54 protein-coding genes and 2 tRNA genes (1 of these 56 running past the window's edge) are annotated in these 55,623 nt (G+C 57.1%); 26 read left to right on the top strand and 30 right to left on the bottom strand.

Features of this window, described 5'->3' with window-relative positions; all coding sequences use genetic code 11:
* Positions 1–14 precede the first annotated feature (14 nt).
* Genes murU through ACM66T_RS09015 form a run of 3 tightly spaced genes read right to left on the bottom strand, consistent with a single transcriptional unit; the run spans position 15 to position 2,767 of the window.
* Entirely contained in the window at positions 15–680 is a 666-nt protein-coding gene (gene murU, locus ACM66T_RS09005; RefSeq protein WP_416768399.1) for an N-acetylmuramate alpha-1-phosphate uridylyltransferase MurU, read from the bottom strand.
* A gap of 34 nt (positions 681–714) precedes the next feature.
* Positions 715–1,683, bottom strand: a complete 969-nt coding sequence (locus ACM66T_RS09010) for an aminoglycoside phosphotransferase family protein (RefSeq protein ID WP_416768401.1) — start codon at positions 1,681–1,683, stop codon at positions 715–717.
* Positions 1,676–2,767, bottom strand: a complete 1,092-nt coding sequence (locus tag ACM66T_RS09015; RefSeq protein WP_416768403.1) for an anhydro-N-acetylmuramic acid kinase — start codon at positions 2,765–2,767, stop codon at positions 1,676–1,678. Before ACM66T_RS09015 ends, ACM66T_RS09010 begins: the two co-directional genes overlap by 8 nt.
* A 343-nt stretch (positions 2,768–3,110) precedes the next feature.
* Between ACM66T_RS09015 and ACM66T_RS09020 the strand changes: the two genes are divergently transcribed.
* Both ACM66T_RS09020 and ACM66T_RS09025 read left to right on the top strand, forming a co-directional pair.
* Complete coding sequence (locus ACM66T_RS09020; RefSeq protein ID WP_416768405.1) at positions 3,111–3,965, top strand: DUF808 domain-containing protein; 855 nt, start codon at positions 3,111–3,113, stop codon at positions 3,963–3,965.
* A gap of 407 nt (positions 3,966–4,372) precedes the next feature.
* Positions 4,373–4,732 carry a hypothetical protein gene (locus ACM66T_RS09025; RefSeq protein WP_231018562.1) on the top strand — a complete coding sequence of 120 codons (360 nt, stop codon included), beginning with the start codon at positions 4,373–4,375 and terminating at the stop codon, positions 4,730–4,732.
* Between the two features lie 62 nt (positions 4,733–4,794).
* Here ACM66T_RS09025 and ACM66T_RS09030 read toward each other — a convergent pair whose 3' ends face one another.
* Positions 4,795–5,094: a hypothetical protein gene (locus ACM66T_RS09030; protein ID WP_231018563.1), complete on the bottom strand. Its 300-nt coding sequence runs from the start codon at positions 5,092–5,094 to the stop codon at positions 4,795–4,797.
* Positions 5,095–5,466: 372 nt separating this feature from the next.
* Between ACM66T_RS09030 and ACM66T_RS09035 the strand changes: the two genes are divergently transcribed.
* Positions 5,467–8,094, top strand: coding sequence for a hypothetical protein (locus ACM66T_RS09035; protein ID WP_231018564.1), 2,628 nt, complete (start codon positions 5,467–5,469; stop codon positions 8,092–8,094).
* 104 nt (positions 8,095–8,198) lie between these two features.
* Here ACM66T_RS09035 and ACM66T_RS09040 read toward each other — a convergent pair whose 3' ends face one another.
* A complete protein-coding gene (locus ACM66T_RS09040; protein ID WP_231018565.1) occupies positions 8,199–9,692 on the bottom strand; it encodes a sodium:solute symporter in 1,494 nt (497 codons plus the stop codon).
* Complete coding sequence (locus ACM66T_RS09045; RefSeq protein ID WP_416768408.1) at positions 9,692–11,401, bottom strand: glycoside hydrolase family 3 N-terminal domain-containing protein; 1,710 nt, start codon at positions 11,399–11,401, stop codon at positions 9,692–9,694. The genes ACM66T_RS09040 and ACM66T_RS09045 overlap by 1 nt, the downstream gene beginning before the upstream one ends.
* A 109-nt stretch (positions 11,402–11,510) precedes the next feature.
* Here ACM66T_RS09045 and ACM66T_RS09050 point away from each other — a divergent pair, with 109 nt between their 5' ends.
* Positions 11,511–11,816: a hypothetical protein gene (locus ACM66T_RS09050; protein WP_416768410.1), complete on the top strand. Its 306-nt coding sequence runs from the start codon at positions 11,511–11,513 to the stop codon at positions 11,814–11,816.
* Positions 11,817–11,834: 18 nt separating this feature from the next.
* Here ACM66T_RS09050 and ACM66T_RS09055 read toward each other — a convergent pair whose 3' ends face one another.
* Positions 11,835–12,044 (bottom strand): hypothetical protein, encoded by a 210-nt coding sequence (locus ACM66T_RS09055; RefSeq protein ID WP_416768412.1) that lies wholly within the window; start codon positions 12,042–12,044, stop codon positions 11,835–11,837.
* 69 nt (positions 12,045–12,113) lie between these two features.
* Between ACM66T_RS09055 and ACM66T_RS09060 the strand changes: the two genes are divergently transcribed.
* Positions 12,114–12,647, top strand: a complete 534-nt coding sequence (locus ACM66T_RS09060; RefSeq protein ID WP_231018575.1) for a YaeQ family protein — start codon at positions 12,114–12,116, stop codon at positions 12,645–12,647.
* Positions 12,638–13,444 carry a fructosamine kinase family protein gene (locus tag ACM66T_RS09065; protein WP_416768413.1) on the top strand — a complete coding sequence of 269 codons (807 nt, stop codon included), beginning with the start codon at positions 12,638–12,640 and terminating at the stop codon, positions 13,442–13,444. The genes ACM66T_RS09060 and ACM66T_RS09065 overlap by 10 nt, the downstream gene beginning before the upstream one ends.
* Here the strand turns inward: ACM66T_RS09065 and ACM66T_RS09070 are convergent.
* From ACM66T_RS09070 to ACM66T_RS09080, 3 genes are read right to left on the bottom strand one after another with little or no spacing between them, the layout of a single operon-like run.
* Complete coding sequence (locus ACM66T_RS09070) at positions 13,412–15,277, bottom strand: pyruvate kinase (RefSeq protein WP_416768415.1); 1,866 nt, start codon at positions 15,275–15,277, stop codon at positions 13,412–13,414. The two genes, ACM66T_RS09065 and ACM66T_RS09070, sit on opposite strands and share 33 nt — an antisense overlap.
* A 34-nt stretch (positions 15,278–15,311) precedes the next feature.
* Positions 15,312–16,589, bottom strand: a complete 1,278-nt coding sequence (locus tag ACM66T_RS09075; RefSeq protein WP_231018578.1) for a DNA polymerase Y family protein — start codon at positions 16,587–16,589, stop codon at positions 15,312–15,314.
* Positions 16,590–16,632: 43 nt separating this feature from the next.
* Positions 16,633–17,178 carry a hypothetical protein gene (locus ACM66T_RS09080; RefSeq protein WP_231018579.1) on the bottom strand — a complete coding sequence of 182 codons (546 nt, stop codon included), beginning with the start codon at positions 17,176–17,178 and terminating at the stop codon, positions 16,633–16,635.
* A 170-nt stretch (positions 17,179–17,348) separates the two neighbouring features.
* On the opposite strand from ACM66T_RS09080, the gene ACM66T_RS09085 reads away from it, so the two are divergent.
* Positions 17,349–17,681, top strand: a complete 333-nt coding sequence (locus ACM66T_RS09085) for a hypothetical protein (RefSeq protein WP_231018580.1) — start codon at positions 17,349–17,351, stop codon at positions 17,679–17,681.
* Here the strand turns inward: ACM66T_RS09085 and ACM66T_RS09090 are convergent.
* Entirely contained in the window at positions 17,661–18,110 is a 450-nt protein-coding gene (locus tag ACM66T_RS09090; RefSeq protein ID WP_231018581.1) for an ankyrin repeat domain-containing protein, read from the bottom strand. The genes ACM66T_RS09085 and ACM66T_RS09090 overlap by 21 nt on opposite strands.
* A gap of 144 nt (positions 18,111–18,254) precedes the next feature.
* Between ACM66T_RS09090 and ACM66T_RS09095 the strand changes: the two genes are divergently transcribed.
* From ACM66T_RS09095 to ACM66T_RS09145, 11 genes are all read left to right on the top strand, one after another.
* Positions 18,255–20,015, top strand: a complete 1,761-nt coding sequence (locus tag ACM66T_RS09095; RefSeq protein ID WP_416768419.1) for a proton-conducting transporter membrane subunit — start codon at positions 18,255–18,257, stop codon at positions 20,013–20,015.
* Complete coding sequence (locus tag ACM66T_RS09100; protein ID WP_231018583.1) at positions 20,012–20,830, top strand: complex I subunit 1 family protein; 819 nt, start codon at positions 20,012–20,014, stop codon at positions 20,828–20,830. Before ACM66T_RS09095 ends, ACM66T_RS09100 begins: the two co-directional genes overlap by 4 nt.
* Positions 20,827–21,354: an NADH-quinone oxidoreductase subunit B family protein gene (locus ACM66T_RS09105; protein WP_231018584.1), complete on the top strand. Its 528-nt coding sequence runs from the start codon at positions 20,827–20,829 to the stop codon at positions 21,352–21,354. Before ACM66T_RS09100 ends, ACM66T_RS09105 begins: the two co-directional genes overlap by 4 nt.
* Positions 21,341–21,685 (top strand): NADH-quinone oxidoreductase subunit C, encoded by a 345-nt coding sequence (locus ACM66T_RS09110; RefSeq protein ID WP_231018585.1) that lies wholly within the window; start codon positions 21,341–21,343, stop codon positions 21,683–21,685. Before ACM66T_RS09105 ends, ACM66T_RS09110 begins: the two co-directional genes overlap by 14 nt.
* Positions 21,682–22,767, top strand: coding sequence for a nickel-dependent hydrogenase large subunit (locus tag ACM66T_RS09115; protein WP_416768422.1), 1,086 nt, complete (start codon positions 21,682–21,684; stop codon positions 22,765–22,767). Before ACM66T_RS09110 ends, ACM66T_RS09115 begins: the two co-directional genes overlap by 4 nt.
* A gap of 172 nt (positions 22,768–22,939) precedes the next feature.
* Positions 22,940–23,374 (top strand): 4Fe-4S dicluster domain-containing protein, encoded by a 435-nt coding sequence (locus ACM66T_RS09120; protein WP_416768424.1) that lies wholly within the window; start codon positions 22,940–22,942, stop codon positions 23,372–23,374.
* Position 23,375: 1 nt separating this feature from the next.
* Entirely contained in the window at positions 23,376–25,823 is a 2,448-nt protein-coding gene (locus ACM66T_RS09125) for a hydrogenase small subunit (protein WP_416768426.1), read from the top strand.
* Complete coding sequence (locus ACM66T_RS09130) at positions 25,813–27,507, top strand: nickel-dependent hydrogenase large subunit (RefSeq protein WP_231018597.1); 1,695 nt, start codon at positions 25,813–25,815, stop codon at positions 27,505–27,507. Before ACM66T_RS09125 ends, ACM66T_RS09130 begins: the two co-directional genes overlap by 11 nt.
* A gap of 59 nt (positions 27,508–27,566) precedes the next feature.
* Positions 27,567–28,250, top strand: a complete 684-nt coding sequence (gene pyrF, locus ACM66T_RS09135; protein ID WP_231018603.1) for an orotidine-5'-phosphate decarboxylase — start codon at positions 27,567–27,569, stop codon at positions 28,248–28,250.
* A 73-nt stretch (positions 28,251–28,323) separates the two neighbouring features.
* Positions 28,324–28,412 (top strand) — tRNA-Ser (locus ACM66T_RS09140).
* Between the two features lie 12 nt (positions 28,413–28,424).
* A tRNA-Asn gene (locus tag ACM66T_RS09145) sits at positions 28,425–28,499 on the top strand.
* Positions 28,500–28,529: 30 nt separating this feature from the next.
* Here the strand turns inward: ACM66T_RS09145 and ACM66T_RS09150 are convergent.
* The 5 genes from ACM66T_RS09150 to ACM66T_RS09170 all read right to left on the bottom strand — a co-directional run bounded on the left by ACM66T_RS09150 (position 28,530) and on the right by ACM66T_RS09170 (position 32,617).
* Entirely contained in the window at positions 28,530–29,657 is a 1,128-nt protein-coding gene (locus ACM66T_RS09150; protein WP_231018605.1) for a tyrosine-type recombinase/integrase, read from the bottom strand.
* Between the two features lie 66 nt (positions 29,658–29,723).
* Positions 29,724–30,059 carry a helix-turn-helix domain-containing protein gene (locus ACM66T_RS09155; protein ID WP_231018607.1) on the bottom strand — a complete coding sequence of 112 codons (336 nt, stop codon included), beginning with the start codon at positions 30,057–30,059 and terminating at the stop codon, positions 29,724–29,726.
* Positions 30,056–31,342, bottom strand: coding sequence for a relaxase/mobilization nuclease domain-containing protein (locus ACM66T_RS09160; protein ID WP_231018609.1), 1,287 nt, complete (start codon positions 31,340–31,342; stop codon positions 30,056–30,058). Before ACM66T_RS09160 ends, ACM66T_RS09155 begins: the two co-directional genes overlap by 4 nt.
* A gap of 37 nt (positions 31,343–31,379) precedes the next feature.
* Complete coding sequence (locus tag ACM66T_RS09165) at positions 31,380–31,691, bottom strand: plasmid mobilization protein (protein ID WP_231018611.1); 312 nt, start codon at positions 31,689–31,691, stop codon at positions 31,380–31,382.
* Between the two features lie 296 nt (positions 31,692–31,987).
* Positions 31,988–32,617 (bottom strand): GNAT family N-acetyltransferase, encoded by a 630-nt coding sequence (locus ACM66T_RS09170; protein WP_231018613.1) that lies wholly within the window; start codon positions 32,615–32,617, stop codon positions 31,988–31,990.
* Positions 32,618–33,015: 398 nt separating this feature from the next.
* On the opposite strand from ACM66T_RS09170, the gene ACM66T_RS09175 reads away from it, so the two are divergent.
* Positions 33,016–34,344, top strand: a complete 1,329-nt coding sequence (locus ACM66T_RS09175) for a DEAD/DEAH box helicase (protein ID WP_416768431.1) — start codon at positions 33,016–33,018, stop codon at positions 34,342–34,344.
* Positions 34,344–34,535, top strand: a complete 192-nt coding sequence (locus ACM66T_RS09180; protein WP_231018621.1) for a hypothetical protein — start codon at positions 34,344–34,346, stop codon at positions 34,533–34,535. The genes ACM66T_RS09175 and ACM66T_RS09180 overlap by 1 nt, the downstream gene beginning before the upstream one ends.
* Positions 34,536–34,908: 373 nt before the next feature.
* Here the strand turns inward: ACM66T_RS09180 and ACM66T_RS09185 are convergent, their stop codons facing one another.
* The 3 genes from ACM66T_RS09185 to ACM66T_RS09195 all read right to left on the bottom strand — a co-directional run bounded on the left by ACM66T_RS09185 (position 34,909) and on the right by ACM66T_RS09195 (position 36,020).
* Complete coding sequence (locus tag ACM66T_RS09185) at positions 34,909–35,094, bottom strand: hypothetical protein (protein ID WP_231018622.1); 186 nt, start codon at positions 35,092–35,094, stop codon at positions 34,909–34,911.
* A gap of 84 nt (positions 35,095–35,178) precedes the next feature.
* Positions 35,179–35,397, bottom strand: a complete 219-nt coding sequence (locus ACM66T_RS09190) for a cold-shock protein (protein WP_283949359.1) — start codon at positions 35,395–35,397, stop codon at positions 35,179–35,181.
* 170 nt (positions 35,398–35,567) lie between these two features.
* On the bottom strand, positions 35,568–36,020 hold the full coding sequence (locus ACM66T_RS09195) for a transglutaminase-like domain-containing protein (protein WP_231018624.1): 453 nt from the start codon (positions 36,018–36,020) through the stop codon (positions 35,568–35,570).
* A gap of 753 nt (positions 36,021–36,773) precedes the next feature.
* Between ACM66T_RS09195 and trhA the strand changes: the two genes are divergently transcribed.
* Positions 36,774–37,445, top strand: a complete 672-nt coding sequence (gene trhA, locus ACM66T_RS09200) for a PAQR family membrane homeostasis protein TrhA (RefSeq protein WP_231018640.1) — start codon at positions 36,774–36,776, stop codon at positions 37,443–37,445.
* A gap of 15 nt (positions 37,446–37,460) precedes the next feature.
* A complete protein-coding gene (locus ACM66T_RS09205) occupies positions 37,461–37,589 on the top strand; it encodes a hypothetical protein (RefSeq protein WP_255707221.1) in 129 nt (42 codons plus the stop codon).
* Here the strand turns inward: ACM66T_RS09205 and ACM66T_RS09210 are convergent.
* The 4 genes from ACM66T_RS09210 to ACM66T_RS09225 all read right to left on the bottom strand — a co-directional run bounded on the left by ACM66T_RS09210 (position 37,586) and on the right by ACM66T_RS09225 (position 43,201).
* A complete protein-coding gene (locus ACM66T_RS09210; RefSeq protein ID WP_231018642.1) occupies positions 37,586–38,101 on the bottom strand; it encodes a hypothetical protein in 516 nt (171 codons plus the stop codon). The genes ACM66T_RS09205 and ACM66T_RS09210 overlap by 4 nt on opposite strands.
* A gap of 866 nt (positions 38,102–38,967) precedes the next feature.
* Complete coding sequence (locus tag ACM66T_RS09215; protein WP_416768436.1) at positions 38,968–40,212, bottom strand: DEAD/DEAH box helicase; 1,245 nt, start codon at positions 40,210–40,212, stop codon at positions 38,968–38,970.
* Between the two features lie 134 nt (positions 40,213–40,346).
* Positions 40,347–42,320 (bottom strand): fused protease/ribonucleoside-triphosphate reductase, encoded by a 1,974-nt coding sequence (locus ACM66T_RS09220; RefSeq protein WP_231018646.1) that lies wholly within the window; start codon positions 42,318–42,320, stop codon positions 40,347–40,349.
* A gap of 488 nt (positions 42,321–42,808) precedes the next feature.
* A complete protein-coding gene (locus tag ACM66T_RS09225; RefSeq protein WP_231018648.1) occupies positions 42,809–43,201 on the bottom strand; it encodes a hypothetical protein in 393 nt (130 codons plus the stop codon).
* A 292-nt stretch (positions 43,202–43,493) separates the two neighbouring features.
* On the opposite strand from ACM66T_RS09225, the gene ACM66T_RS09230 reads away from it, so the two are divergent.
* A complete protein-coding gene (locus ACM66T_RS09230) occupies positions 43,494–44,234 on the top strand; it encodes a DUF4395 domain-containing protein (protein WP_231018650.1) in 741 nt (246 codons plus the stop codon).
* 77 nt (positions 44,235–44,311) lie between these two features.
* On the opposite strand, the gene ACM66T_RS09235 is transcribed toward ACM66T_RS09230, so the two are convergent.
* Positions 44,312–44,509 (bottom strand): hypothetical protein, encoded by a 198-nt coding sequence (locus ACM66T_RS09235; RefSeq protein WP_231018652.1) that lies wholly within the window; start codon positions 44,507–44,509, stop codon positions 44,312–44,314.
* A 233-nt stretch (positions 44,510–44,742) separates the two neighbouring features.
* On the opposite strand from ACM66T_RS09235, the gene ACM66T_RS09240 reads away from it, so the two are divergent.
* The 3 genes from ACM66T_RS09240 to ACM66T_RS09250 all read left to right on the top strand — a co-directional run bounded on the left by ACM66T_RS09240 (position 44,743) and on the right by ACM66T_RS09250 (position 46,843).
* Positions 44,743–45,249 (top strand): hypothetical protein, encoded by a 507-nt coding sequence (locus tag ACM66T_RS09240; protein ID WP_231018654.1) that lies wholly within the window; start codon positions 44,743–44,745, stop codon positions 45,247–45,249.
* Positions 45,250–45,251: 2 nt separating this feature from the next.
* Entirely contained in the window at positions 45,252–45,698 is a 447-nt protein-coding gene (locus tag ACM66T_RS09245) for a DUF2846 domain-containing protein (RefSeq protein WP_231018656.1), read from the top strand.
* 122 nt (positions 45,699–45,820) lie between these two features.
* Positions 45,821–46,843 (top strand): DUF21 domain-containing protein, encoded by a 1,023-nt coding sequence (locus ACM66T_RS09250; RefSeq protein ID WP_231018658.1) that lies wholly within the window; start codon positions 45,821–45,823, stop codon positions 46,841–46,843.
* 13 nt (positions 46,844–46,856) lie between these two features.
* On the opposite strand, the gene ACM66T_RS09255 is transcribed toward ACM66T_RS09250, so the two are convergent.
* The 6 genes in view from ACM66T_RS09255 to ACM66T_RS09280 are tightly spaced (at most 8 nt apart) and all read right to left on the bottom strand, a layout consistent with a single transcriptional unit that may run on beyond the window.
* Complete coding sequence (locus tag ACM66T_RS09255; protein ID WP_416768441.1) at positions 46,857–47,855, bottom strand: lipid A deacylase LpxR family protein; 999 nt, start codon at positions 47,853–47,855, stop codon at positions 46,857–46,859.
* 8 nt (positions 47,856–47,863) lie between these two features.
* On the bottom strand, positions 47,864–48,991 hold the full coding sequence (locus ACM66T_RS09260; protein ID WP_416768443.1) for an ABC transporter permease: 1,128 nt from the start codon (positions 48,989–48,991) through the stop codon (positions 47,864–47,866).
* Positions 48,992–51,712, bottom strand: a complete 2,721-nt coding sequence (gene rbbA / locus ACM66T_RS09265; protein WP_416768445.1) for a ribosome-associated ATPase/putative transporter RbbA — start codon at positions 51,710–51,712, stop codon at positions 48,992–48,994. It lies immediately after the preceding gene.
* Positions 51,709–52,710: an HlyD family secretion protein gene (locus ACM66T_RS09270; RefSeq protein ID WP_231018677.1), complete on the bottom strand. Its 1,002-nt coding sequence runs from the start codon at positions 52,708–52,710 to the stop codon at positions 51,709–51,711. The genes rbbA and ACM66T_RS09270 overlap by 4 nt, the downstream gene beginning before the upstream one ends.
* The gene (locus ACM66T_RS09275) at positions 52,703–55,060 is read right to left on the bottom strand and encodes a TolC family protein (RefSeq protein ID WP_231018678.1); all 2,358 of its coding nucleotides are present in this window, start codon (positions 55,058–55,060) and stop codon (positions 52,703–52,705) included. The genes ACM66T_RS09270 and ACM66T_RS09275 overlap by 8 nt, the downstream gene beginning before the upstream one ends.
* Positions 55,057–55,623 carry the 3' portion of a TetR/AcrR family transcriptional regulator gene (locus tag ACM66T_RS09280; protein WP_231018680.1) on the bottom strand. The gene runs 51 nt beyond the window's last position, so only the last 567 of its 618 coding nucleotides appear in the window; its start codon lies off the right edge, out of view; the stop codon is at positions 55,057–55,059. Before ACM66T_RS09280 ends, ACM66T_RS09275 begins: the two co-directional genes overlap by 4 nt.

Consider the following 55,623-nt stretch of genomic DNA (forward strand, 5'->3'; position numbering starts at 1 on the left):
CCTCATCGCTGCGTTCAGCCCTCTTCGTTCAGTTCGGCCAGCCGCTCCGGCGTCCCGATGTCCCGCCACTCTCCCTCGTAGAGTTCTGCCGAGACGAGGTTCCCGGCCATCTTCGTACAGTAGGTGATCTTCAGAGGCTTGTTGCCGTACGTCAGTCCCCAGAAGAATTTCGGCGCATAGTAGCCGATGCCCGAAAAGGTGTAGTTCTCTTCATCCTCGTCGCAGGCGGCGCGCCCCTCCTCGATGGCGAAGTCGCCTTCGGGGTTGTGCTCGGGGTTGGGCACGAGGATAAGGTGCCCCAGCGATGCGGGCAGTTCGAACGACGTGTCGAAGGGGAAGTCCGTCCAGACGTCGCCGCTGATGATGAGAAACGTCTCGTCTCCCAGCATCCCCAGCGCCTTGACGATGCCCCCTATCACGCCCAGAGGCTCCTCGTGCTGCTCATCGGAGTAGAAAATCTCCACCCCCCACTTTGACCCGTCGCCCAGCGCTTCGGGGATCATGTAGCCCAGGTAGGCGATGTTGATCACGATCCGTTTGAACCCCGCCGCCGCGAGGCGTTCGATGTGGTGCACAATGAGCGGTTTGCCCCGGACTTCGAGCAGGGGCTTCGGGATCGTTTCGGTGAGCGGGCGCATCCGCTCGCCCTTGCCTGCCGCCAAAATCATCGCTGTATCCATTCATTTTCTCCTTTTTTTAGACGTATGGTTTCTATTACGCTTCACCCTTCGCCGGAAGCGGCGGCAGTGTCACCCGCTCAAGCAGCGCCGCGAGCGGCTTTGTCTCTTCATAGCGGTTCGCCGCCTCGATGGTGTAGCGCAACGTCAGCGGCAGGTCGCCGAGGTAGCCCGGTTTGCCGTCGCGCAGCCAGAGGCGCGCAAAGATGCCCAGCACCTTGATGTGGCGCTGCAGCCCCATGAAGTCGAACCACTTCAGGAAAGTCGCGTCGTCAGCGACGATGCCCGCCCTGTCCCGGAAGCGCAGCGCCAGCGCCGCCATCTCTTCGGGCTCGAAACGGATGTAGAGGTCCTTGAGCAGGGAGACGAGGTCGTAGGTCACGGCCCCCTTCATGGCGTCCTGGTAGTCGATGACCCCCGTTTCGTCCGAGGGTGTCACCATGATGTTGCGCGAATGAAAATCGCGGTGGACGAAGACGCCCTGCGGCTGCGACAGCACCGTCTCCGAGATCGTGTCCAGCACCTCCGCGAGCATCCGCTCCTCCTCTTCGCTGAGGGTCATCCCGAGGTATTTTTCCAGGAACCAGGTCTTCATCAGGTCCATCTCAAAGTGCAAAAAGGGCTTGTCGTAGAGCGGCAGCCCCTCCGCATCCGCCGCCTGCATCTTGACGATCTCGTCGATGGCGCTGCTGTAGTAGGAGTCGAAGTTCGCCTCGTTCAGGACATTGAGCAGGGAGCGTGAGCCGAAATCCTCCAGGACGAGGAAGCCCTCCGCCCTGTCTTCCAGGTAGACCTGCGGCGCCTTGACGTCGACGCCGAGCAGCCTCCCCGTCACATCGAGGAAAGGCGCAAGCGACTCCTTCTCCAGCGAAGCGTCCATGACAATGAGCTTCTCCCTCCCCCGGCGCAGCCGGAAATAGCGCCGGAAACTGGCGTCGGCACTGGCGACTTCCACCTCCCAGTCGCGGTAGGGCGTCTTTGCCAGCCACGCTTTTACTTTATGCATATATCCCCCCGAGGATCGTATTTTGCGACGCGCCCGTCACGCTGGAGAGCTCGACGGCCTCTTCATTCATGCGCTTTTGAGCCAGCCAGGCGAAGGCCATCGCCTCCATCCATTCGCCGGGAATCCCGTATTCGTCCGTGCGGACAACCTCGACGCCCTCCAGCAGCGAGGCGATCCGCCCCCGCAGGTAGACGTTCTCCGCCCCGCCGCCGCAGAGCAGCAGTCTCGACGGGGCGTATTTCACGGCCTCCTGCGCAATGCTGCGCGCCGTCAGCTCCGTCAGGGTCGCCAGGAAGGCGTCGCTGCGCATCCCCTCTTTGACAAAGCGCTCCGCCCACGCGGCGTTGAAATACTCCCGCCCTGTGCTTTTGGGTGCCGGGCGCGCAAAATAGGGGTCGGAGAGCATCGCGCCCAGCACGCCTTCGTCTACTTCCCCCCGCTGTGCGATGGTGCCGTTTTCATCGTAGGCGCAGCCGAACTTCTCCGCGCACCAGCCGTCCATCAGCACGTTGCCCGGCCCCGTATCGTACCCCAGCAACTCACTGCCGATGACGGTAATATTCGCCATGCCGCCGATATTGACGACGAGGGTGCGCCCTTCGAGCTTTTCGAAAAGGAAGCGGTGAAACGCCGGGGCAAAAGGCGCGCCCTGCCCCCCGAACGCCATATCTTTCCGGCGGAAATCCGCGACGGTCCGGATGCCGGTCCGGGCACAGACGATATTGGGGTCCCCCAGCTGCATCGTAAAGGGGTTGGGGCCGGAGGGGCGGTGCCAGAGCGTCTGGCCGTGCAGGCCTATTGCCTCGATCCGGCCGGTGTCCAGGTGATGCTCGCGGATGAGCGCTTCCACGGCGTCGGCAAAGAGCAGGCCCAGCCGGTGATCCAGCTCCCCTATCTCCTCCAGCGTCGTGCTGCCGCCAATGACGCGGAGCAGGTCCGCACGCAGTTGCGCGTCAAAGGGGTAGGCCAGCGACGCCGCCAGCTCGATGCCCTCCCCGTCCACGGGACAGAGCACGACGTCCACCCCGTCCAGGCTCGTTCCCGACATGACACCGATATAACACTGTTTCGAATCAAAGCTCATTTTCATTCCTACCGATATGGTACTATATGCAACTTTATCCAGGGCACGACCATGCCCAAAGGGCAATTCTAATAACCCTGTACGGATCTCAGAGTGTTTTTGAAGTGTAAGATTTTTTTTGTTTTCGTCGCAGGCCTAGCCATAGCTAAGTCAAGATGGAAACGGAGAAAATATTGTGCTTCAAAACCACTCCCGCAGGGCGCCACAGAGAACAGCTATACTCAGCGTTGCCGCTTTTTGACTTAGCTTTGGCCAGGCCTTCAAAGCAGCGCCTTGATTCTAACTGTTCTCTGTGACGCTGAGACCGTACAGGGTTATTAGAATTGCCCTCCAGGAGGTACGCATGACCGGAGGCTTCTTCGCCATTCTCGACGATATCGCGGCGCTGCTCGACGACACGGCCGTCATGAGCAAGGTCGCGGCCAAAAAAGTGGGCGGCGTGCTGGGCGACGACCTCGCCGTCAACGCCGAGCAGGCCTCCGGCCACGCCAGTTCGCGTGAACTGCCCGTGCTCTGGGCCATTACCAAGGGCTCTTTCCGCAACAAGGCGATCATCCTCCCCGTCGCCTTCCTGCTCAGCGCCTTCGCCCCCTGGGCGATCGTGCCCATCCTGATGCTGGGTGCTGCCTACCTCAGCTACGAGGGGGCGGAAAAAGTACTGGAATACCTGCGGCCGGGTCATCATGGGGAAGAGCAAAAAGGCGCCGTAGATGAAGCCGCCAAGATCACATCGGCCATCCGCACCGACTTCATCCTCTCTATCGAGATCATCGTCATCGCCCTGGGCGTCGTCGCCGGGGAAGCGCTGACGACCCAGATCCTCGTCGTCACCCTGATCGCGCTGCTGGCGACCGTGGGGGTCTACGGCATCGTTGCGCTGATGGTACGCATGGACGACATGGGCTTCGCCCTGGTCGGTTTCAGCCAGACGCGCACGGGTACGAAAGCCGTAGTGCTGAAACGTACCGGCCTGCTGCTCGTGCAGGCAATGCCGAAACTCATCAAGGCGCTGGGCTACATCGGCACCGTGGCGATGCTGCTGGTGGGCGGCGGCATCTTCGTCCACCACTTAGAGTGGCTACACCACGCCCTCGCATTCCTGCCCTCCGTCCTGCCCGAACTCGTAAGCGGCCTGGCTGCCGGGCTATTCCTTGTCACTGTTGTCTCGGCGTCGAAGCTTTTAACGCACCGGGAATGATCGCGCCTTTCAAAATAAAAACACAAAATGTGTTTTTATTGCTTTTTTCGACAAATCAATCTCATTTTCGTTCATTTAACGCGTTTTTCGTCATTAAACACATATGAAAATTTTTCTTTCCAGGCAGCTTTACACCCAATTTTCATGGTAATAATGTAATTTTTTTCAAAATGAAAACACATTTTTTATGTTAATTAATAATGCTATACAAGATTAAAATGCTAGTATGTTCGTTGAATAAATAGTTATCCGCTCGCTACGCGACCGGATAACGGGGGCGCGGGCTGAACACCCGCTGGTCATCTGTCGCATAGCGCCAGATAACAAGCGGATGCACCGATCACCCTCCAGAAAATTGAAATTTTCCGCAGGGCGTCGGTGACCCGCGCCCCCGTTAGGCAAATGAAATGAACACTATAGGAACATGGAACTGGTGGCGATCAAAGCGACGAGATTACAACCGTTGGTTAGTCTTTGCTGGTCTATCTGCATTCATGGCCTATGCTTTACTAATATTCTCTTTCCCAAAAGTAATACCGGATGCGGAAGTTACGGCATTTACAATACTGTTCCAAGGAGTAGGATATTTAATTGCCATAGCGTTGGCAAATGTATTTTTCTTTCTCGGGCCCATCAGTGAGCGATTATTAAAGCCAGTTGATCCGGAACATTTTAGGAAAATTACATATGGAATTGGAAAGTGGCTTTCCGTAGCGTTGCCATTTAGCATTCCAGCCATCGTACTCTATGAAATAGTGAACAAATAAGATGCCTAACAAACCAAAAGAGACCAATCAAAAACCCGCGGGCGGCTTTTTGATTGCTTATTTTAAACGTTGCTCGTTTTTCCACCCAACTGCATCATAACAAACGCCACCGCTGTCCCCCCGACAAGCTGATCGGCCAAAGAGAACGCCCCACCAAAGCAGTAGGGCTGCAAAAGCAACACTGTGACAAAACCGCCGCCCAGGGCCCACGGCACCGCCTGGGCGCTTCCGCGTTTTGTAAAGAGCGCCGAGGCGTAGACGCCCAGCAGGCCGGCATAGGCGAAGCTCATGACCCCCAGCGCGAAACTGACCAGCGGCAGGTCCGTCGCACGCTGCCAGTAGTAGCTCACGACGGCCATCATTGTCAGCACGAGTGCAAAGAGCAGTACGGCCTGGCTTTCCTCCCTTCCCTCCTGCCCGAACTCGCAAGTGGCCTCGTCGCCGGGATGCCGCCGGTGGCAATTATGATAGCCTGGGAGCGTTTAGTACAACGGCAGTGACCCTTGCGGACAAACAGAATTAGGAAAAAGCTTCTGACAGAGTAATTCACAAAAATTTAAAAATATTAATATATTTTTTTTGTTTAATAACAAACATGATCATTCACTGCTAAGGTATCCGGAAAAAAATAGTCAGTGCTATTAAACAAAAAAGGTTTCGCTATGGCCATTAGAATAGAGGCTCCATTTATTCATTACGCAACACATCAGAGTTGCACTTTCAATCAATAAATCATGCTCATTCAGATACGATACGCGCTCGCGGCACTTGTCGCCGTCTCCCTGACTTCCTGTGCCACTGGCCCATCCCCATCCGCTTCTGCCGGGGCCAAGCCCACCCAAAAATCCGCACCGCCAAAAACAGCCGGCGACCTGGACCCGATGTACCGGCCACTCGGGGATGTCGATCTTTCGCAATACAAGAGCGCCGGTAACGGCCTGCTGCTGGTTGCCCGAAAGGGCGACTACGATATCCTGCTGACCAAACCCGGGTACCCCTATGAATTGCCTGCAATGGGCTGGTCCGGCATCAACTACCACAAAGCCACACGAAACGTATCACAGTTCAGCGGATACATGATGCGCGCAAGAAATAAGGGGAATAATCCACTTCCCTACATCGGGCGCCAGGTATTCGTAGATATTGACGGCGTCGCGGAGTCCTACTACGGATCATTTGCTTGGAACAGCTTCAAGCAGTGCCTGTTTTGCAGCCGCGACACCATTGTAGAGTTTGTCGAGGGTATTCCCGAGGTTCGGGACACGGACGGCAAGGTACTTAGAATGCCGTACAAGATCAACCGCTATTGGGAATATTGGTATCAATTCAACAGTGGCAACTACGTATGGCATTACGTTACCAATAGCGAACAAACTTCCCGCAAAATCCAGCTAAGACCGGCTAGCCATGACCAAAAACCGGTCTACACCGAGGTCTCCGGTCTGCCCCAGTACGAATTCGTGCTGCCGCATCCAGAGCAGGTCGCTGCCAATTTTCCCAGCACTGACCGTGCGCTGTTCACACGTACCTACTCGCTGGGCGACCTGCTCCGGCAAAAAAAAATCAATCCTGACAACCTGCTCCTGAAGCCGTTTAGCCCAACCTCGCTGAGGGACAACTTCAATAAATCCAAGATTCACAAGTATGATCATGCCTGGATTTCACACGGGCAGTCGGCGTTCGTCTCCAGCCCGATGACCGGGAAAACCTACCTGCAGCCGTACCAAAAGCCGCCGGTGCTGACACTGCCTTCATTGAAAGAGATCGTCATGAACGGCAAGCTCTCCGTCAACCGTCAGTGCATGGGAAAAACGGATGGCATGGTAGTACTCACGGGCCAGTGTGACCCCGCGTCGCCGGTGTTCCCACTGACCGTGATGACGCAGATCTCCACCAACCAGTTTGTCGTTAACGTGTGGTCGGACATCAATCGCCGCAGCAGCTACCTGCTGACCGGCGGCCAGTTCCCAAAACAAAACTTCTACCGCTGGAACATCGATGCCTTTATGGTGAACACAACTGTTGATCCCGACACCACACTTGCCGCCCTAGAGACGGGTGACGACCCCTTTTCGGAAAAAATGATCGCCTTTGCCAACCAAAACCAGGACCGTCAGGTCTGCGACAAGATGGCCACGGCGGTCAGCAACGCCGAAAAAGCCCTGCACTTCGACCCGGATATCGAGGAGCGTCTCGCGAAATACGAGCACTACTACAAGATGGATTGGGCTGACATGGGCAAGGCCATCTCAAATATCGACAGAAACCCCAAGCACACGCCGGTCACCGATTTCGAGGAGTTCGTCTGGGACGATCTGGTCAGTATGAGAACGGACATCGACCAACGTCTCAATGTCCTCAACCGCTACAAGGATGTCAACAATAGCGTATGCCAACCGGATCCTCAACGTATGACCCAACTGGTAACGGCGCTCACGAGCTTCAAAGCAGATCTTAGGGCCTCTATGAAACAGTTGGACGACACCTACTACGATCAAGCCGTTGAGCGCAAAAAAGAGATCTACTATTGGGCCAACCGGCTGGAAGAGGCCAAGAAACAGGCGGCAATGGCACAGTTTATGGACAAGCTTCATGCCTCACTGAATGCCGATCTGGCGGCAAAACAGGCGGAACGCCGTTCGATGACGCGCAGCATACTCGAGAGTCGCCGCGCCGTCAAGGCCCAAATCGCGGATGTCAAGGCACGCAATGCCGCTTATTTTGCCAACCATAAACCGGCCGTGAGTGCACCGAGCGCGGTGACCATCGCCCCGGTCACGATGCCGTCGTACTCGCTCGACACTACCGCGGATTCAAAGGTCTACCTTGGTGGCTTGACATCGAATCGTCTCAGTTTCCAAGACGCTATCGCTCAGTCAAAGATCAAAACCGCACAGCTAAAGCAAACGACTACGGGCACGGCTCCAAACGCGACCGCTGCAACACCGTCCGCAGAGTCGGCCCCTGAGGCAAAACCTTCCAGAGATGCTCCCGGAGGTGCTGCGATCTGTGTCGCTGTGAGCCGCAATGCCAGCAATAACATGACAGACCTTGGCTACTACTACGCCTATGATCAGCACTCTACGCCACTCAAGACCGACAGAGTGGCTCGCCAGAAATATGCCGCCGAACACAACGGCACCCCAAGCTGTAAACACAATGACGAAGACGAGGTCGGCGCATTGGTCGTGGTCGTATGGGACGGCAAGGACTATACCGGTGCCGCAAGCCGAACCTACGGCATGGGCTTCGGTCTATCAACCGGTGCCGCGGAAATGGATGCCGTCAATAATCTGTCCAATCGCAACTGGAGCTGGAAACCATCAATGGGCTACCGCGTTGTGTTCGCCAAGCAGTATTGAGCGGACGTAACAGTCTACTATGAAGAAAACTTTCAACTCGTCCCGTCAACCCTGAGGATGAGTTGCAAAATGACCCAATAGAAAAAAATTAATTTGTCATTGGACTAGCCGACTGCTTTTTCCTCTGTCCCCAACTGCATAATCACAAATGCCACCGCCGTCCCCCCGACAAGCTGATCGGCCAGGGAAAATGCCCCTCCGAAACAGTAGGGTTGCAAGAGAAGGACCGTGACAAAACCGCCGCCAAGGGCCCACGGTACCGCCCGAGCACTGCCGCGTTTCGTAAAGAGTGCCGAGGCGTAGACGCCCAGCAGCCCGGCGTAGGCGAAGCTCATGACCCCCAGCGCGAAACTCACCAAAGGCAGGTCCGTGGCCCGCTGCCAGTAGTAGCTCACGACGGCCATCATTGTCAGCACGAGCGCGAAGAGCAGTACGGCCGCACGGGCGGCGGCGACGTAGTGGCTTTCTGCCGTCACGCCCCGCGCCGTCTTCCAGGGGCGGTAAATGTCTTCCACGGCCACCGAGGCCATCGCCGCGAGCACCGAGTTTGTCGAGGAGAGCGCGGCGGCGATCGCCCCCACCGTCACGAAGCCGCGTAACCCGGCGGGCATTTCATTGAGAATGTAGGTCATGAAAATCGTGATCTTCTCTCCGCCGAACTCCTGCACGGCGCCGCCGCCGATGCCGGAGAGTTCCGGGTGGTTGTAAAAGAGGTAGAGCAGCAGCCCGATGGCGAGGAAAAGAAGCACGACGGGAATCGTCATGACGATGGAGACGACCAGCGCCCGGGAGCCGTCGCGCCCGTTCTTGCAGGCCAGCACGCGCTGCGTCATATCCTGGTCCAGGCCGTAGGCCGCGATGTTGAGCAGCAGCCAGCCGCCCAGCAGGCTCCAGATGCCGAAGTTCCCGGCCGTGTCGATGAGGGTCAGTTTCCCCTCGGCATTCAAAACGTCGTACATCGTCCCGAAGTCCGTCTGCAGCGTGCTGTAGAGGTAGATCAGCACGGCCACCCCCGCCCCGATGTAGGTCACCGCCTGGATGACGTCGCTGTAGATGACCGACTTCACCCCGCCGAAGTAGGTATAGGCCAGCGCCCCCAGCACGAGCATGAGGATGGCGGCAAAGAGGTGCAGCGGCGCGATGTCGGCGAAGACGATCATCGAAACGGCCAGCGCCCCGATGTAGAGGCGCGCGCCGCTGGCGAGGACCCGCCCGACAAGGAACATGACGCCCGCTTCGCGTTTGGCCGTCGCGCCGTAGCGCCGCTCCAGCAGTTCGTAGACGGTGACGGCGCGGATGGCGTAGAAGCGCGGCACGAGCACCTTGGCAATGAAGAGCACGGCCAGCAGTGCCGAGACGTAGAAACCGACAAAGGTGAGGTTGCTGCGATAGGCGTACTCCGGGCCGCCCAGAAAGGTCGCCGCCGACTGCGAGGTCGCCAGTACGGAGGCGGCGGCGGCGAGCATCGGGACGCTGTTGCCGCCGACGAAGTAGTCGCGCGATGAACGGATGTTCACGCGGGAAAAAAGCCACGAACTGAAGGCGAGGATGGCAAAATAGCCGCCGAAGACGGTCCAGTCGAGGGGGGAGAATCCCATCAGCGCGCTTCCGGCGGGGCTTTCAGGTGCAGGTCACTGACGGCGCTGCGCACTTTACGCATAAAGGCGTCGCCCGGGTCGCTTTTTTCCGTGCGGTACCCCTTGTCAAGCTCCCGCCACAGCGGGGTCGCTTCCATTTGGCGGTACTCATGGTGGCCTATAAGGTACTCAATGTGCGGGTACTTCCCGGCGAGGTAGCGCACCAGCGCAATGTTCGCGCGCAGCTGCGCCGGGGTGAGGTCCTCTTTGGCGTTGTCCTCCCCGCCGACGTTCTCGATGCCGATGCTCTCAAAATTCAGCCCGATAACGTGGCGCGCCATCGTGTTCTCGGGCATCAGGCGGTAGATCGTGCCGTCCCGGTCGACGAGGAACTGCGAGGAGACGTTGAGCGCACCTGCGGTCGCGATGTCGCCGCGGCTTCCGGGCAGCAGCTCCGGCTGCAGGCGCGTAAAGGAGGACTCCAGCCCCATATCGGCCGTCCAGTGCAGCACGATCACTTTCGGATCGATCGTAATGTCACTCACGTCCATGCCGTAGTGCTCTTTAATGTACTGCTTCGTCAGGGCGATGCGCTGCGGCCCGAAAGCGATGGGCTTGTCGACGATTTTCGGCGCGCCGATGCCGTAGGTGTCGTAAAGCGCGTTGATACGGCGGTTCGACTCGGCGATCCGTTCGCGGGAGATCCGCCCCGCTTTCACCTCGGCGTAGATCGTCTCGACGATCCGGCCGAGCATATTGCTGCCGAGCTGGTTCGCGAAGAGCAGCATGTCCACCCCGCCGTTGATGGCGAGGCGCACCGTCTCTTCAAGACTGTAATGTTCCGAGATCGCCTTCATCTGCAGGTCGTCGCTGACGATGACCCCCTTGAAGCCCAGCTCGCCGCGTAGCAGCCCCGTGTTGATCTTGTGCGAGAGCGTCGCCGGGTAGTCGGGGTCGAGCCGGCGGTTGAAGACGTGGGCCGTCATGATCATGTCGGCTTTGCCCTCACCGATCAGGCGGCGGTAGGGTTCGAGCTCTTCGGGCGTCCACGTTTCGCTGACGTCCACGAAACCCTTGTGGGAATCCCCCAGGGAGGAACCGTGGCCGGGGAAGTGCTTCAGCACCCCGACGACATTCTTCGCCCGCAGGGCGTCGAGCATGATCCCGGCGTACCGCGTCACCTTCTCCGGCGACTTGCCGTAGGAGCGTTTCAGCCCGACGATCACCGTGTTGTCGGGATTGACGGCCAGGTCGACGTCGGGGGCGAAGTCCGTATTGATCCCGGCGTTGGCAAGGGTCGATGCCAGCTGTGCGTACACCTGCTGCGCGTACGCCGGGTCGTCCCGCTTTCCAACCGCTTCTGCCGACGGAACGACGGGAAAGCCATAGGCGTGTTTCAGGCGCGCGACCCGGCCGCCCTCCTGGTCCACGGAGACGAGCAGCGGGGCGGTGGCAAAGGCCTGCAGCTGGGCCGTCAGCGCCGCGAGCTGGCGGGGTGAACGGATGTTCTTCGTCCGCTTCAGGTCCGGGTAGCCGAGGTCAAAGAGGATCACGCCGCCCGGTTTGTACTGCCGCAGTTCCCGCACGAAAGGGTCCGAGGCGTCGAGCGTTTCGGCATCAAAACCGACAATGAGCATCCGCCCGATCTTCGCTTTGAGGTCGGCATCGGAAATCTCCGTCGCACAGAGAAGAAACAGGGGAAGAAAAAATAAAAGTGTAAGTATCCGCATGCCTCGCATTGTACACACTCATTTTGGATAATGCGTTTAATGAAACAGCACTACCAATGGCGGCGGAAATAGTGTACAATAGTTATAACCCACTGAAAGGAGCGATACCATGTCCGCACATAAAAAAGAAGAAGAGACCATCGAAGAGAGTCAGAAAACCCTCGAGGGCTACCGCGCCGAGATCGAGGCGCTGAAAGAGAAAGCGACTCATTACAGTGCCGAAGTCAAAGCCGAATTCGACAAACGCCTGGAGGAACTGGAGAAGATGTACGGTGAAATGCAGGAGCGTTACGCCGCCTTCAAGGACAAAACGGAAGCCAAATGGGACGAAACAAAAGCCTTTGTCGTCCTGACCAACAAGGCCCTGGCCCACTCCTACCACTATTTCCTTTCCCACTACAAGAAAAAAGGGTAAGCGTGTGCCGGGGAGGCGCTAGAAGAACTTAGCATCCTCCATCTCGTCACGCAGGCCTTTGCGCTTACGCGTCTCTTCTCGCCGCTCGACGGCAGCGTTGGAGGGGTTTTCCGGGTTGGAAAAAACGGCCTTGCCGTAAAGCACGCACCCTTTGTCGCCCGGATCGCAGGCTTTTTTCAATAGATCGCACAGCTCGCCACGCTGATGCGAACAGGTCCATCCGCCCATCGTCTTTCCTTCGTTTTTTACCATTATAGCGTTTGCAGGCGGGTATAATGCCACGAAAAAGGTTCTCGCATGGCGCTGGGCGCAACGATCTACAAAGTATCCCTTTCCATCTCCGATCTCGACCGCCACTTCTATCACGACTTCGACCTGACCGTCGCCCGCCACCCCTCCGAAACGGAAGAGCGGATGATGATGCGCCTGGCCGCCTTCGCCTTTCATGCCGACGAACGGCTCGCCTTTACCAAGGGGATCGTCCAGGAGGACGAACCCGACCTCTGGAACAGGGACTATGACGGCACCATCCGTCTCTGGATCGACCTGGGACAGCCCGACGAAAAGCGCATACGCAAGGCGTGCGGCCGCGCCGAAGAGGTGATCATCTACACCTATTCGCGCCGGGCGGCCGACGCGTGGTGGCGCCAGAACGGTTCGAAACTGGCGCGTTTCGGCAACCTTCAGGTGATCCAGCTCGATGCGCAGGGCGACGCCGTGGCCATGGCAGAACGGAGTATGCAACTCCAGGCGCTGATCCAGGACGGCGAACTGCTTCTGAGCGACGACCGGGATCGGCAGCTTAAAATCACGAGGGAGTCATGGGCGTAAGAACAATCCGTCTCGGCAGCAACTCCATTGCGACCATCGACCTGGAAACGGCCGAAGACGGCACGCAGCGGATCGTCAAATCCTCCGAAGACCCCTTCGCCCTGGAGGCCGAGGCGACGATGCTCGAACACCTCCGGCCCCACCTGCGCGTGCCAAAGGTGTTCGAGCAAAGCGCAGGGCGCCTGGTCATGGAGTACATCCCCAACGACGCCGCCTGCAACGGCGCCTGCGAAGAGGAGATCGCCGACGCCCTGGCCCGCCTGCACAGTATCCCCGCCCAGGGTGTCTTCGGGTTCGGCTCCGATACGACTATTGGCCCCTTCCGCCAGCGCAACCGGCCGCGGATACGCTGGGTCGATTTCTACCGGGAGATGCGGGTGCTCGACTTCGCCGCCAAAGCCTTCGACGAGGGGCAGATCGACAAGAGCCTTCTACAGCGCATCGAGAAACTGGCCGCGGATTTCGAGCAGTTCCTGGACGAGCCCGAACACTCCTCTTTGCTGCACGGCGACGTCTGGGGCGGCAACGTCCTGACCCGTGACAACCGCCTGGCCGCCTTTATCGACCCGGCCTGCTACTACGGCCACTTTGAGATGGAGCTCGCTTTTATCGGGATGTTTCAGACGTTCGGCGAAGCGTTCTACGCGCGTTACCGCACTCATCGCCCCATCCCCGAGGGCTTTTTCGAGCACAGGGCCGACCTCTACCGTCTCTACCCCTATCTTGTACATGTCCGCGCCTTCGGCGGCGGCTACCTGGCGGGTTTAGAGGCCATCCTCCGGCGCGTCGGCTACTGACCAGAGCGCCTCTTTGCGCAGGAGCTGCCGGTTTTTCCGGAAGCTTTGGTGGACCTGTTCCAGGATGCGCAGCAGCGCCCCCGCCGTCCCGATCGCAAAGGGGCCTTTGTTGAGCATGACGCACTCCGCCCGTCCCGCCATCGCCGCGTCGGTGATCTCGGCGCGGCTGGGGAGGTTGTTCTTCATCTGGCTCTCGAGCACCTGCGTCGCCCAGATCACGGGGAGGTGCGCCGCGCTGCAAAGATCGAGCAGGCTCTCCTGGATCGTGGCGAGGCTCTCGAAGCCGGTTTCGATTGCCAGGTCCCCCCGGGCAATCATCACCCCGCTGCGCTCCCACAGCAGCAGCTGTTCCAGGATACGCGGCATCCGGTAGACGGCGTGCCGGGTCTCGATCTTGGGCACGATGCCGATATGGCCGCACGCCTCCGCCTGCAGGAGCGCCTGCAGATCGGCGACGTCCCGGTCCGTCTGACAGAAGGAGAGTCCGAACATATCGGCATAATGTTTGACGGCGCGCAGATTCTCCCGGTCTGCCGGGGTCAGGGCCGGGATGTTCAAATAGGTATCGGGCAGGTTGATCCCCTTCTCCTCCTTGAGCAGCGTCCCCCCCGGTTTCGCCTGGGTCACCCGGCAGAGCACGCCGTCCGCTTCGACTTCGTGCACCGAGAGGCCGATCTTGCCGTCATCGATGTAGACCCGGTCGCCCGGAAGGACGTAGGAGGTGAAGGCCGGCAGCGTACAGGAGATCTGCGCCGGTACGACCGTCTTGCCCGTCTCGTCTTTCAAAGCGGCGCACCCTTCCGTATCCGTCGCGGTAATGCGCAACGTGTCCCCCGCAAAAAGCCGGATGCGTTCGGGCTGGACGACACAACCCCGCACGTACCCCTTCCGGCCGCCTACTGCCACCATGCAGCTTTCGTCGACGGCGACCTTCTTGCTGATGACACCCGTTGCCCCCTCCCCGTCGCGCTGCATGATCTTCACCTTGGCGTGCCGGCCGTTGATGTCCATCACTTTCAGTACACCGCCCGCCTCCAACGTGTCGAAGAGACGCCGTTCCAGTGCGAGCTGCCCCGGGATCCTCGCACGGGTATTGGGGTCGGTACGCTCGGAGATGGTCTGTGCAGGCAAGGGCCGGATCATAATCGTCTTTTCGCGCTTGTTGCTGCCGAGGACAATGGGAAGCTTCAGCCGCCGGATCCGCCCGGTCCGTATCTTCGGCCCCGCCAGGTCGACAAAGATCTTCAACCTCTCCTCCGCGGGCCGCGTTTCGTTCAGCGCCAGGATGACATCGGCCATCCCCTGCCAGACGGCGGGATCGTCGTGCGCGGTATTGATGCGAAAGATATTGACCCCGGCTGCCGAGAGTCCACGAATCAGTTCCCCGCCGTTACGGGCCGCGTCGGAGGGGAGCGTCACCATGACCGCCGTCGTCTGCTCCGCCGCGTCCGCAGCGCCTTTCCCGCCAAAGAGGGCCCGGCTGTTCTGCGCGATCATCTCCTGGGCCGCGGCGATGCCGAGGTGGTGGAACGCCGCCGTCTCCTCCGGGGAGATCTCCCCCCGTCCCAGCGACGAGGAGAGCTGGTCGTAGAGGGTATCGACACTGGCGGCGACGTGGGCATAGGAGCGCCCAAGCGAGGAGAGCGAGAGCAGAAAAAGCTTCTCCTGCAGCTCCGTCCAGTCTTTTGAACGGAGGATAAGATATTGCCTGAGGTTGAGAAGGCTCCGGTAGTGCGGGTGGTTCCGGTCGGTCCCGTGACGGGCCGCGAGCAGGTCGCTCCGAAGCTCTTCGAAGATATCGAGAGCCGATTGCATCAAAGTTCTGTCCAGCATACCGATATCTTACCGTGAAGGCGTTTCAAATCGGTTACGTTTTACTGCCCATTTCTGCGGCACGCCGCACGATATCCATGCCGTAGCGCTCCCGCATTTTCATCACCGCGCCGTCAAGCCGCTGCATCTTCCGGTCCTCCTCGAGGGTGAACATATCGACCGCTTTGGGATCGTGGTGGAGGAACTTCGTTGCACTCATGGCGATGTAGGTGACGGCCGCGTTCGGATAAAGGTCAAGCTCCCGGAACTTCTCCAGGGCGAAGGCGGTGATAAAACGCTCGTTGAAAAAGCGGTAGACGGTGTACTGCTTCTTGCTGCGCAGCCTCCCTTCGTAGCCGATGCTGAAGTAGAAGGTCGTGGGGTTGACGCCGAGGCGGGCAATGGTATGGGTCCAGTGGCGCACCATCACCCGCACGCGGCGGTAGAACTCGTCGCGTTCGCGGATGGGGCGGTCCATGCTGCGCGACATGCCGATCCCCTTGCGGCTGCGGCGGGGGTTGATCCCCTCCCCGTCACGCCCCGTCATGCGGGCATAGAGGTCCCGCCCGTGCCGCCCCCAGCTCGCGAACAGATGCGGGCTTTCCACCGCCTCGCCGACGGTGGCGATGCCGTAACGCGCCAGCTTCTTCCCGAAGGCTCTGCCGACCCCCGGGAACTCCCCGACGGGGACGTCGCGCGTAAAGTCGGCGATCTCCTCGTCGTAGACGACCCGCAGGCCGTAGGGTTTCACCGTCGACGTCGCCAGCTTCGCGATCCACTTGGCGTTGCTCGCCCCGATGGAGACGGGCAGCAGCAGCTCCTTCGTCACCTTCTCCTGGAGGTAGCGGATAAAATCGGGCATGTCACGCTCCTCGACCCAACCCGTAACGTCGCCGAAAAGCTCGTCGATGCTGTACTGCTCCACCAGCGGGATCTCCTTGGCCAGCATCTCCATCATTTCGTGCGACAGGGTGTGGTAGAGCAGATGGTCCGGGGGGACGAGGATCGCCCGGGGGCAGAGCTGCAGCGCCTCGCGGATGGTCATGGCCGTCTTGACGCCGCAGGCCCGCGCCTCGTAGCTGGCCGTCGTGACGATCCCCCGGATGCGCCCCGCGTCGAAAAAGTAGTTCGAGGCGTCGTGCTCGGCGTGAAAGAGCGTCGGGACGAAGGCCCCCTGGTTCAACTGGACAAGCTTCTTCTCCTTTGCCGGCTTCGCGTCAAAGATGAACGGGTCCCCCCGCCCGCCGACGATGACGGGCTTGCCCACGAGATCGGGGTTGCGGGTACGTTCGGCGGAGACAAAGAAGCTGTCGAGGTCGAGGTGGAGTATCATACCGCCATGATACGGCTAAACGCGGGCGGCGGGCCGTTTTATTTCACGGCGCCATCCTCTTTTGCGGCGGGAAGAGGCATCGCAGCAGCACGGGCGGCATCGGCACCCCGTCGTCCGAGATCGTGTAGCGGATCCCGACCGTGTCGTCCACCGTCATCATCCCCGCGAAAAGCGAGGGAGGGGTGATGCCGAACCGGCTCATTTTCGTTTTGAACGTCCCCGAAATCACCCCATCTTCCATGCGGTCCGGCGTGGCGGCGACCTGCGTTTCATGGCTTCCTATGCGCATCACCCCCTCCAGGGTGCCGTCCTCTTTTTGGGCCCGCAGCGTGAAAAGGACGGGGCACTCCCGGTCGACGCCGAAGGCCTCATAGGCGTCGTTGTCCAGCGCCTCGTTCCCGCTTTTGAGCGTTTCGATGACCAGGGCGACCTGCAGCGTTTCGAGCCTGCCGTTTTCCTGCACCATGTAAACGCGGACACTGTCCGACGCCAACTTCCAGTCATGCAGCGAGGAGGTGCCGTTGACCTCGATGCTCCCTGCAGCCCATACGGTCTGCATCATGGCCATCAAAAACAAAATAGCTTTCATCGCCTCTCCCTCTCCTCGGAACACGCGGGGCGCCTCTTTTCCGCACCGCGCCACTGTAAAAAGTGTAACACAAAAATGCCGTGCGCCCGGAGAAAGGAACAGCGGTACCGCCATATGGCGCTCTGCCCTCTTTTACGCTTTTGCGCGCAAAGTGCCATAGACTTGCACTTATGAAACGCACTATCGACGCCGAAGAGATCCGGATCCTTTTTTTTACCGCCTACTTTCTTTACGGCAGAAGCAAATACGGCAGCAGCGAGCGGGGAGACGTACGCCTGGGGAGGATGGGGGCGTACCGGGGAGTGATGCAGCTCTGCCGCGCGGCGATGGACGCCCCTTCGCCCTGCCTGCGCAGTGCGATGATCGAGGGGTGCCGCCGGCTGGAAGCGCAGGCGGAGGGGCTTCCCGAAGGCACGTTCAAAACCGCCTACCTCGAAACCCTTGCCGTCTTGCGGCGGCGCGTTGCATCAACCGATAGCGTCCTAGAACATCCCCATCATTGAGGTGCGGCCGAACTTCTGCACCAGCATCGCCGCCGTGCCGCCGCGCTCGTTGGCGATGGAGGTATCGGCCCCGGCGTCGAGGAGCGTTTTGCACAGCTCGGGCATATCGTCCATGATGCTCTCCATCAGCGGCGTCCAGCCCACGCCGTCTTGTTTGTTGATGTCCGCGCCGTGGGTAAGCAGGTACGCCACCATGTCGCGGCGGTCGCGACGGATGGCGATGTGCAGCGGTGTCCAGCCGTACTTGTTCTGCAGGTTGATATTGCCGCCGTTTTCGAATACCGCTTCGAACGCTTCAAGGTCATTCATGTAGACAATGTCCTCCAGCAGGTCGAACAGTCCCCCCTCGGGGTGGGAGGCGTAATCCAGAATGCGCTCTTCGATCTCCGGCGCCATCTTGTCCAGGATCTCCAGTTTATGATCGTCCATTCTCGACTCCTTGTTAAATGTAAAGCTTTTCCTATTATACAGTCCGCCGCTTTTTTATACACCCGCGCTACCCCTGCCGTAGTCGTTTTGTGATGTAATGAGAGTACAATAGCAAAAACCACGGACGAACGGAGTTTGGCAGAAATGATGGTTTTTATACTGCTTTTATCGCCGATGATTGCGGCACTGGCACTCTTTGCCCTCCCATCGCTGCGGGGGCGCTATGCCGTGGCGACGCTGCTGTTCGGCGTGCTCTCGGTAGCGGCCCTCTCTCTCTTCCTGCACCCTGAAGCGCAGACCTTCGCCATTACACCGGGAATGGGCACCCTGATCGAGGCCGCCGACATCGTTTTGCTCTTCTATTTCCTCTTCCAGGGGGTAAAACACCGCTCCCCTCCGGTTCTGCTGCTCGCGTTGATTCAGCTGCCGCTCTACCTCTGGGCCGTTGCGATCACCCCGGCAGAGGCCCCTGCGCTGGTCGTGGACGATCTCTCGCGTTTCATGTTCCTCATTATCAACATCGTCGGCGGCGCCATCGTCCTCTACGCGGTCGAGTATATGCGCCGCGAAAAAAGCGGCGAAGGGAAACAGCGCCTTTTCATCGCCTATCTGATGCTCTTCCTCGCCGTCATGAACGCCATCGTCATCGCCGACGACATCCTGCTCTTCTTCTTCCTCTTCGAGATGACGACGCTGGCCTCTTACCTCCTGATCGCCTTCCGCGGCGATGCTGCCGGCCGCCGGAACGCCCTGCGCGCGCTCTGGATGAACCAGGTCGGCGGGGTGTTCCTGCTTTTGGGCGCCCTGGCCGCAGCCTACGGGCCGGGCAGCGCGACCTTCAGCGGCCTGCTGCAGGGCGGCGGCGGGCTGCTGCTGCCCGCCCTGGCCCTGCTCGCCATGGCCGCCCCGGTCAAGGGGGCTTCGCTCCCCTTTGACGGGTGGCTGCTCGGCGCCATGGTCGCCCCCACCCCGGTCAGCGCCATGCTGCACTCGGCGACGATGGTCAAGATCGCCCCCTTCCTGCTCCTCAAGCTCGCCCCGGGGCTCGGAGGCACCCTGCCCGGTACCCTTTTGGCCCTCTTCGGCGCCCTGGTCTTCGTCGCCGCTTCCTACCTGGCGCTGTCGCGCAGCCTGCTCAAGGAGATCCTCGGCTACTCGACCGTCGCCCTGCTGGGGCTGATGATGAGCCTGGCCGCCGTCGGCACGCCTGAGAGCATGCAGCTCGCGATGGCGCTGATGCTCTTCCACGCCCTTGCCAAGGCGCTGCTCTTCCTCGCCGCGGGCGCGCTTGAGAAGGATTTCGGCCTCAAAGACGTCGAGCAGATGAAAGGGCTGCTGCAGTACGCCCCCCGCAGCGTCGGTTTCCTGTTGTTCGGCTTCTTCTCCCTCACCCTGCCGCCTTTCGGCCTCTTTATGGGGAAACTCTTTGCCATCGCCTCCGTCGCGTCGCTACTGCATACGCAGCCGTGGTTCGTCGTGGTGCTGACGGGCATCGCCGTCGGCAGCGCCCTGCTGGTGCTGCTCTATTTCAAGATTGCCGCCGCACTCCTCGCCGCCGCCCCGGACACCCTCCCCATCGAACGCGAAATGATGCCCCCCGGCTTCGCCGCCCCGCTGACCGTTTTAACCCTGCTCAGCCTCGCAACGGCAGGCGGCTACATGCTGCAGCAGCACAACAGCCTCCTCTGGCTGCTGGCGCTGCCCGTACTGATTGTCGCCCTTCTGCCGCTGCTGACGCGCTCCCTGCAGCGCTTCGACCGCGTCATGCCCTACCGCTGCGGGGAGAAGAGCGAGTTTGACGGCGCCCTCTTTTACGTGGAACCTTCGGCGGGAGCGGCACAGGCAATGCAGTGGGGCTTCGGCCTGCTCTTCGCCGCCGTGGCCCTCTCGGGAGCGCTCACATGAACTGGCTCATGATTCTCCTCGCCCCCCTGCTCGGCGGCGTCGTCTACGGTGCGGAGCGTGTGCTGCGTGCGCGGATGCAACGCCGTCAGGGACCGCCCCTGCTGCAGCCCTTCTATGACATGTTCAAGCTGATGGACAAGCGCACCCTCATCATCCACGCCCCCCACGCCCTACTGGCGGTGGCACACTTCCTGCTGCTCTGGCTGGCGGTGGGGGCGCTTTTTGCCGGATGGAACTTGCTCTACATCGTCTTTTTGCACCTCTTCGCCCTGATCGTGCTCGTCCTGGCGGGCTACAGCGTTCGCTCGCCCTATTCGCAGGTGGGGGCCAACCGCGAACTCGCCGCCCTGGCCGCCTATGAGCCCATATTGGTGCTCCTCGCCGTCGGCTTCTACCTCGTCTCGGGCAGCTTCGACGTCAGTGCGATCCTGGAACACGGCGGCTACCTGGCACAGATGCCGCTGCTCTTCGCCGCGCTGTTGATCATCCTGCCCATCAAGCTCAAAAAGTCCCCCTTCGATACCGTCGAAGCGCACCAGGAGATCGTCGGGGGCGTCGAAGTCGAATACAGCGGGCTCTTTTACGAGTTCCTTTACATGGCGCGTTTCCTGGAGTACCTCTTCGTTTACGGCCTTGTTTTCCTCTTTGCCGGGGCGTCGCCGCTGTGGGGCGCGCTGCTCGTGCTGGCCGTTTTCCTGCTTGTCAATCTCGTCGACAACGCCACCGCGCGGGTCAGAACCGACCAGATGGTCAGGATTATCTATGCCACGGCGTTTATAATGGCAACAGCCAATATCATCTGGATCAGCCTATGAAATTTTTCAGCGCCTTTCGGAAAAAATCCCCCTGGATCCTCCACTACAACGCGGGCAGCTGCAACGGCTGCGATATCGAGATCCTCGCCGCGCTGGGACCCCGCTATGACCTGGAGCGCTTCGGCGTCATCAATACCGGCAACCCCAAGCAGTCCGACATCTTTCTCGTGACCGGCCCCGTCACCTACCGCTCCCGCGAACGGCTCGTGGAGCTCTACTGCCAGATCCCCGAACCGAAAGTCGTCATCGCCGTCGGTTCCTGCACGGCGGCGGGCGGGGTCTTCCGCGGCATGTACAACGTCGAGGACGGCATCGACCGCTACATCCCCGTCGACGTCTATGTTCCGGGCTGCGCCTCCTCGCCCCAGCTCATCATCGATGCCGTCGTCGAAGGGGTGCAGATCCTGGAGCGCAAAAGCAAGGCGATCGAAACGCCCTTCAAACTTTTCGGCGCCGTCGAAACGGTCGCCGGAAAACTCAGCCGCCTCGGCATGGCAAAAAAGGTGAATGATGCAGAAGATTGAAACAACCCTGGGCGCGCTGCTCGCAGACCTCCGCGCCTTTTACGATCCCAAAGTGTGGCACTTCCTCACCGTCAACGGGATCGACCTGGGCGAAGGGAAGATCGAGCTACAGTGGATCTTCTCCCGCTACGGCGCCAAGAACGACGTTGTCGTCTACTACGCGCTGAGCGACTACGACACCCCCGTCCCCTCCGTCGTGCCCGTCATCCCCTCCGCCTTCCTGGGCGAACGGGAGATCGTCGACATGTTCGGGCTCAATGTCGAAGGGACCGCGGGCGGCCTCTACCTCGACAAAGACTCCCAGCCCCATCCGCTCAGGGGGGACGCATGAAGAAAACCGTCCAGATCCCGCTGGGTTCGCAGCATATCTCCCTGCTCGAGCCCATCCGGTTCAAATTCGAATGCGAAAACGAGACCATTGTCGGGGTCGACGCCGATGTGGGCTTCGTGCACCGCGGCGTCGAGCAGGCCTGCACCACCAAGTTCGACTTCAAACAGGTCGGCTTCGTCGTGGCGCGGGTCTGCGGGCTCTGCGCCATCACCCACTCCCTCTCCTACACCCTCGCCGCGGAGAAGCTGCTGGACTTTACCCCCAACGACCGCATCAAGTACCTGCGGATGCTGATGGTCGAACTCGACCGCATCCATTCGCACATGCTCTGCCTTGCGCACACGGCGGAAAACGCCGGCTTCGAGGCGCTCTTTATGCAGATCATGGGCGACCGTGAGCTTGTCATGGATATCCAGGAGGCTATCAGCGGCAACCGCATCCAGTTCGACTTTATCGCCATCGGCGGCGTCACCCGCGACCTTACCCCCGAGATGGTCGCCCTGCTGCACAAAAACCTCGACCTCCTCTTCGGCAAGATCTTCGACCTCATCGAGCTGTTCGAATCCAACTGGTCCCTCTCGCTCAAGTACAAAGGCATCGGGGCGCTCTCGCTGGAGGAGGCGCAGACCTACAACGCCCTTGGCCCCCTCGCCCGGGCCGCCGGACTGGCCACCGACGTGCGGGTGGAAACGGATGACTTCCCCTACGAGGCTCTGGGCTACGAGATGATGCTTGAAACGAGCGGCGACATCCATGCCCGCAACCGGGTGCGGCTGCGCGAGATCATGAACTCCATCGCGATGTGCCGCAACATTGTCGACAACCTCCCCGCCGGGGAGATCATGGAGAAGGCCAAGGGCAAACCGAAGGGCGAGGCGATTGTACGCGTCGAAGCGCCCCGGGGCGAGCTCTTCTACCTCGTGCGCGGCGGCGGGCAGAACATGCTCGAGCGTGTCCGGATCAAGACCCCGACCTTCTCGGGCATCCCTGCCATGATGGAGGTGTTCAAGGGTAGCCGCTACGCCGACGCCCCGGCGATCCTCGCCTCCTTTGATCCCTGCATGTCGTGTACGGCGAAGTGAGTTGAAAATGCATGAAAAGCAAATCATGATGTCCAGCAAAGTCCGGCTAGCCGGGCGGGCCCGCCGCCGAAGCGAACCCAGTGTTAACGTAGGTCAAGGGGCTTGGCTCCTTGAGCGTGTGAAAACTTTAGAAGTACCCTGCATGTCCTGTACGGCGAAATAGGAGGAAGCCATGTTCAGATCGATGTTCAACGCCTTTGCGAACCTCTTCAGACCCGTCCGGACCCACCCCTATCCCGCCGAGCCGATGCCCCTGCCCCCGGCCTGGCGGGGGCTGATAGAGTATAATGAGGAAGCATGCATTTTCTGCGACAAATGCGAGAAGGCGTGTCCGCCCAAATCGATCCGCTTCTTCCAGCACGAAGACGGGCAAAAAGAGTACCGCTACAACGCCTGGCTCTGCATCTACTGCGGAGAGTGCGTGCGGGCCTGCCCCAAACCGGAAGAGGCGCTGTGGCAGAGCGAAACGAAGGCACGTCCCGCCGTCAAAGCGGACAACGTCAACGGTGGCTGGTTCGACTGGGAAGCAGAGTGTGCGCAGAGCCGCGAAGAGTATGCGGCGGCCAAAAAAGCGGCAAAAGCCGCCAAGAAAAACGAAGGAATTTGATATGCGTATCGTTATCGTCGGCGGCGGCATCGCGGCCGCGTATATCGCCAATGCCATCAAAGAGCAGTCGCCCTCCCACGAAGTACTTATTGTCACCAAGGAAGCCCATCCTCCCTATGACCGCATCCACCTCTGCGCGCTGGTCAGCGGCAGCACCGATATCGACGAGATCGCCCTGCCCCTGCCTGCCGATGTGCAGGTGGAGCTGAACGCCGAGGTCACCAGCCTCGACATCGGGGCCAAACGCATCTTTACCGCTTCCGCTTCTTATGCCTACGACAAGCTCATCCTCGCCACCGGTTCCGAGCCGCGCCGCCTCTTCGACACGGCAGGCCTCACCAACGTGGCCACCTTCCGCAGCGCCGACGACAGTGACTGCATCGCACAGCGGATCGTCGGCAAAAACGTCGTCATGATGGGCGTAGGCCCCATCGGACTGGAGCTGCTCGATACGCTGAGCACCCTGGAGGGGCCGGAGCATATCTATCTGGTCTCGCGGGGAAACCACCTCTACGACAAAGCCCTCACCCCCTCCGCCGTGGCACTCATGAAACGCATCTACGAAGGTGCCGATCCCCGGGTCCATATCCTCTTCGAAGAGGAGATCACGGACAAGGTGATCGAAGGCGATACGATTACCAAGATCGTCATGAAAGAGCACACCATCGACGACCCCTTTGTCATCTTCGGTGTCGGCATCTCTCCCGCCGCCGCCTTCGCCAAAAGTGCCCTTGAGACGGACAAAGGTATCCTGGTCGACGAACATATGCGCACGTCCGATCCCGACGTCTATGCCGTCGGCGAAGTGGCCCAGCTTCACAACGGCTATATCGCCGGGAGGGTCAAGGAGTGTACGCTCCAGGCCGACGCCGCCGTCGCCGCGATTCTCGGGGTCGAAGACGAAGGTTTCCAGGACTTTGTCACCATCGACGGCCTCAAAGTCGGTTCCTTCCTGCTCGCCGACGTTACCTCGACCGCCTATAACCCGAAGGACGAAGCGAACGAGGACATCGTCATCGCCTCCAAAAAAGAGGGGCGGATCGACCAGTACATCATCAACGACGACCGCCTCGTGCGTTTTATCGGGATCAACACCAACATCGACGTCTTGGCATTGAAGACGATGATGGAGGAGGACAAACCGGTCGACCCGGCTTTCTTCTACGACAACAGGCTGGTGAGCGAACGCGGACGCCTGATCTGCAGCTGTGCCAGCGGCTACGAACAGGACCTCGTCGCGCTGATCAAGGAGAACTGCATCGAGAGCTTCGCCGACCTCAAACCGCTGAGCGAAGCGGGGCGGGTCTGCGGCCGCTGCAAGCAGGATGTCGTCAAGCTCATCGCCGATACCCCGGTCGACCCCGAGGAGGCGGCCCGTCTCAAGGCAGAGCGCGAAGCGGCGGCCAAAGCCGAGGAGATGGCGAAGGTGCAGCGGCGCATCGACAAGTTCAACAAGCTCCACCCCGCCAACCGCATCGAGAGCGAAAACCTCGACGAAGCGCTCAAAGCCTTCGACATGAGCAGCGAGTTCAACCGCTGGGTCTCCATGATCACCGCCAATATGCGGCTGCACCCCGAGTACGAACCCCTGGTGGGGCAGAGTATCGAACAACTCAACAAGATCCCCATCATCTGGCTCGAGCTCGCCGACTGCAGCGGCAACTCCGAGGGGTTCATCAAATCCGCCCACCCCAAGGTGGACGACCTCATCCTCAAATACATCTCCCTTGATTACCACGAACTGCTGATGGCGGGATCAGGGGACCAGTCGGAGCTCTCCCTCGACGGGGTGATCGAGAACGACAAGGGGCGCTACATCCTGATGGTCGAAGGGGCCATTCCCCTCGGACTGGAGGGCAAGTTCCTGCGCATCGGGCCCAAGGGCGAAACGGGGCTGGAGCTTCTGAAACGCACCGCACAACATGCGGCCGCCGTCTTCTCCATCGGCTCGTGCGCGTTCGACGGGGGCGTCGTCGCCGCCGCACCCAACCCTACCGGTGCCGTCGGCGTCGCCGAGGCGCTGGGGCGGAACGACATCATCAACCTGCCCGGCTGCCCGGTCAACCCCATCAATATCGTCGGGACCCTGCTGCACTACATCATGTTCGACGAACTGCCCAAGCTCGACGAAAAGAACCGCCCCGAATGGGCCTACGGTTTCCGGGTCCACGACAACTGCGAGCGCCGCGGCCACTACGACCTGGACGAATTCGTCCTCGAATGGGGCGACGAAGGGGCCAAGAAAGGGTGGTGCCTCTTCAAGATGGGCTGCAAAGGGCCCTATGCCGATCTAAACTGTTCGCTGGTAAAATTCAACGAAGGCACGAGCTGGCCGGTCCAGGTCGGCCACGGCTGTTTCGCCTGCGGCCAGGGCAAGATCGCCTTTGACAAGTACGCCAACAACCGGCCCCTGCCGGAAGGGGAAGAGGAAGAAATTCATGGCCACTAAAAAAATCGTTATAGACCCCATTACCCGCATCGAGGGGCATCTGCGCATCGAAGTCGAAATCGACGAGAACAACACCGTCAAAGAGGCGTGGGCCTCCGGCCAGCTTTTCCGCGGCATCGAAACCATCCTCAAAGGGCGAGACCCCCGGGATGCCGGCCTCATTGCCCAACGCATCTGCGGGGTCTGTACCAATGTGCACTACCGCGCCTCCATCAGCGCCGTCGAAGACGCCTACGGCATCGCCCTGCCCCCCAATGCCGAGAGCATCCGCAACCTCGTCACCCTCGCGCTCTTTGTCCAGGACCACATCGTCCACTACTACCATCTGCACTCCCTCGACTACGTCGACGTCGTCAGCGCCATCTCCGCCGAGCCCGACAAGGCCGCAGAAGTGGCACAAACTTATCATCATTACCCCTACCGTACTTCGACGGGGCATATGAGCGCCGTCAAGGAGAAGCTGACCTCTTTCGTCAACGCGGGACGACTGGGACTCTTCGCCAACGGTTACTGGGGGCACAATGCCTACCGCTTCAGCCCCGAGCAGAACCTTATCCACATGAACCACTACCTCGAAGCCCTGCGGGTCCAGCGCGACCTCAGCCGGGCGGTGGCGATCTTCGCCGGCAAGACGCCCCACCCGCAGAACCTCGTTGTCGGCGGCGTCACCAGCGTTGCGGACATGCTCAATCCGCAGCGCCTCAACGACTTCATGTTCATCATCAAAGACGCCCGCGACTTCATTGAGCGCGCCTACCTCCCCGATATCAAGATGGCGCTCGAGGCCTACAGGGACGACATCAAAGCCGGCACGGGACGCGGCAGCGGCAACTTTATGGCCGTGGGCGGCTACCAGTTCGGACAGGAGCAGCAGCTCTTCGAAGGGGGAACCGTTTTCGGGCATGACTTCGGCAGCGTCGAACCCTTCGACGAGCAGTACATCACCGAAGAGGCGTCGCGCTCCTGGTACGCCGACGACGCCCCGGTTGCGCCCTACGACGGCAAGACCGAGCCCTTCTATACGAACCTCAACAAAGACGGCACGCTGAAGACGGAGGGCAAATACAGCTGGGTCAAGGCACCGCGCTACAAAGGCAAGCCCATGGAGGTGGGGCCGCTCGCCAGGATGATCATCGGCACCCTCAAGGGTTCCCCGGTCATCAAACCCTACATGGAGCAGTTCATGAAGGAGACGGACCTCGAGCTGATGGACTTTTCGACGACGCTGGGGCGCAACGCCGCCCGTGCCGTAGAGGCCAGGGTCTGCTGCGACTACCTCTTTGATTTCTGCAGCGACCTCATCGAGAACATCAAGTACTACGACGAAGAGACCTGGACGAAGTACGACTTTGCCGCCCTGCCCAAAGCAGCACAGGGGCGCGGCATCTTCGAGGTGCCGCGAGGTGTGCTGGGCCACTTTATCCGCATCGACGACGCCAAGATCGCCAACTACCAGGCGGTGGTGCCGACGACCTGGAACGCTTCGCCCAAGGATGAAGGCGGTGTGCGCGGCCCCTACGAAGAGTCCCTGGTCGGCATTACCCTCGCCGACCCTTCCGCGCCGCTGGAAGTGCTGCGGGTCGTGCACAGTTTCGACCCCTGTCTCGCCTGTGCCGTGCACGTCATCAACGCCAAAGGCAGAGAGCTTTCGCACTACAAGATCGCCGCGGCGTGCACGCTTTAGGCCCCCTCTAACGCAGCAGACGTTATACTTCCGTCATCTATTCATTGAGGGGAATACGTATGGAACTTTGCGTCGCGCTCGACCTGCCGAGCATGGAAGAAAACCTGGCACTGGTGGAGAAGATCAAGGCCTACCCGGTCTGGCTCAAAGTCGGGCTGCGCGCCTACATCCGCGACGGCGAACCTTTTCTCAAAGCGCTCAAAGCGATCAACCCGGACGCGAAGATCTTCCTCGACCTCAAGCTCTACGACATCCCCAACACCATGGCCGACGCGGCCGAGTCCATCATGGGCCTGGGCGTTGACATGTTCAACGTACACGCCAGTGCCGGTAAACGTGCCATGCAGACCGTTATGGAGCGCCTCTCGACGTACGAGAAACGCCCCCTCGTCCTGGCCGTCACGGCACTGACCTCCTTCAGCGAAGAGGAGTTCGGCGACGTTTACAACGCCGGCATCGCCGCGACGGCAGACAAATTCGCCCAGGATGCGCACGAAGCGGGGCTCGACGGCGTCGTCTGCAGCGTTTTTGAAAGCGCCTCCATCAAAAAAATGACCAGCAGCAGGTTCATTACCCTGACGCCTGGCATCCGCCCCTTCGGCGAAGATGCGGGCGATCAGCAGCGTGTCGCCACGATCGAAGCGGCAGAGACGGAGAAGGTCGACTTCATCGTCGTCGGCCGCCCCATCTACAAGGCCGAAGACCCCGCCGCCGTCGTCGAAAAGATCCTCGAGCGACTTTAAGCGGCTCCACCTTGCTTTTTAAGCGAAATATTATTTCTAGATGATTATAATCTCACTCTCATTTTTGAGACTTGGACAGGTGGGTGAGAGGCTGAAACCACACCCCTGCTAAGGGTGCGTACGTCCTGCGTACCGAGGGTTCGAATCCCTCCCTGTCCGCCACTTCTTAACGATTCCGGATTAGCTCAGCGGTAGAGTAGGTGACTGTTAATCACTTGGTCACTGGTTCGAATCCAGTATCCGGAGCCACTTCTTATAGAACCCCTAAATTACGATCTTTCAAGCACTCTTTGAAATTCTCGGTGCCATTACGGTGTCATTCAGTGCCACGCTTTTTTCAAGAAATGACGCTCTCTTTTTGCGTTTGCGATTAATGTAACGTGCATAATGCGACAGTGTCATTGTCGCGTCTTTGTGGCCAAGCATATTCGATACCCACAAGATATCTTCATTGTGCTCCAGCATCATTGTCGCGAATGAGTGACGGGTATGATAGATCGGCCTATACTCCAATCTGCACTTTTTCAATGTCCGTTTCCAGTCTGTGTCGCGGATGCGTTTGATATCATAATAGTGTTCGCCATCTCTGTTAAGAAAGACATAGCTGTCATTCTGTCCAGTTTGTTTGAACTGATCTTGTAGATACGGAATCAGCGTATCGATCATTTCGACTTGGCGAATACTCTGAGCAGTTTTCGGTTCCGTCACTGTTCCCATCTTGATCGCACGCTTTACGCTAATAGAACCACGCAAAAAATCCACATCTTCCCATCTCAGCCCGATCATTTCGCCGCTGCGCATTCCCGTGAAGAATGCCAATGCGTAGAAGTTGCGGAACTGGCCGGATGAGCCGTTCAAAATCAGATTGATTTCCTCAACGCTGAACGGGTTGATATCCGTCTTGTTCAGCTTTGGAGTACTGACCAAGGCCAATGGACTTTTCTCGATCAGCTCGTCTTTCATAGCATCTTTGAGAATACCGGAGAGAACCGCCCGGATATGGCGCACCCTTCTGGGGCTAAGCGTTTTCAGCAGATTGTTTTGCCATCTCTGGATATCGGAAGGTTTTATAGTGTCGATCTTCTTTTTTCCAAGGACGAGAGCGATATGCAATCTGTAGGCGTTTGCATACTCCGTCTGTGTGACAGCCCGTCTTGAGTTGCTGTGCATTTCAAAGGATGTGACACTGAAGTCATTTAGTGTCGGTATACGCTTTTCAAAGAACTCGCCGCTATGCAGTTTCAGCATCAGCTGCGGAATGATTTTGGTTTTCGCAAGCTTGCGATTTTCGGGCGTATTGTCGAGTTTCAATGGTTTTCGATAGCGTTTTCCTCCATGGGAGAAATCGACCCACAAGCTCTCTCTCACGCCGTTTTTAGTTTTTGTCTTTTTGACATATAGTTTCATCAGTTTTTTCCTTTCGAAAAAACCGCTAAAACCGAATACGGGGTTTCCGAAGCAAGTATAGCATTTTCAAGAAGCATCGGATTTCACTTCCGCGATGATTTCGCTGATAATACCGTCGATTTCTGCCGGACTTTCGTCTTCCTCAATACCCATTAGCCATCGGTCCAGTGCCACTGAATCAAATACGAGTTTTCTATATCTTTGGTGATAGTGGATACCCTCTTGCAAATCGCCGTTTTTGATCAATTTTCTAATAGTATCTGCCGAATAGCCCATGTAATGCGCTGCTTCTTTCGAACTCAACCAGCGTTTTTGTTGTTTCGACTCAAGGAGATTTATCATGTGATCGAGTTTTTTTTCAATCAATGGTAGCCGTTCGAGCGATTCAAAGTCCACTTTCATCTAGTCCCTCCTCCAACTGTTCCACCGCCTCGCCCTTTCTGGCTTTTTTCTATGATGTCACCAACGATTTGAGCTGCTTCGTCAATCCTTCGAGCTGTTTCTGCAAGCTCCCTACCTGCTTGTTTAAGTCCTCTATCTGCACGTTCAACAATTGCAGATCGGCGCTCTCGCTTAGCTCCGAAAGTTTGCTCAAACAATGATTTTCTTGAGTTTTTAAACTCTTCAAAGCGACTTGTTCGATCTCGTCGAGTTTTTGCCGATACGCCTCTTTCTCCTCTCGCTCGTTTTCGAGCTGGTCCATCAACGACTGGATCAATGTACTTTTCTTGTTCATCTACTGCTCCTGTTGGGTTGTCGGGTATTGAACTGTCTCGTTTTTCGGTGCATGAACGACGGAGAGGAAGAGCCACATCGTCCCTGCTCCGATGAGTATTCCCGACAGAAGTGTCAACACCGGACGGCAGCTGATTTTTTGAATATCTTTGCGTATGATAGAGAGCTTTTTGTTGATTGAGCCGTTCCAGCTTTTGTGATAGTTTCTCAATTCCCGCTTCACGATTGTTTCGGTTTCGCTGATAATCCTTGACTCTTCTTTTTGCTTCCTTTTCAAGGCCGCTAACGCTTGTGAATGATTCATTGAATATGCCTCCTTTAAATCGTTTGGCTTTTTTCCAGTCTGACGCTTGAATGGAAATGTAGTTTTTCCCGATTCGGGGCACTGCGTATCCAGCTGATTTGAGCGCGTCGATCAGTTCATTGCGGTTGTTGATCACACCATCTTCCACCAGTTCGTAGAGAGTTTCGACCAATTCATCCTTGGAAACATCTATAAGGCGTTTATCAGAGGGATTGTAGGCATAGCTATGGCTGCGCTCTTTATCGGGATCGTTCGGATCGCTGAGACCGTATTGAAGGTTCACCAGTTCTTTAAAGGTATCGACGCGCGTCAGGTCCACTTTATGCCAGAATGGGTTGAAAGCTTTCTGGCTTCCCAAATGAATCCGAGGGATGATGAAGTGCAACTCCACTCTTTCTTTATCCCGATGCTCGACCCATAAGATGTTACGGTCACCGTCCTCAATCCCACTGAATATAGTTTGTTCAAATCCGTCCATGATTGATTCTGCAACATTGGGATCGATTTCTGATTCCTCGAACGAGAGAACGCCGCTCTTATACTTCTGTTTAAACGGAACCGATCGGATGATATCCAGGGTAAGACCGCTGTTACCACGGACGACCCGTTTGGGTTCATTGGTACTGTCTTTGAGCAAATACTCCATAGCTGCGGTTCCGTCGCCTATACCGTGAGGGAAGAATTTAATCAGCATACTGTCCACTCAGTGCCACAAGGTCGTCTTCGATTTCCGCAAGGCCGGAAAGAACGGCAATATCGACAGGATTACCGAAATTCAGGTGACGAGCAATTTGATTGAGGTTATTGCCAATCGCGTTTAGCTCGCGAAGAAGCGGAAGCGGGACGTTCTTTTTATCGCACGGATCGATTTGGGCACTGTCTATCGCGGCGCGGATCAAAGCGCTGATCCGCATTTCAGCCTCGGCCGCCTTGCGGATCAGCTCATCATGTTCTTTTTCGGAAAGTCGGATCGTGATGCGTTTGCTCTTTCCCATGAAACACTCCGTAATGCGTTTCAAGGAATTATAGAAATGTGGAGACATTTTTTGAGAAGAAATGCAAATTTTTTGAAATTTGCGTAGTTTTTAGAGGGTCTTAGGGAGTCTTCTCCCTAACCACAGCACATTAGGCAGAGAAAAACGAAGGTTTTTGTCTGACAATGTGTCTGCTGGCTGATGCATACCGGCTCGGTAGCTTCTCTCTAAATGTGAATCTCTGGTATTTTTGACCTTATCTAATCTAATAGAAATGTAGAAAGTTCTTCATTCGTCCTAAAAAAGATCAAGGTCGTTTATTCAAGACAAAGAGCTTCCCCCAGATAACTGTTCCCCATTTTTTTCAGGTCATCTTTGTAAGTGCCATCACACTCTTCTCCCATTGTATTGGAATGCCCGCATACTTTTTTTCGAATGATGGCTTCACTTTTCCCCATGAGCTCTTTGGCATCGGCATCATTCACCATGCGAGCCACCCCTTCAAGCCCATCTGACGGCATGGGAAGGTCGCAATAGTAGTCTTTTGCCGTGTTGCTCCCCCAGTAAGCAAACCCAAGGGAAAGGTAAAACTCCAGTGACTGGGGAACACAGGTGCAGCGAAATCGCCGGACGTGTTTTGTCAGCGCATGCTCGAATACGTCACTAAGCAATTGTCTGGCGTATCCGTGCCGTTGCAATGGTTTTGGCGTAAAAAGGTTATGGATGGTAAGATAGTCACCATAACAGTCTATTTTATAGAAGATGTAACAGAGGTGATTCGCCTGCGTGTCAGACAGCACCATACAGCCGTCATATTTCCAGCTGAAATGACGATCCCACCAGCGAAGGGATTGTTCGGCGAATCCGAGGCTTTTCGGATCCGTGATCGTTGCGATTGACGCGAGATAGGCATCTCTGTCAAGGTGCACCAGTTGATAGATGGACATACTTTTCCTTTTTCGTGCACAATGGACACAGGAAAAGGACAATGGCCCCTCAAATGAATGCAGAGTGAAAGATCTGTTAAGTATAATATCCAATGAATCATCCAGAACCTGTTCACTGTTCAAATAAGCATCACAGACGCACGAGCAGATCACAAATCGACAAGACAAAACTGAATATCTTTGATATTGTCAACTCAATCAAAAAGAAAATGTAAACACCGTAGAAATATAGTATAATGTCATACTTTCAGCGCACCTCGGTCTGCGACTGACTCCGTTTCTGTTATCCTTCGATTGCTTTCCGCTCTCTTTTGATCGCCTTAACTAAATTATCATCATTCAGCCTAGACCGGCGCTTGTTTTCGGACTTTCGGTAGGCTCAATCAAAAAGAAGACACATGTCATTCACAACACTTGGCCTATCAGAGCCGATTTTACGCGCTGTTGCCGAAACCGGTTACACACAGCCCACACCCATTCAACAAAAAGCCATCCCGGTTGTCCTTTCAGGCAAAGATATCCTCGCCGGAGCCCAAACCGGAACCGGCAAGACGGCAGGGTTCACCCTGCCGATGCTGCAACTGCTAAGCACAAAAGCTACCTCCAGAGGCAAACGCAGCGTCCGTGCACTGGTGCTGACACCGACACGCGAACTTGCCGCCCAGGTGGGAGAAAGCGTGAAAACCTACGGGAAATTCCTCCCGCTGCGTTCCACGATTATTTTCGGCGGGGTGAACATCAATCCCCAGACGAATGCACTTCGCAGCGGCGTCGATATCGTCGTTGCAACACCCGGGCGGCTGCTCGACCATGCGAATCAGAAGAACATCGACCTTTCAAAGGTAGAAATGCTTATCCTCGACGAAGCGGACCGCATGCTCGATATGGGCTTTATCCACGATATCAAGAAGATCTTCAAAATGCTGCCACAGAAGCGTCAGAACCTGCTCTTTTCAGCAACCTTCTCCAAAGAGATCCAGACCCTGGCCGATTCACTGCTGAACAAACCCGAACTCATTGAAGTTGCCCAGCGGAATAAGACCTCCGATCGTGTTCAACAGACGGTGCATCTTATCAGGCAGGATCAAAAACGAGCTGTGCTCTCGGCATTGATCAAAAACAACAACTGGGCACAGGTACTGGTCTTCACCCGCACCAAACACGGAGCGAACCGCCTCTCAAAACAGCTGATCGATGACGGCATCGCGGCGGAGGCGATCCACGGCAACAAGAGCCAGAGCGCCCGCACCAAAGCACTGAAGGCGTTCAAAGAAGGCAAGGTCCGCATTCTGGTCGCCACCGATATCGCCGCACGCGGTCTGGATATCGACCAGTTACCGCATGTCGTCAATTTCGAATTGCCGAATGTCCCGGAGGATTATGTCCATCGTATCGGCCGGACCGGACGTGCCGGCAATGAAGGCGAAGCCGTCTCACTGGTCTGCCCCGAAGAGATGCCTTTTTTGAAAAGCATCGAAAAGCTCATCAAGGCAGAGATCAAACGCAAGGATGTCGAAGGTTTCAACATGCCGGTGTTCAAAAAACGCGAAGCTTCATCAAATCCATCTTTGAAACGTTCTGAAGTCAAAGTACAGGCTGAAATGAACAAGCCACGCAAACACCCTGAGCAGAAGTCCCAGCGCGGACATCACAAGCAAAGGCGCAAGCCCTCCAACAAAACGCACATGTCTTCATACATCGGACAGATGCAGGCGGAGGTGCGCTGATGGGACGCAGTACACAGACGTTTGAAAAACGCCGCAGGGAAATTGAAAAACAACAGAAAAAAGAGGCGAAGCGCCTGAAGAAAGAAGCGAAGAAAAATGGCGAATATGAGCCATTACCGGAAGTGTACATTGCGGAAGAGGAGACAAACCCGACTGATGTAAAAATGTCGGAGACAGAATCCGGTTCATAGCAGTTAATCAGGTAAATCGTTTCCTAGTCGCTTGAAAACATCCGACTTTTTCCCTATGATCACAAAATGTAAAGATCCTGTGCAGTTGAGTTACCGATGACAAAGGAGACCTGCTGTCCCACAGAGAGTGGTCCAACCTCCCTCATAGAGTTGTAGTGAATCTGACTTTGGTCGATTGTAATTGTTTTACTATTCAATTTTTGTCGGATAATGCCGTATCCCTGGTCGAGACTGTACCAAATGATGGTTCCTTCTACTCGCTGTGACATATGTGATCCTTTAAATGTATGGATCGCCAACCGGCATCGCGGCAACGGCTGAAGAACATGAATATATGATTGAAAAATGTTTGCGATGCGGGAAATGGTTACGTTCAGTCCCTGAGGTTGAGCCAGGAAGCCGGATTTAGAAAAGTCAATCCGCTTTCCATCCATATTTCTGATTCACTGTTTCTTGCGTAGATGTGACCATCGATCAGCTTGTAGCGGATGCCGGTAATCACACTGGTCAGCTGTTTACCCTCTTTTAATGCCTTTAACACGGCTTCTCTGCTATCCATGTAGATCCTTGAAATCGCTCTATAAAAGAACACAAGCCCTCTTAGCTGAACGCATTCAGGGCAGCACACGCTGCCGGCAGAACATTACAGCAGCGTAACGTTCTCTGCCTGAGGACCTTTTTGACCCTGCCCGATACTGAAGGTAACTTTCTGACCTTCGTTCAGTTCTACGCGGCCATAACCGCTGTTGTTGACCTGACGGAAATGAACGAATACGTCATCTCCACCGTTTTGAGGGGCAATAAACCCAAAGCCTTTTTCACCGTTGAACCATTTGACGGTTCCATTGATCATATCTGCCACAGCAAATCCTTGTGTATGTTTGTCGAAAAGTAAAGTGGAGTAATCTAAGAGGAGAGAATAAAACTGCGACCGATAGTCTTCAATAATGTGCAAACCAAGATGAAACTCTAAATCATCTTTCAATACGGACAGTATACCTGAACCGCGCCGATATAGCAAGGCTACGTCGATTAACCGGAGGAAGGCATAGCTATCCGTTCGACATTGACAGACATATTCAGGAGTTCGACGGGATCGCCAAATTGCGTATAGATGGCAACGTCGGCCGCATCCCGTCCGTAAGCGATCGCAATGCGCCCTCCGCGCAGATTGCTTTGTGTCGGATCGAACGTATACCAGCGACCGCCCACAAAGGCTTCAAGCCAGGCGTGAAGGTCCATCGGTGCGAGGTGTTCCAGGTAGCCGACGACCATGCGTGCCGGTATCGACAGCGCCCGGCAGCAGGCGATGCCCAGATGGGCCATGTCGCGGCAGACGCCGCGGCCCGTCTGGTTGAGTTCGGCGGCGCTGATGATCTGCTGCCCCATACCGGGTGCGTACTGAACGGTATTGCGGATATACTCGACGATGGCGGTGCACTGGTCGTATCCGGCAGCCCGGCCCGCCGTGATCGATCTCGCCATTTCGGTGAAACGGTCCGATTCGCAATAGCGGCTCGGATAAAGAAACGGTAATGTCTCGCTGGGTAACTGCTGCACTTCGACAAACGGAGCTCCTGCAGAAATATCACAAACGTCCGATGTTTCGAAATCGCCGGAAGTATGCACGGTAAAATACCCTGCAGGTGCGACCAGCCGCTGACACAGATTGCCGAAGGTATCGGTAAATTCCACTACCGGAACACTCGGTGTCAAAACGTAATGTTCGCTGGAAACCCACTGCTGCCACCCGCTCTGCGGTCGCAGCATCAGCAGGAACGGTGTCGGTACGGGAATGCTGAATTCAAGGAAACAAGAGGCGTGTAACCACATAACAATCCTTCACAGTACTGCGAGCGTCTTTTTAACGTCATCATTTGTAGCGGATGGGCTTCTTGATTAAGTCCGGCAATTATTGCCGCCATCAAGCTCTATATTTGATCAGTAGCATCAGTGCATCCGAACCCCATGAACTTTCTATTATAGCGCGCAACAAATCATTTGCAGGTATGCGGTACGCCAAACTTTCACCCTACATAAACATAACGGAGGCGCGGACCGAACACCCGCCGGTTATCTTCCGCATCAAGCCGCATCACGTTGAAAACGAGTAGTATTTCAATAAACAAACTATAATTTGCTTTGTATAAAATATAAAAAAAGGAATGGCCGTCTAATCATGCAAACGCCGTTTGATTGCATACGAAGGCTATAAAGTGTAAAGCATAATTTTCCATCATGAATCCTGTTTCTGATTCCGGGCATAATGATCCGTTCAGCACCATCAGCCACATGGTGGCGGCACTCGTTTTTATCTGGTACGGCTTTCGATTGATTTTGCTGTCGCACGGTACCCGTCTGCGCGTTATTTCCGTCGGCATCTATGTATTTTCTGTCATTTTTTTGTTATCGATGAGCGGTGTTTATCATTATCTTGAAACAGGCGGCGAGGCGCGTGCCGTTTTGCAGCGGCTCGACCATGCGGGCATTTTCGTCCTGATCGCCGGTACCTTTACACCGATTCACGCCATCCTGTTCCGCGGTTTCCTCCGATGGGGATTCCTTGCATTTGTCTGGACCTTTGCCGTCACGGCGCTGACCCTGAAAACGATCTACTTCAACGATCTGTCGGAGTGGGTTGGATTGACGCTGTACATCGGCTTCGGCTGGCTGGGGGTCGTTTCCGGTTATGCATCGTACCGGCTGTACGGATTCGCGTTCATCAGGCCGTTGTTATTCGGCGCCCTGGCCTATACCGCCGGGGCCAATATGGATTTTCTGCGGTGGCCTACGGTCATCCCGGGTGTGATCGGGCCGCACGAGATGTTCCATATCGCGATTATTGCCGGTATCGCCTGGCACTGGCAGTTCATCGACCGCATCGTCAAACGGCAAACTGAAAGGGCATGAGCAAACGGAAAGCGGATGCATGCGCTTTTGTGCGACAGGGCGTTTCGGACCATTGACGGCATGCGGAAAAAGAGCCGTAAGGAAAACGAGATGAAAAGCGGACCGGCGGGAGACCCGGCGGCCTCGGAGGAAGCGGCGGCCTAGAACTTGAGCGCGCACGCCTCTTCGTAGCTTTTGGGCGCCGCGCGCAGGGTGCTGCCCTTGAGCTGGTCGTAAAGGGCGTCGAGTTTCTCCTCGGCGCCCATGCGCTTGAGCTCCTTCTTGTCCATGTCGGCGGATTCGACGAGCTCGTTCCATACGGAGCTCTCGTCCAGCGAAAAAGCGTAGACGGTTACGCCCTCGTAGACGAAAACGGCATCGCTCGCCAGGTCACCGACAAAGAGTGTCGTCAGGGTTTTAGGAGAGAGGACGCTTTTGTAGCGTTCGAAGGCCGCTTCGAAGTCGTCAAAGCTTGCCAGCTCTCCGGCGAAAAAGAGCATCTTTTCCTCGTCCGAAATGGCGATGGCCTGTTTGAGCATTGTCTGGGGCTTGGATTTGCCCTCGGTGACGACGAGCGCCCCGCGGTAGCCGTAACGGCCCGGTACGCCCAGCGCGCCCTTGAGCGCCGGCTGCCACTCCAGTTTGTTGTCGTAGATGTAATCGATCGGTGTTCCCATGGGAGTTCCTTGGTGTGAACCCATCGTAAAAATGTCATGAATGAACGAAATATTATCTCTGCTTCCGCGTTCAGAAATCTTTGCAATGCAATTCGAGATTTGCTTCGTTCAAGTTATGTGTAAGCACCGCAAGAGAGATAGCTGCCGTTACGCTTGTAGGAAGAATAAAAAATATGCATAAATCATACCAATGGATGGGCCGTTTTTGTCGTGAAAATTAGATAGACGTATAACAACTGTCAGCCGTTGGCTTCAATAGTAGTTTGACGCCGGGGCTCACGTAAAAAGTGATTGAGTTAGAATATACCCCAGGGGTTGAATCTCCATTTCACTTGTCTCCGCCTCGATTAAAGAAAAAATCGTCTTCGAAAAATCATTTGCCTATTTTTCTCGCTCCCTTGTCTATACAACGTAGGAACGATGAAAGATGCGGGCTTTTTATGAACGTCTGAAAGCCAACGGCAAACACTCGACTGCTGCACAGATTGCCGTCATGAGAAAAATCTATACTGCCACTAAAAAACTGGACAGCAGTTTAAGATGCGATCTTCCTAAATGATACAATTGACGAAGCATTCTGGTGCCATTATGGTGCCATTCATTACTAAAAAAAACGTGTTTATTGAGGAAAGTCAAAAATACGAAACCCCGTTGTTTCGGTGTCTAGCGGTATTGTGTAGTTCTTTCAAGGGCATCCAGTATCCGGAGCCATTTTCTTCGACGCTTTTTCCTAAACTCTTCGTTGTCACAGCACTCACGTACAATAGTACGCTTCGCACTGTTCCGCCTTGATTTTAGAAAAAATCGTCTTCGAAAAATTCTTTCATAATCTAAATGCAAATTGATTGAGAGTGTATACTCGCCGCCTAGCGCCCTTCGGCCTCTTTTTGGGCCTGTTCGCGCAGACGGTCTTTCTTGCTTTTTTTCTTTCCCTTTACCGGTGCAGGGCCTTTTGTTTTAACCGGTGCTTCGCCGGTCAGTTCGAAGCCTGCGACCCGCTCGCGCGGCAGCCGGATCTTCGCGCGTTTTTCGATGACCTTGAAATGCGCCTGCGTCTCATGGTCGATGAACGAAACGGCCGTGCCCGATTTTCCGGCGCGCCCTGTCCGCCCGATGCGGTGGATGTAATCCGCCGGGGAGCGCGGAAGGTCGAAGTTGACGACACAGTCGATATCCTCGACATGCAGTCCCCTCCCGACGAGATCGGTGGCGAAGAGGATGCGGAACTGTTTCTGCTTGAAATCCTCCAGCGTCGCGCTGCGCTCCTCCTGCGTGAGGTCGCCGTGGAACGACTCCGCCGAAAAGCCGTACTTGCGGAACTTCGCGGCGATATTGTCCGCCGCGCGCTTGTTGGCCATAAAGACCAGAACCTGCTCCCACGGTTCGCTCTCCAGCAGATGGCGCAGCAGCGGCCCGCGCTTCTCGCGGTCCACCTCGATGACCCGCTGCTCAATACTCTGAACCGTCGGTGCCTCCGACGCAAAGGCCACTTCCACGGCTTCCTGCGTAATGCGCGATGCGATAGCCTGCATCTTCGGCGGATAGGTCGCGGAAAAAAGAAGATTCTGCCGCTTTTCGGGAAGCTGCGGCAGAATAAGATCCAGCTCTTCGGCAAAGCCGAGGTCAAGCATCTTGTCCGCCTCGTCGAGGACCAGGAACTCCAGATGCGAGAGGTTCATCTGCTTCTTGCTCAGTACGTCGATGAGCCGCCCGGAGGTTGCCACGACGACATCGCACCCCTGCTGCACGGCGTAAAGCTGATCGCCGATGCGCTCGCCGCCGATGATGCTGACGACCTTGGGCGGCTTCGGCAGGAAAGCGCCGAAGGTCTCGAACGCCTGCGCCACCTGCAGCGTCAGCTCCCGCGTCGGGGTCAGCACCAGGGCCTTGATCTTCGCCTTGCCCTCCCCTTTGCGCTGCGACCAGAGCTGCAGGAGCGGCAGCACAAACCCGGCGCTTTTGCCGCTGCCCGTCTGCGCACGTGCTATGACGTCCCTGCCTTCGAGCAGCAGCGGGATCACCCGCTGCTGTACGGGCGTCGGTTCGACGTAGCCGTTCTCCCGCAATGCGCGTTCGATCGCGCCGATAAGTCCGAGTCCGGTAAACGACATGAAGGTTTCCTCATAGTTTGTTGCACGTATTTTAGGGGGTTTGGGCTTTAACGCACATCGTCACCATGCATCGGCTGCAAAAAGCCGGTCAGTCGGCCCTCCCTTACACCATGCTGTTAGAAAAATTCATCCGCTCACAGCTCGCAGGTATCGTTTGAACAAAAACGGCTTTCGATCCCGTCGCTGTCCGCAAACTTGTTCCAGTCGATATGCGGCATGGCGGCAAGCTTCTCTTCGTAGGTTTCCCGGGAGATCCCTTCGTAGGGCATCTGCTTGTAGGCCCCGCTCTCGGAGTGCGGCAGCATGGAAACCGATTTGATCACCGGGGCGAACTGCGCGAGCATGTGCTCGACCTGGTGCCCCTCTGTTTCGGGATCGAAATAGACGGTGCAGCTGACCATGTTGTCGCTCCATTCGCGCTGTATCATGGCGAGGAAAGCGAACTGCTCCCAGGCGGAAACCTCGGTCGCCTTTCGAGTTTTTCCCTGGTCGATCGGAAACGCGAAAACGGTCGTGTTCTCGCTGTAGACGTCGGGTTCATGCGCAACGCCCGCCGCCTTGAGCAGACGGCAGACCGCGGTATCATTGCCGACGCGCATCCGCCGCAAAGCGTATTGGAACGTCGGGAAGTGCATCCCGGAGCTCACGCCCGCCAGCTGCGAGATCGTCCCCGAGGGCTTGATCGTCGTCACCCGGATGGAGGGCGGTACGCCGGCTTCAGACGCCAGTTTGCGGTTTGCCGAGCGCACCACCTTGTAGCCCCTGCGCAGCCGCCTTGTCAATTCGGTCGCCCCCAGCTGGTCCAGCATGTCCGCCATGCCCGAAAGACTGACCCCAATGCGCCGGTTGCGGACCACGATCGCGTTTGTTTCGGGGCGATGCGTCGGCAGCAGCGCGACCGTTGAAGCGTAAAACGTGGCGTACTCCAGTACCCTATAGAAGTCGTCTTCCCCCGCGCATCGCGACGGAAAGACCTCGGCCAGGTTGCACAGCTCGTAACTCTCGAGCGGTATCTCGCTGCAGGGGTTTGCCAGCCACGCCCGGTCTTCGGACTCTCTGCCGTAGCGCCCGTATTTTTGCACGTTGATCAGGTTCATGATGCCCGGTTCGCCGTTGGCGATAATGTGTTTTGCGATGATGGGGAGTTTCGCAAAATCTTCCGTCTTTTTCAGCACAACGGTGTTGTTTGACATCCAGCCGATCTCGGCACGTTCGGGGAAACGTTCATAATCTTTCAGGGAGAGAAAGCTCTCATCCTCCGCCGACCCCAGGGCGATCTCGGCACTGCGGCGCACATTGCCGGCCACGACACAGGCGCCGATGGCATTGAAGATATCGGCGGTGCAGCGCGTCGCATCCGTTTCTCCGGCGCAAAAAGCGTCCAGATAGCTCTCTATCCTTCGGTGAAGCGTCTTGAGCGGCTCCGGTCCCGAAGCAGTACCGCCGAAGCCCCTGATAGGCGCCCCCGCGGGCCGGATCATATCGTAGTCGAATGTGAACCACGCCCCGCCCCTGGTGTAGCTTTCGATCAGCAGCCTTACCGATGCGACCCACCCTTCCCTGCTGTCTGGAATGACAAAAGGTACCGGGCGCGATTTGTCCGGCACGGCCGTACCCCGCCCCTTCCATGCGGTGTTGAAACCGACCCCGACGCCGCACATCAGCATGTCCATCGTCCAGTCCGCGGCGGTGGCGAGGTCGGCGGTGTCGACCGCGCCACAGTTGTTGAGCGCCGCGGCGCCCCGGGTGTAAACATACTCCGTGCCCATCGCCCAGAGCCCCCGCCCCGGCGGCAGCCATTTCATCTCGAACATCGCCTCGGCCATTTCGGCAGCGTACGACTGCCAATACCCTTCGTCCCAATGCAGCCTGCTCAGCGCATAATGGTGTTTTCGGACGGACATCACCCCGTTCGTCACCCGGATGACGGTATCGGCCCAATGCTCCTGCGATCCGTCCTCCATTTTCCGACTGTAAGTTCGGTAGTACGTCGTTTCCCCAAAACCGCCAAAGCCGAACTCCGGTTTGCGCTGCCGCAGCGCGCCGCAGATCTGCTCTTTAAGTTCAAACCGCTCCGTAATCATCATCTTTGTGTCACTGTCACTCATCCCTCGTCTCCTTGCTGTCCTATGCAACAAGTATAGTACGATTTCCACAAGCACTCGATGATTTCTGTCAAAATGTTCCTACCCCATCTCTTCTGACGCCGTTTTGAAAACATCGGCACACAAAACAGCATGAGCTCCCCTGCGTAATCGCTGCTCTTACGTTCAATTTACAATCGCGAAACAATCAAGGCATCTGAAGCAGGGATGAGTATCTTGGAGAGTAAAAAAGAGCGTAGCGCCAAAACCCTCCTAGAGAGTTTTGACTATATATTACTGTAACACTAGAACAGGAGCTGCTACAGAACAATCGAAGTTAGAAATACTGTTGATATACACTGTGCCTGAAGTCACAAGTACAGCCTCTGAAAAGAGATCGATATTGTATGAAGCATCTACTTTAAAGGTTTCTGTAGATGAATTAACATCATATGAAAGTCCCGTAGTTGCATCAGATGTGAACTCCAGAATGCCGCTCTGCATCGAATATGTCAAGTAACCATAATCGTAATCGGGGTCATCGACAAGCAGTTCGGAACCGTAAGCAGTTCGGAACCGTAAGCACGATCTTGTGTATACGCATGATAATCATAGCTTCCAACTGCATCCGTACAGAAGTAATAATCGATATTTGAGGCGTCATAGGTATCCAGAGCAAAATCAAGATCGACATTAATGTGATATCCCATCACGCCCGTAGCATTCAGATCTGCAAAGGTGACGTTGATGTCACCGACGCCAAAATTACCAGAAGAGCCAGAAGAACCGCAACCGCCAAGGCCCAGGGCCAAAGTACCTACAAGAATAGATAAAATATAGTTTTTAATTGTTATATCCCAATATTTAATATCGCCTATACTACATTCATAGAGGTTACATATCACTTAATTTTTGACATGTATATAAATATCTTACAACTATAAATAATATATACTGTATTTAATATTGGAGTCTGAAAGCTTCGAGCGCATCCTTGTCAAATCAGACGAGCTCATTACAAAGCTAATGAATAAAGAAAAAAACATATTTTTCGAAGCCCACTCTTTTCAAAATTTGTTATAATTCGTCCCGCATCAAAACTTTATCACAATGCAAAAGCGTGGATCCCTTGTTCATACGATGTTTATAGAAACAGGGAATGCTTGCACATACACTCACGCATCCAAAGGAAGTTTTTTGAACCTTCAGAGTTTTTTATGGGATTATGGAGAAAAAGTACCCGGGTACGACGTCAGAGTCGTCAATGAAAGAGAAGCCAGAGCCGCGGCGGGGATCCTTGGAATCCTCGGGACCATTATCATCTTCGTCGGGATAGGCTTCAACCACATCATGGCAGCGAGAATCTATTTGGCCTTTTTATTTATAGATTTTACGCTGAGAATGATCAGTCCGAAATACGTCCCTTCCCTGCTGCTGGGCAAGTTTGTCGTGCAGAACCAGAAACCGGAATATGTCGGCGGACTGCAGAAGCGCTTTGCGTGGACGCTGGGCTGGCTGATCTCCCTGCCGATGGTCTGGTGGTTCGTCATCAACTGGGACATCACCTTCTACAAAGTACTTATCTGTGTCCTCTGCGCGTCGCTGATGTTCCTGGAGAGCGCCTTCTCCATCTGCGTCGGCTGTATGATCTACAAGCTGCTCACGCGCATTGACCCGGTCCACTGTCCGGGCGGCACCTGCGAGCTCCGTATCAAAGAGCCGATCCAGAAGTTCAACCCGGTCCAAAAGGTGATCGCGGCCCTGACCGTCGTCGGCTTCCTGGTGGGCACCTACGCCTTTTTGGCCTACGAGGAGCCCAAGACCTTCTTCGGCGAGTTTCTTCATGAAGCCGTTTTGACGGAATCGCAATTGATCAAAGAGAAAGAAGAAGCGTACCAGAGGGAGCTGGAGAAAGAGTTCGGAGACGACGACTTCTAGTACCCGCTCTTTTTCTGAGCGAAAATGGCACCGTCCATTGTTTCACTCCCAAAGGGTGCCCTGCCCAATCAGCCAGTTCAGTGGCCGGCCAAAGCGTCAGCCTGCTGCTCCTGTTCTTTCGTTTTCGCGTTCATCGTCTGCGTAACGCTTTGTGCGTCATGCATCACGTCGATCTCCTGCCGAAGCATATGATCGCTCTTGTCACCTTCCGTTTTCTGATCGGAACAGCCTCCGAACAGCGTTAAAATACATACGAGTCCCCATAACGTTTTCATCACCTGCATCCTTACGTTGAATCCGCTCTATTCTAAGCTGTTGACACCCATCTGTCAAATGCTGCAATAAAAAGTCTCTCCTCTTGAATACATATACAAAAGACAATACTGTCCGGATTGCCGACCCCATACTGATAAATTATTTTAATAAATCATGCGATACACTCTGAACAGTTGATAACTATTTTATTTTCTTAAAAACACTCCGGCTGCCGGAGGGGAGGAAGATCTGCATGAAAATCAGCGCGCTGCCTATAGTCTTCATATTGTTTTTCGGACTGGCGGGATGTTCATCCAAATATCTTACAGAACCAAAAATAGAAACCATCAAGACTGACGCCACCGCCTACCTTGAGGGCAGAATCGACTACGCAAAAACGAACAGGGATTATCTGCCGTCTTCTCTCAAATCAGATCCGGATTCCACGCGTGTGCTTCATTACGATTATGAGGTCACCTATGTAAACGGGGACATCGATTACGATGCATTAAATCTGTTCAATCCTCTGGTACTGGTCGGGTTTCCCCTCAGTGATTCCGACGTTGTCGTACAGGGGAAGCTCGATGTGATCGATGCCAATGCAACGACGATCTCCTTCAAGGCTGTCTGTGTCGCCAAAAGCACCAGAAACCTCTTTAAAAACACCAACCTATCCGAAGACAGAAAAAAATGTCTGGATGAAGTCAAAAAAAATATCGATTTGCAAGTCAGAGTAAGTCTAACAAAAGGAGAACTGTAATCATGCGATTTAAACTTACCACTACCACCTTGCTGGCACTGGGTACAGCAATCATCATGTCCGGATGCGGCGCAAAAGGGCCGACCTTTTCGAAAATCGAAAAGCCTGAAAAAGACATGGGACTTGTCTACATATACCGCCCGTCAAGTTTTATAGGAGGCGGTATCTATTATGATATCCATGTGACTGATCAGGATGGCAATGACAAAGTGATCGGCACGTTGAGAAACGGCGGCTATTTCCAATACACCAGTCAACCGGGCGAAAAAGAGTTCTGGGCCAAAACAGAAGCCAAAAGCTCCGTCACGATTGATATTGAACCGAACAAAATGTACTGCATCAAAGGAGAGGTCGGTATCGGATTTATCGCCGGAAGACCCCACTTGACAGTTGTTGACAACAAACTATGCGAAGAAGAGATCAAAGATACGCAGTTAAGCAGTGACTGAGACAAGCTGCCTACGGAGTCGCTATTAACTGCAAAATTTCTCCTCTCCCATGCAGGGCAACGTCTCCGTGCGTTTCGACAGGAACCCGAGGTGCACTTAAGCCCTCCATAGTAAAATTGCGTATGGAGATTACATCTTTGGACCTGCTCAACTGGCTCGGTATCGCCTTCTGCATCACGCAGTCGGCGATGTTCTCCGGGCTCAACCTCGCTTTTTTCAGCATCAGCAAAATGCGACTGCATATCGATATGTCCAAAGGCGATGCTGCCGCGGCAAAGGTCTACGCCATGCGCGAAGACCCGAACTTTCTGCTGACGACGATCCTCTGGGGCAATGTCGGCATCAACGTTCTGCTGACCCTACTTTCCAATTCCGTGATGGCCGGCATCATCGCCTTTGTCTTTTCGACCTTCGTCATCACCCTCTTCGGCGAGATCATCCCCCAGGCTTATTTCTCCCGAAACGCCCTTAAAATGGCCTCCACACTGACCCCCCTGCTGCGCTTTTACCAGCTGCTCCTCTGGCCGTTGGCCAAACCCTCTGCCAAGATGCTCGACCTCTGGCTGGGACGGGAGGCGGTGCAGTTCCTGCGCGAAAACGAGATCGAGGAGATGCTCAAACTGCATATCCAGGAACGCGATTCCGAGATCACGCGGACCGAAGGGGTCGGCGCACTGAATTTCCTCGCCATGGACGACCTTAAAGTCGGCGAAGAGGGCGAACCCATCGAACCGCTAAGCATCATTCCCCTCAAGTTCGAGGGCAGCGTGCCGCAGTTCCCCGAAATCGCCTCCTCGTCCAAAGACCCCTTCTTGCGCCGGGTCCAGAGACCCCACAAGTCATGGATCATCCTGACAGACATGCGTGACAACCCCCGCCTCGTCATGGATGCCGACGGCTTTATCAACGCCGCCCTCTTCGAATTCGACACCTTCGACCCCATGGAGCACTGCCACCGCCCGACAATCATCACCAATATGGAAACGACACTCGGTTACATTCTGCCGGGTCTGCAGGTCGATCCGGAGCATATGGAAGACGACGTCATCGACCAGGACATTATCCTAGTCTGGGGAACCGAACGGCGCATTATCACCGGGGCGGACATTCTCGGGCGGCTGCTGCGGGGCATCGTGGCAAAATAACTACGATGCCATCTTACGGTACCTGTAGCACCAGGTTCAAACGCCCGAAATAGTTGGAGCGGACATACTGCCCGATCGGACGGCTGGGGTAGAGCTCCAGCGAAGCCCGCAGCCTATTGTAATAGAGATCGAATCCCAGCAGCCCCGTGATAATCGTCGTCGGCATCTCGAAATCATACCCGTGCTGTTTGGCGTACTCATGCATGTAAAAATAGCCGATCACATCGGCGAAAAGAGCGAGGTTGACGCTCCATCCCCACGTCCTCCTTCGTGTTTCCAGGTTAAGCTGGTGGGCAAGCGAACGGTTGACGATCCCACTGATCGTGACAAAGTTTTTGGGAGCATTCTCCCCAATACGCACGGCCGTGCCCCCGCCCGCTCCGACATAGCTGCTCCCCGCATTGACAGAGAGGCTGTTGAACCACTCGAAGGTGTAACGTTCTGCGACACGGACAGAGTATTGGCGCGTTCCCATCACATAGCCGGCCTGGAACAGCAGCCGGGCCGGCACCTGATTGTCCCACCCCTGCGGTTCATCGATCCGTAACAACCGGTGCAAACCCTTCTGCACGACTTCCGCCCCCGAAGAGGGCCCCATGACCCCCAGCGTCATCAGCACCTCGTGGAAGATATGCTCATTCCAGATAAACAGCGACGCTGTCAGGGCCGTCGACCCCATATAGGGAACGTCATCGTAGACGGGTTCGGTCTCATTCGTATCTTCAGGCGTAATGGCGATCCCCTGGAGACTGATGGCCCCGTTTTGCTTCATTTCGGAGAGGTCAAACGGGTAAACGGCCCTCAGAAGATCGCGCATCCCCTTGACGTAGCCGTACTGAAAACTCCCCTTTTCACTTGCATCCAGTGCATCGCTCATCCAGCCGACCTGGAAACCGCCGGTGTATTTGTCGTCCGACCCGAAGATCATGTCGTTGTCGATCGAAAACGACCAGCTCTCTGCAAAAAGCGGCAGAAGCAGTCCCGCCGACAGCAGCCAGATGAGTATCCGCACCGGCACCCTCATGAAGCGCTGGCCAGGCTGCGGCGGAAGAAAAAGAGCCCCAGCAGGAAAAAGACGACGCCGATCCCGCTGATGGCAAGCAGCTCCGGCCAGACGATGTCAATACCGGCGCCGCGATAGAGCACCGCCTGCGCCATGCTGACGAAGTGGCTCGTCGGCATCAGCAGCATGACGTTCTGCAGCCCCTGCGGCATGCTTTCAAAGGGAGTCACCCCTCCCGAGAGGATCTGCAGCGGCAGGATCGTAAGAATGATGATCAGCCCCAGCTGCGGCATCGTCCGGGCGACCGTTCCCATAAAGATCCCCATCGACGTCGTCGAAAACAGCATCAGCAACGATCCGAACAAAAAGAGCGTCAGCGACCCCTCGACGGGGACGGAAAGAATTCTCTGCACGACGATCTCGATCGAGAACGTGACACCGGCAAGCACGACAAGGCCCATCGACCACACCTTCGAGAGCATGATTTCCGCCGCATTCAGCGGCATGACCATCAGGTGTTCCAGCGTGCCGTGTTCCCGCTCGCGGATCAGCGCCGCTCCTGCGAGCATGATGGAGAGCAGCGATATCTGCCCGATCACCTCCATGATGCTGCCGAAACGGATGCTGTCGAGCGTGGGGTTGTACTTCATGCGCGTGACGACTTCCACCGGCAGCGCTGCCGATGTCCTTTGACCGTAGAGGAACTCCCGGACTTCGTCGTTGACCATCTGCTGGATGTAGCCGGCCCCGATGCCGGCCTGGGACATCCGCGTCGCGTCGATGTTGACCTGGAGCGTCGGATGCCTCCCCTGGAGCAGCTCCTTCTCGAACGAGGGGGGTACCGTGATAATAAAGGTGTAGCGTCCCTCTTCCATCCCGGCGTCGGCCGCTTTGGCACTGATCAGGTCCGGCGGAAGGAACCGGGGCAGGTAGAAGGCGTCCATGATCCGCATGGAGAGGGCCGAACGGTCCGCGTCGACGAAGGCCACGGGCACATTGACCAGCTCCGTCGAGGTGGAGGTCGCCTTGACATAGATGGCGAAGGTAAAAGAGTAGATGATCAGGAAAAGCATCATCTTGTCCCGCAGCAGGCTGCGAAGCTCCTTGATGCCCAAAAGGTAGATGTTCGCAAGATGCTTTTTCATCTATTGCTCCTGCTGCTTCAACGCCGCGATGCTCAGCAGCGTGATGATGACGACCGCCGCCGCCAGGGCCGCGAAGTCGCGGGAGAGGTCACTGAGGGTGAGCGCCTTGCTGAAGACGCCGCGGCTGATGTTGATGAAGTAGGTTGCCGGGTAGATCTCACCGATGACACGCCCCGCCCCTTCAAGCGAGCTGACGGGTTCGCTGAGCCCCGAGAAGCTGATAGTCGGCAGCAGCGTCAGAATGGCCGTCGCCGCCAGAGCGGCGACCTGGGTCCGGGTAAACGCGGACATGAGCAGCCCGAGGCCCGTCGTGATCGTCACAAAAAGCAGCGCTCCAAGGCTCAATGTCATCAGGCTCCCTTTGAGCGGGACCCCGAACAGCAGGACGGCGATCATGACCAATCCGAAAAAACCGACCATGCTCACCGCGATGTAGGGGAGCTGCTTACCCAGCAGGAACTCAAGGCGCGTGACCGGGGTGGCGTAGAAGTTGGTGATGGAACCCAGCTCCTTCTCCCGCACAACGCTCAGTGCCATCAGGATCGACGGAATGAAGACCAGCAGGATCGGGATGATCGCAGGCACCATCGCGAAGATACTTTTGAAGTCCTGGTTATAGCGGTAGCGCATCTCGATGTCGACGGGCGACAGCGCGGGGACATAGCCCAGCGTCCGGCGTGTCAGCTCCGTCAGGTAGTTGTAGTGCATCCCGCGGATGTAGCCAAGGATCGTTTCGGCGCGGAACGGCATCGCGCCGTCGATCCAGACACCGATCTGCGTCTGCTGTCCCCGCGTCACATCCCTGCCGAAGCCCGGGGGAATCTCGAGAGCGACGGCGACCTCCCCGCTGCGCATGCGCCGGTCCAGGTCCGCCTGCGAATGCAGCGGCGGCCGCTCGAGAAAATAGCGCGACCCCGCCAGGCTCTGGACGTAGTCGCGGCTCTGGGGGCTCTGATCCCGGTCAAGCACGGCGAAATGGAGGTCCTCGACGTCCATTGTGATCCCGAACCCCAAAGTGAGCATCAGCAGCACAGTCCCGAACACGGCGAAAGTGAGCCGGACCGGGTCGCGCAGCAGCTCAAGCGTTTCGCGGTAACTGTAGCCGAAAAGGCGCATCGGGCTGAAGAAACGGTTAGGCGTCCTCACACGGTGCGGCTCCGGCGTCGGCTCCACAGCGCTCTGCCCCTTCTCCCCCTCCCCGATCGCCTCTTCGAGGTAATCAATAAAGGCCTCTTCAAGGCCCGTCTTCCCCCGGGAGCGGATGAGTGATGCCGGCGTATCACTGGCCAGGACCCTCCCCTGATGCATCAGCGAAATACGGTCGCAGCGCTCGCCCTCGTTCATGAAGTGGGTGGAGATAAAGATCGTGACACCGTCGTGACGCGCTAGGTCAATCAGCAGCTCCCAGAAGCTGTCGCGCGACACGGGGTCGACGCCCGAGGTCGGCTCGTCGAGAATGAGCATCTGCGGCCGGTGCACGACGGCGACGGCAAGGGAGAGGCGCTGCCTGATGCCGAGCGGCATCCCGTCGGGGTAGCTGTGCTCGTAGGCTTCGAGCTTGAAGCGTTCGATCATCTCATTGACCCTCGGCTCAACCTCCTGCGCGGGCAGATGGAAAAGCTCGGCATGCAGCACAAGGTTCTGCCGCACTGTCAGCTCCGCGTAGAGCGAGAAGGCCTGGGTCATGTAGCCGACCTTTTTGCGGGTCTCCAGATCGTGGCTTTCACTCCGGACCCCGAAGAGCCACGCCTCCCCTTCGCTGGGGTGCAGCAGTCCGGTCAGCATCTTCATCGTCGTCGTCTTCCCGCAGCCGTTGGAACCGAGGAAACCGAAAATCTCGCCGCGTTTGATCCGGAAACTGACACGGTCCACCGCCGTAAAATCGCCAAAACGCATCGTCAGCCCCTCCGCGGCGATGGCATCTTCCGCGTCCGCAAAGTTACCCGGGGGGACGACGAGGGTTTCATGCCCCCGGCGTTTGTGTTCGGGCAGCAGGCGGATAAACGCTTCGTCGAGCGTCTCCGTACCGGTCTGCTTCCGCAAGGCATCGGGGGTCCCGGTGGCCAGCACATGCCCTTCGTCCATCGCCACCAGCCAGTCGAAGCGTTCCGCCTCCTCCATATAAGCCGTGGCGATAACCACGCTCATCCCCTCCCTGTGGGAGCGGATGCGTTCGATCAGCTCCCAGAACTGCCGCCGCGACAGCGGGTCAACCCCCGTCGTCGGTTCGTCGAGGATCAGCAGGTCCGGGTCGTGGATCAGAGCGCAGCAGAGCCCAAGTTTCTGCTTCATCCCGCCCGAAAGCTTCCCGGCCGGCCGCGCTTTGAACGGGGCCAGTCCCGTGCTCTCCAGCAGCTCCGTGATCCGCGCTTCGCGCTCCGCACGTCCCTGGGCGAACAGGCGGCCGAAGAACTCGACGTTTTCATACACCGACAGGGACATATAGAGGTTCTTGCCGAGGCCCTGCGGCATGTAGGCGATGCGCGGGCAGACCGATGCGCGGTAGCGTGCATCGGCCATGTCACCCCCGAACACCTCCACGCGCCCCGCTTCGATGCGCCGGACCCCGGAGATCAGCCCGAGCAGCGTCGATTTTCCCACGCCGTCGGGGCCGATAAAGCCCACCATCTTGCCTGCCGGAATCTCCAGGTTGACGCCTTCGAGCGCCTGAGTCTTGCCGTAGCGGTGGGAGATTTCTGCAAGGGTGACCACACTGTTCATGGCGTCGGATCATCCCCCGGCAGGCGGTTCAGGCGCTCGGGCCACGGTGTCTGCGCGTCCATGCGGACATAGGCGCTCCCCGGCAGTCCGATCTTGACCCGCTCAAGATAGCGGCGCAGCAGGGCTTCGTCGACTTTCACCTTGATCCGGAACATCAGCTTTTCGCGCTCGCTCTGCGTTTCGATCTCTTTGGGAGTGAACTGCGCCTGCGGGGAGACGAAGGTCACCGTCGCCGGGATCGTGACATCGGGACGCGCATCCAGGATGATCCGCGCCTCGCTGCCGACGTCGATGCGCCCCGCCTGAGCCGTCGGCAGGAAAATCGTCATATAGACGTCGGTCAGATCCAGCAGTGTCAGCACCTTTCCGCCACCGCCGATGATCTCCCCGGGTTCGCGGAGCCTGTAGAGGACCCGTCCGTCGATGGGCGCGTAGAGCCGGCTCTCTTCGAGGTTTGCCTTGATCGTATCCGCCTGCGCCCGCGCCGCATCAATGGCGGCTTCCGCACTGACGACCTGCGCACGCGCCGCCTCCAGGGCAGCTTCGGTAACGTTCAGGGCCGACTCGTGCTGCTGCAGCTGTACCAGCGGGATGTTCTTGTTAACATAGAGATTCTTGGAGCGTTCAAGGTTTTTGCGCGCAAGGGTCCGTTCACTCTCACGCTGCTTGACCACGGAGAGTGCGAGTTTGCGCTGCTGCTCCGCCTGGCGTACCTGCGCCAGGGCCTGGGCGTAACGGGCATCAAGCTCGTCGGTGTCCATCACCGCCATCAGGTCCCCTTTTTTGACCATGTCCCCCTCGTGTACGGTGATCTCGTCAAGCCTTCCGGGCAGTTTCGTTTCAATATCGACCATCGTCGCCTCGATGCGCCCGTTACCCATCGCGATCGTCTCCGGCAGGGAAGGCCCTTCTAACCGGAGCAGTATGAAATAGAGGGCACCGGCCGCAGCGGCCAGCAGCAGAACGATGCCCGCACGTTTGAAAAATGGGTTATTCATAGGTTTCCTTTTTGAGCGGGTACGCTTCCGGGGTTACGAGCGCATGACGCAGTCTGGTGATAAAATCTCTGCGCGCCTCCGGGTTCATGAAAAAATCGAAACGCCCGCCGTCATACTGCAGCTGCATCAGATCGACGAGGAAACGGTAGCGGGTGTTCACCGCACCGAAATCGGCGGAGAGGGCCGCATTCTGCGCGACAAGCAGGTCCGCCAGCGTCCGGTTCCCCAGGGCGTAATTCTCCCGCACAAGGTTGTAGCTTTTGCGTGCGCTTCCGGCCGCCGACTGCGCCAGTGCTATCGCCGGGTACGCGGCACGCAGCGTATGCAGGTCCCCCCGGATCCGCTGTTCCAGTGCCGACAGCCGCTCGAGGCGGTCCGCTTCCAGCCGTCTGACCCCCAAGTCTGAGCGTGCGGCACGGGCGCTGCGCCCCCCGCCCTCGAACAGCGGCAGGGAGAGCGACACCCCCGCCATCCAGTTGGTCTCATCCTCCAGGCTGAACGCCGCACCCGGCGTACGGGTCTCGTCGAAGACATGGGTCACTTCGCCGTACAGCGCGATATCCGGGGACCAGTAGGCCCGCCGATCGGAACGGTATTGCCGGCGCTGCGCCGAAAGCTGCGCTTCGACCGCATCCAGGTCCGGCGAAACCTTCTGTGCCTCGGCGACATAAAACGCGTTTAGCCGTTCGAACGACACGGCGTTACTGATACGTCCGAGCAGACCGCTATCGCTGATCACGAGGGCAGGATCTTCCAGGGTCACTTCTGTCAATGCGTACCTGTCGGTGATGGGCCGGTGCAGGATACGGTTGAGCTGTTCATACGCCCTGGCAACATCGGCCTCGGCCCGCAACCGCGCCTGTGTCGCCACCGCGATCTCGCTCTCCCACTGGTAGACGTCGGAGAGGTCCGTCATCCCCGCATCGACACGCTGTCTTGCCATCGCAAGGTTGGCCTGCATCAGCCGCTCGTTCTCCCGGCGGATATCGAGCAGTGTTGTGGCTACGTGCGTCTGCAAAAACGCCGTGGTCGCCTGTCGGACCACCTCCAGTTCCAGCCCGCGCTGCTGCGCCCTGCGCCCTTCCTGCAGCGATTGTTGCACCGCCAGCCTGGCCAGCGCCCTCTCCGAGAAGAGGATCTGTTGCAGCTTTAACGTACCGTCCGTACTCTTCTCGGCGTAGAACCCCCCTTCGACGTAGACGTTGTCGCCGTTGCGCTGGGTGTAGAGCAGCTCGGCACTCAATTGGGGCAACAGGACCGAACGTACCTCATCTATGCTCTCTTCCCCTTCCCGAACCCCCAGTTTGCCGGCGATCACATAGAGGTTCTGCTTGAGCGCCGTCTCCGCTGCGCTGACCAGGTCCATCGCTTTGCCGTCATCGGCCGACTCATGCAGCAGGCGCGCCTGTGCCAGGACACGGAAGGGCGGCGAGATCTGCATGGCGCGCGCGACCGCCATATCGATGCGCAGCACGCTCTGCGCTTCGAAAGCGACGCTCTGGCGCTCCGCCGCCCCTCCCCCGGCGATCGCCACGATATTCAGGGCACTGCGACGCAGACGCCGCAGGCGTTCATCGGGGACGAAGAGATCGGCCAGCACGCCCGACCCCACCCCGGGTTCGAAACCGAGCGAGAACACGGGAAGCTTCTCCCGGCGGAGGTCATCCATCAGCGCCGTGCGTGCTGCCGCAGCGAGCCCCGACATCTCCCCAAGCAGCACCGCCCCGCTTCCTTCGGCGAGACTGTAGCTCCCATCGGCGGCCACCGGCAGCACCGCGAGCCTGACCCCCTGTGCTTCCGCCCGCTCCGCGGCACGCGCCGCCATTTCCGGGAAGAGCGCAAGGACACGTGCATCGACCAGCAGCGATGCCTGCTCGAACGGTACGATTTCGCGGTAGCGCTCCAGTGCCGCACCGAACGTGCTATGGCCCAGGACAAAGTTGACGTTGCGGACACCGCTCCCGTCCCCTTCCGGTGCGATCCCCCGCAGGCCGGCACCTTCCGCAAAGGGGATCACCGTCGGCTTTTGCATGGCACCCTTTGAGAGGGCGACCTCCCCCGCCAGCGTACCCAGGAGGACGATCATGTCGACCTTCGAATCCTTTTGCAGGCGTTCGATCGCGGCAGCGGTACGGGCAGTGTCGCCCCCTCCTTCCATCTGCATTGTCTCCGGGAAAAGGAGTTCTGACGGGTTAGGGGCGAGCTGTTTCACTTCCGTCACCAGTGCCGCCCGGTCCCGGGCAAATGCTTCATCGTAACGGTCCGCGACGATGCCCACATTGAGGGCGGAAGCCAAAACGGGAAACAGAAGCAGCGCCACTGCGCCCCAACGTCTACATCCGGTTGTCATCTGATCCCCCTTTTTTTGTCAGCGGTTTTATGCTGTGCGTCCGTGTAAGACCCTCTCGTCTGGCAGATGAAGGTATCGCACAACTGCTCGGCGAGTGCCTGCGGGTCTCCGCCTGCTACCACCCAGAATTGCAGGTAACCGTGCAGCTGTCCGTTGAAGGCATAGGCGCACAGTTGGGCCGCCCGTTGGTCAAGGTTTGGATTGATTTTTGAAAAACATGACGCCAGGAAAGCATAGAGTTTTTGCGCACTCTGCGGGAACTCGTTCCCAAGGGCACTGAAAAAAAGCGGGTTGTTTCGTACCCCCTCTTCCAATACAAGTCTGCCCTGCTGCACCATCTCGAAGATCATGGAGGCATAATGCTGCAACTGTAGGACAGGATCGTCCGCGTTTAAACGGTCAATCCCTTCAAAGAGCATTGCGATTTTCGCTTCGATGTAGGCAAGGTATATGCCCTCTTTCGAACCGAACATCGCATAAACAGTACTGATGGAAACGGATCCGGCTTTGGCCAGCTCCGCTACTTTGAACTGCTGAAAACCCTCACGCTCCAACATCTGCGC

The sequence above is a fragment of the Sulfurimonas sp. ST-25 genome (assembly GCF_048079205.1).
GTDB classification, from domain to species: domain Bacteria; phylum Campylobacterota; class Campylobacteria; order Campylobacterales; family Sulfurimonadaceae; genus Thiomicrolovo; species Thiomicrolovo sulfuroxydans.

Coding starts and splice junctions, on each gene's coding strand:
- murU (WP_416768399.1), bottom strand. CDS start 680: ATGGATACAGCGATGATTTTGGCGGCAGGCAAGGGCGAGCGGATGCGC.
- ACM66T_RS09010 (WP_416768401.1), bottom strand. CDS start 1,683: ATGCATAAAGTAAAAGCGTGGCTGGCAAAGACGCCCTACCGCGACTGG.
- ACM66T_RS09015 (WP_416768403.1), bottom strand. CDS start 2,767: ATGAGCTTTGATTCGAAACAGTGTTATATCGGTGTCATGTCGGGAACG.
- ACM66T_RS09020 (WP_416768405.1), top strand. CDS start 3,111: ATGACCGGAGGCTTCTTCGCCATTCTCGACGATATCGCGGCGCTGCTC.
- ACM66T_RS09025 (WP_231018562.1), top strand. CDS start 4,373: ATGAACACTATAGGAACATGGAACTGGTGGCGATCAAAGCGACGAGAT.
- ACM66T_RS09030 (WP_231018563.1), bottom strand. CDS start 5,094: ATGATGGCCGTCGTGAGCTACTACTGGCAGCGTGCGACGGACCTGCCG.
- ACM66T_RS09035 (WP_231018564.1), top strand. CDS start 5,467: ATGCTCATTCAGATACGATACGCGCTCGCGGCACTTGTCGCCGTCTCC.
- ACM66T_RS09040 (WP_231018565.1), bottom strand. CDS start 9,692: ATGGGATTCTCCCCCCTCGACTGGACCGTCTTCGGCGGCTATTTTGCC.
- ACM66T_RS09045 (WP_416768408.1), bottom strand. CDS start 11,401: ATGCGGATACTTACACTTTTATTTTTTCTTCCCCTGTTTCTTCTCTGT.
- ACM66T_RS09050 (WP_416768410.1), top strand. CDS start 11,511: ATGTCCGCACATAAAAAAGAAGAAGAGACCATCGAAGAGAGTCAGAAA.
- ACM66T_RS09055 (WP_416768412.1), bottom strand. CDS start 12,044: ATGGGCGGATGGACCTGTTCGCATCAGCGTGGCGAGCTGTGCGATCTA.
- ACM66T_RS09060 (WP_231018575.1), top strand. CDS start 12,114: ATGGCGCTGGGCGCAACGATCTACAAAGTATCCCTTTCCATCTCCGAT.
- ACM66T_RS09065 (WP_416768413.1), top strand. CDS start 12,638: ATGGGCGTAAGAACAATCCGTCTCGGCAGCAACTCCATTGCGACCATC.
- ACM66T_RS09070 (WP_416768415.1), bottom strand. CDS start 15,277: ATGCTGGACAGAACTTTGATGCAATCGGCTCTCGATATCTTCGAAGAG.
- ACM66T_RS09075 (WP_231018578.1), bottom strand. CDS start 16,589: ATGATACTCCACCTCGACCTCGACAGCTTCTTTGTCTCCGCCGAACGT.
- ACM66T_RS09080 (WP_231018579.1), bottom strand. CDS start 17,178: ATGAAAGCTATTTTGTTTTTGATGGCCATGATGCAGACCGTATGGGCT.
- ACM66T_RS09085 (WP_231018580.1), top strand. CDS start 17,349: ATGAAACGCACTATCGACGCCGAAGAGATCCGGATCCTTTTTTTTACC.
- ACM66T_RS09090 (WP_231018581.1), bottom strand. CDS start 18,110: ATGGACGATCATAAACTGGAGATCCTGGACAAGATGGCGCCGGAGATC.
- ACM66T_RS09095 (WP_416768419.1), top strand. CDS start 18,255: ATGATGGTTTTTATACTGCTTTTATCGCCGATGATTGCGGCACTGGCA.
- ACM66T_RS09100 (WP_231018583.1), top strand. CDS start 20,012: ATGAACTGGCTCATGATTCTCCTCGCCCCCCTGCTCGGCGGCGTCGTC.
- ACM66T_RS09105 (WP_231018584.1), top strand. CDS start 20,827: ATGAAATTTTTCAGCGCCTTTCGGAAAAAATCCCCCTGGATCCTCCAC.
- ACM66T_RS09110 (WP_231018585.1), top strand. CDS start 21,341: ATGCAGAAGATTGAAACAACCCTGGGCGCGCTGCTCGCAGACCTCCGC.
- ACM66T_RS09115 (WP_416768422.1), top strand. CDS start 21,682: ATGAAGAAAACCGTCCAGATCCCGCTGGGTTCGCAGCATATCTCCCTG.
- ACM66T_RS09120 (WP_416768424.1), top strand. CDS start 22,940: ATGTTCAGATCGATGTTCAACGCCTTTGCGAACCTCTTCAGACCCGTC.
- ACM66T_RS09125 (WP_416768426.1), top strand. CDS start 23,376: ATGCGTATCGTTATCGTCGGCGGCGGCATCGCGGCCGCGTATATCGCC.
- ACM66T_RS09130 (WP_231018597.1), top strand. CDS start 25,813: ATGGCCACTAAAAAAATCGTTATAGACCCCATTACCCGCATCGAGGGG.
- pyrF (WP_231018603.1), top strand. CDS start 27,567: ATGGAACTTTGCGTCGCGCTCGACCTGCCGAGCATGGAAGAAAACCTG.
- ACM66T_RS09150 (WP_231018605.1), bottom strand. CDS start 29,657: ATGAAACTATATGTCAAAAAGACAAAAACTAAAAACGGCGTGAGAGAG.
- ACM66T_RS09155 (WP_231018607.1), bottom strand. CDS start 30,059: ATGAAAGTGGACTTTGAATCGCTCGAACGGCTACCATTGATTGAAAAA.
- ACM66T_RS09160 (WP_231018609.1), bottom strand. CDS start 31,342: ATGGAGTATTTGCTCAAAGACAGTACCAATGAACCCAAACGGGTCGTC.
- ACM66T_RS09165 (WP_231018611.1), bottom strand. CDS start 31,691: ATGGGAAAGAGCAAACGCATCACGATCCGACTTTCCGAAAAAGAACAT.
- ACM66T_RS09170 (WP_231018613.1), bottom strand. CDS start 32,617: ATGTCCATCTATCAACTGGTGCACCTTGACAGAGATGCCTATCTCGCG.
- ACM66T_RS09175 (WP_416768431.1), top strand. CDS start 33,016: ATGTCATTCACAACACTTGGCCTATCAGAGCCGATTTTACGCGCTGTT.
- ACM66T_RS09180 (WP_231018621.1), top strand. CDS start 34,344: ATGGGACGCAGTACACAGACGTTTGAAAAACGCCGCAGGGAAATTGAA.
- ACM66T_RS09185 (WP_231018622.1), bottom strand. CDS start 35,094: ATGGATAGCAGAGAAGCCGTGTTAAAGGCATTAAAAGAGGGTAAACAG.
- ACM66T_RS09195 (WP_231018624.1), bottom strand. CDS start 36,020: ATGGCGAGATCGATCACGGCGGGCCGGGCTGCCGGATACGACCAGTGC.
- trhA (WP_231018640.1), top strand. CDS start 36,774: ATGAATCCTGTTTCTGATTCCGGGCATAATGATCCGTTCAGCACCATC.
- ACM66T_RS09205 (WP_255707221.1), top strand. CDS start 37,461: ATGCATGCGCTTTTGTGCGACAGGGCGTTTCGGACCATTGACGGCATG.
- ACM66T_RS09210 (WP_231018642.1), bottom strand. CDS start 38,101: ATGGGAACACCGATCGATTACATCTACGACAACAAACTGGAGTGGCAG.
- ACM66T_RS09215 (WP_416768436.1), bottom strand. CDS start 40,212: ATGTCGTTTACCGGACTCGGACTTATCGGCGCGATCGAACGCGCATTG.
- ACM66T_RS09220 (WP_231018646.1), bottom strand. CDS start 42,320: ATGAGTGACAGTGACACAAAGATGATGATTACGGAGCGGTTTGAACTT.
- ACM66T_RS09235 (WP_231018652.1), bottom strand. CDS start 44,509: ATGAAAACGTTATGGGGACTCGTATGTATTTTAACGCTGTTCGGAGGC.
- ACM66T_RS09240 (WP_231018654.1), top strand. CDS start 44,743: ATGAAAATCAGCGCGCTGCCTATAGTCTTCATATTGTTTTTCGGACTG.
- ACM66T_RS09245 (WP_231018656.1), top strand. CDS start 45,252: ATGCGATTTAAACTTACCACTACCACCTTGCTGGCACTGGGTACAGCA.
- ACM66T_RS09250 (WP_231018658.1), top strand. CDS start 45,821: ATGGAGATTACATCTTTGGACCTGCTCAACTGGCTCGGTATCGCCTTC.
- ACM66T_RS09260 (WP_416768443.1), bottom strand. CDS start 48,991: ATGAAAAAGCATCTTGCGAACATCTACCTTTTGGGCATCAAGGAGCTT.
- rbbA (WP_416768445.1), bottom strand. CDS start 51,712: ATGAACAGTGTGGTCACCCTTGCAGAAATCTCCCACCGCTACGGCAAG.
- ACM66T_RS09270 (WP_231018677.1), bottom strand. CDS start 52,710: ATGAATAACCCATTTTTCAAACGTGCGGGCATCGTTCTGCTGCTGGCC.
- ACM66T_RS09275 (WP_231018678.1), bottom strand. CDS start 55,060: ATGACAACCGGATGTAGACGTTGGGGCGCAGTGGCGCTGCTTCTGTTT.